The organism is Amycolatopsis sp. NPDC041971 (assembly GCF_055588925.1).
This window is the reverse complement of record NZ_JBVJCE010000017.1, coordinates 89,658-147,328: the sequence shown is the minus strand read 5'-3', so window position 1 is coordinate 147,328 and position 57,671 is coordinate 89,658. Positions and strand designations below refer to the sequence as shown.

General features: G+C 70.3%; 50 protein-coding genes. 16 read left to right on the top strand and 34 right to left on the bottom strand.

From position 1 onward, the window contains the following. Positions 1–121: 121 nt before the first annotated feature. The 4 genes from ACZ6DT_RS29810 to ACZ6DT_RS29795 form a co-directional block, all read right to left on the bottom strand. Complete coding sequence (locus ACZ6DT_RS29810) at positions 122–649, bottom strand: regulatory protein RecX (RefSeq protein WP_465601717.1); 528 nt, start codon at positions 647–649, stop codon at positions 122–124. A 180-nt stretch (positions 650–829) separates the two neighbouring features. Then, complete coding sequence (gene recA / locus ACZ6DT_RS29805) at positions 830–1,870, bottom strand: recombinase RecA (RefSeq protein WP_101606377.1); 1,041 nt, start codon at positions 1,868–1,870, stop codon at positions 830–832. 205 nt (positions 1,871–2,075) lie between these two features. Beyond that, entirely contained in the window at positions 2,076–2,270 is a 195-nt protein-coding gene (locus ACZ6DT_RS29800; RefSeq protein ID WP_465601483.1) for a DUF3046 domain-containing protein, read from the bottom strand. A 207-nt stretch (positions 2,271–2,477) separates the two neighbouring features. Continuing rightward, the gene (locus ACZ6DT_RS29795; protein WP_465601480.1) at positions 2,478–4,376 is read right to left on the bottom strand and encodes an Hsp70 family protein; all 1,899 of its coding nucleotides are present in this window, start codon (positions 4,374–4,376) and stop codon (positions 2,478–2,480) included. Positions 4,377–4,723: 347 nt separating this feature from the next. Here ACZ6DT_RS29795 and ACZ6DT_RS29790 point away from each other — a divergent pair, with 347 nt between their 5' ends. Both ACZ6DT_RS29790 and def read left to right on the top strand, forming a co-directional pair. Then, the gene (locus ACZ6DT_RS29790) at positions 4,724–9,346 is read left to right on the top strand and encodes an ATP-dependent helicase (RefSeq protein WP_465601714.1); all 4,623 of its coding nucleotides are present in this window, start codon (positions 4,724–4,726) and stop codon (positions 9,344–9,346) included. 37 nt (positions 9,347–9,383) lie between these two features. Further along, on the top strand, positions 9,384–9,884 hold the full coding sequence (def, locus tag ACZ6DT_RS29785) for a peptide deformylase (protein ID WP_465601477.1): 501 nt from the start codon (positions 9,384–9,386) through the stop codon (positions 9,882–9,884). 61 nt (positions 9,885–9,945) lie between these two features. Here def and ACZ6DT_RS29780 read toward each other — a convergent pair whose 3' ends face one another. The 4 genes from ACZ6DT_RS29780 to ACZ6DT_RS29765 form a co-directional block, all read right to left on the bottom strand. Next, positions 9,946–11,031, bottom strand: coding sequence for a GNAT family N-acetyltransferase (locus tag ACZ6DT_RS29780; protein WP_465601475.1), 1,086 nt, complete (start codon positions 11,029–11,031; stop codon positions 9,946–9,948). Positions 11,032–11,126: 95 nt separating this feature from the next. Beyond that, entirely contained in the window at positions 11,127–11,810 is a 684-nt protein-coding gene (locus ACZ6DT_RS29775; protein ID WP_465601472.1) for a VOC family protein, read from the bottom strand. 155 nt (positions 11,811–11,965) lie between these two features. Next, positions 11,966–12,730, bottom strand: coding sequence for a maleylpyruvate isomerase family mycothiol-dependent enzyme (locus ACZ6DT_RS29770; protein WP_465601469.1), 765 nt, complete (start codon positions 12,728–12,730; stop codon positions 11,966–11,968). Positions 12,731–12,754: 24 nt separating this feature from the next. Then, a complete protein-coding gene (locus ACZ6DT_RS29765; protein WP_007029300.1) occupies positions 12,755–13,237 on the bottom strand; it encodes an SAV_6107 family HEPN domain-containing protein in 483 nt (160 codons plus the stop codon). A gap of 220 nt (positions 13,238–13,457) precedes the next feature. Between ACZ6DT_RS29765 and ACZ6DT_RS29760 the strand changes: the two genes are divergently transcribed. Beyond that, a complete protein-coding gene (locus ACZ6DT_RS29760) occupies positions 13,458–13,988 on the top strand; it encodes a YbaK/EbsC family protein (RefSeq protein ID WP_465601467.1) in 531 nt (176 codons plus the stop codon). Then, a complete protein-coding gene (locus ACZ6DT_RS29755) occupies positions 13,985–14,548 on the top strand; it encodes a GNAT family N-acetyltransferase (RefSeq protein ID WP_465601464.1) in 564 nt (187 codons plus the stop codon). The genes ACZ6DT_RS29760 and ACZ6DT_RS29755 overlap by 4 nt, the downstream gene beginning before the upstream one ends. Here ACZ6DT_RS29755 and ACZ6DT_RS29750 read toward each other — a convergent pair. From ACZ6DT_RS29750 to ACZ6DT_RS29740, 3 genes are all read right to left on the bottom strand, one after another. Continuing rightward, on the bottom strand, positions 14,545–15,426 hold the full coding sequence (locus ACZ6DT_RS29750) for a DMT family transporter (RefSeq protein ID WP_465601461.1): 882 nt from the start codon (positions 15,424–15,426) through the stop codon (positions 14,545–14,547). The two genes, ACZ6DT_RS29755 and ACZ6DT_RS29750, sit on opposite strands and share 4 nt — an antisense overlap. Positions 15,427–16,279: 853 nt before the next feature. After that, the gene (locus ACZ6DT_RS29745) at positions 16,280–17,965 is read right to left on the bottom strand and encodes a DUF885 domain-containing protein (protein ID WP_465601458.1); all 1,686 of its coding nucleotides are present in this window, start codon (positions 17,963–17,965) and stop codon (positions 16,280–16,282) included. A gap of 42 nt (positions 17,966–18,007) precedes the next feature. After that, positions 18,008–18,892 (bottom strand): methylenetetrahydrofolate reductase, encoded by an 885-nt coding sequence (locus ACZ6DT_RS29740; protein ID WP_465601455.1) that lies wholly within the window; start codon positions 18,890–18,892, stop codon positions 18,008–18,010. A 136-nt stretch (positions 18,893–19,028) separates the two neighbouring features. Here ACZ6DT_RS29740 and merB point away from each other — a divergent pair, with 136 nt between their 5' ends. Next, positions 19,029–19,706, top strand: a complete 678-nt coding sequence (merB, locus tag ACZ6DT_RS29735) for an organomercurial lyase (protein WP_465601453.1) — start codon at positions 19,029–19,031, stop codon at positions 19,704–19,706. Here the strand turns inward: merB and ACZ6DT_RS29730 are convergent. Both ACZ6DT_RS29730 and ACZ6DT_RS29725 read right to left on the bottom strand, forming a co-directional pair. After that, positions 19,703–20,008, bottom strand: coding sequence for an AzlD domain-containing protein (locus ACZ6DT_RS29730; RefSeq protein ID WP_465601450.1), 306 nt, complete (start codon positions 20,006–20,008; stop codon positions 19,703–19,705). The two genes, merB and ACZ6DT_RS29730, sit on opposite strands and share 4 nt — an antisense overlap. Further along, a complete protein-coding gene (locus ACZ6DT_RS29725) occupies positions 20,005–20,673 on the bottom strand; it encodes an AzlC family ABC transporter permease (RefSeq protein WP_465601447.1) in 669 nt (222 codons plus the stop codon). Before ACZ6DT_RS29725 ends, ACZ6DT_RS29730 begins: the two co-directional genes overlap by 4 nt. Positions 20,674–20,720: 47 nt before the next feature. On the opposite strand from ACZ6DT_RS29725, the gene ACZ6DT_RS29720 reads away from it, so the two are divergent. The 4 genes from ACZ6DT_RS29720 to ACZ6DT_RS29705 all read left to right on the top strand — a co-directional run bounded on the left by ACZ6DT_RS29720 (position 20,721) and on the right by ACZ6DT_RS29705 (position 24,901). Continuing rightward, positions 20,721–21,269 (top strand): CGNR zinc finger domain-containing protein, encoded by a 549-nt coding sequence (locus ACZ6DT_RS29720; protein ID WP_465601445.1) that lies wholly within the window; start codon positions 20,721–20,723, stop codon positions 21,267–21,269. A 68-nt stretch (positions 21,270–21,337) separates the two neighbouring features. Continuing rightward, complete coding sequence (locus ACZ6DT_RS29715) at positions 21,338–22,429, top strand: polyprenyl synthetase family protein (RefSeq protein ID WP_465601442.1); 1,092 nt, start codon at positions 21,338–21,340, stop codon at positions 22,427–22,429. Then, a complete protein-coding gene (crtI, locus tag ACZ6DT_RS29710) occupies positions 22,429–23,904 on the top strand; it encodes a phytoene desaturase family protein (RefSeq protein WP_465601439.1) in 1,476 nt (491 codons plus the stop codon). Before ACZ6DT_RS29715 ends, crtI begins: the two co-directional genes overlap by 1 nt. 208 nt (positions 23,905–24,112) lie before the next feature. After that, positions 24,113–24,901 carry an LLM class F420-dependent oxidoreductase gene (locus tag ACZ6DT_RS29705; RefSeq protein WP_465601437.1) on the top strand — a complete coding sequence of 263 codons (789 nt, stop codon included), beginning with the start codon at positions 24,113–24,115 and terminating at the stop codon, positions 24,899–24,901. 134 nt (positions 24,902–25,035) lie between these two features. On the opposite strand, the gene ACZ6DT_RS29700 is transcribed toward ACZ6DT_RS29705, so the two are convergent. Then, positions 25,036–25,587, bottom strand: coding sequence for a CGNR zinc finger domain-containing protein (locus tag ACZ6DT_RS29700; RefSeq protein WP_465601434.1), 552 nt, complete (start codon positions 25,585–25,587; stop codon positions 25,036–25,038). Positions 25,588–25,609: 22 nt separating this feature from the next. On the opposite strand from ACZ6DT_RS29700, the gene ACZ6DT_RS29695 reads away from it, so the two are divergent. Next, entirely contained in the window at positions 25,610–26,776 is a 1,167-nt protein-coding gene (locus tag ACZ6DT_RS29695) for an MFS transporter (protein ID WP_465601431.1), read from the top strand. On the opposite strand, the gene ACZ6DT_RS29690 is transcribed toward ACZ6DT_RS29695, so the two are convergent. Continuing rightward, positions 26,745–27,113, bottom strand: coding sequence for an Rv2175c family DNA-binding protein (locus ACZ6DT_RS29690; RefSeq protein ID WP_465601428.1), 369 nt, complete (start codon positions 27,111–27,113; stop codon positions 26,745–26,747). The genes ACZ6DT_RS29695 and ACZ6DT_RS29690 overlap by 32 nt on opposite strands. 184 nt (positions 27,114–27,297) lie before the next feature. Between ACZ6DT_RS29690 and ACZ6DT_RS29685 the strand changes: the two genes are divergently transcribed. Further along, positions 27,298–29,349, top strand: coding sequence for a Stk1 family PASTA domain-containing Ser/Thr kinase (locus tag ACZ6DT_RS29685; RefSeq protein ID WP_465601426.1), 2,052 nt, complete (start codon positions 27,298–27,300; stop codon positions 29,347–29,349). A 130-nt stretch (positions 29,350–29,479) separates the two neighbouring features. Beyond that, entirely contained in the window at positions 29,480–30,262 is a 783-nt protein-coding gene (locus ACZ6DT_RS29680; protein WP_465601423.1) for a hypothetical protein, read from the top strand. 139 nt (positions 30,263–30,401) lie between these two features. On the opposite strand, the gene ACZ6DT_RS29675 is transcribed toward ACZ6DT_RS29680, so the two are convergent. Next, positions 30,402–31,235: an NAD(P)H-binding protein gene (locus tag ACZ6DT_RS29675; protein WP_465601420.1), complete on the bottom strand. Its 834-nt coding sequence runs from the start codon at positions 31,233–31,235 to the stop codon at positions 30,402–30,404. A gap of 95 nt (positions 31,236–31,330) precedes the next feature. On the opposite strand from ACZ6DT_RS29675, the gene ACZ6DT_RS29670 reads away from it, so the two are divergent. After that, a complete protein-coding gene (locus tag ACZ6DT_RS29670; RefSeq protein ID WP_465601417.1) occupies positions 31,331–32,080 on the top strand; it encodes a TetR/AcrR family transcriptional regulator in 750 nt (249 codons plus the stop codon). A gap of 72 nt (positions 32,081–32,152) precedes the next feature. Here ACZ6DT_RS29670 and ACZ6DT_RS29665 read toward each other — a convergent pair whose 3' ends face one another. The 16 genes from ACZ6DT_RS29665 to ACZ6DT_RS29590 all read right to left on the bottom strand — a co-directional run bounded on the left by ACZ6DT_RS29665 (position 32,153) and on the right by ACZ6DT_RS29590 (position 50,083). After that, on the bottom strand, positions 32,153–32,962 hold the full coding sequence (locus tag ACZ6DT_RS29665; RefSeq protein WP_465601415.1) for a cell division protein FtsQ/DivIB: 810 nt from the start codon (positions 32,960–32,962) through the stop codon (positions 32,153–32,155). 2 nt (positions 32,963–32,964) lie between these two features. Beyond that, a complete protein-coding gene (gene murC, locus ACZ6DT_RS29660; RefSeq protein ID WP_465601412.1) occupies positions 32,965–34,374 on the bottom strand; it encodes a UDP-N-acetylmuramate--L-alanine ligase in 1,410 nt (469 codons plus the stop codon). Continuing rightward, the gene (murG, locus tag ACZ6DT_RS29655) at positions 34,367–35,494 is read right to left on the bottom strand and encodes an undecaprenyldiphospho-muramoylpentapeptide beta-N-acetylglucosaminyltransferase (RefSeq protein ID WP_465601409.1); all 1,128 of its coding nucleotides are present in this window, start codon (positions 35,492–35,494) and stop codon (positions 34,367–34,369) included. The genes murC and murG overlap by 8 nt, the downstream gene beginning before the upstream one ends. Further along, entirely contained in the window at positions 35,491–36,969 is a 1,479-nt protein-coding gene (ftsW, locus tag ACZ6DT_RS29650; protein ID WP_465601406.1) for a putative lipid II flippase FtsW, read from the bottom strand. Before ftsW ends, murG begins: the two co-directional genes overlap by 4 nt. Beyond that, complete coding sequence (gene murD / locus ACZ6DT_RS29645; RefSeq protein WP_465601404.1) at positions 36,956–38,359, bottom strand: UDP-N-acetylmuramoyl-L-alanine--D-glutamate ligase; 1,404 nt, start codon at positions 38,357–38,359, stop codon at positions 36,956–36,958. Before murD ends, ftsW begins: the two co-directional genes overlap by 14 nt. A gap of 3 nt (positions 38,360–38,362) precedes the next feature. Next, on the bottom strand, positions 38,363–39,448 hold the full coding sequence (mraY, locus tag ACZ6DT_RS29640) for a phospho-N-acetylmuramoyl-pentapeptide-transferase (protein WP_465601401.1): 1,086 nt from the start codon (positions 39,446–39,448) through the stop codon (positions 38,363–38,365). Then, the gene (locus tag ACZ6DT_RS29635) at positions 39,445–40,977 is read right to left on the bottom strand and encodes a UDP-N-acetylmuramoyl-tripeptide--D-alanyl-D-alanine ligase (RefSeq protein ID WP_465601399.1); all 1,533 of its coding nucleotides are present in this window, start codon (positions 40,975–40,977) and stop codon (positions 39,445–39,447) included. Before ACZ6DT_RS29635 ends, mraY begins: the two co-directional genes overlap by 4 nt. Continuing rightward, positions 40,974–42,479, bottom strand: coding sequence for a UDP-N-acetylmuramoyl-L-alanyl-D-glutamate--2,6-diaminopimelate ligase (locus tag ACZ6DT_RS29630; protein WP_465601711.1), 1,506 nt, complete (start codon positions 42,477–42,479; stop codon positions 40,974–40,976). The genes ACZ6DT_RS29635 and ACZ6DT_RS29630 overlap by 4 nt, the downstream gene beginning before the upstream one ends. Positions 42,480–43,090: 611 nt before the next feature. Then, a complete protein-coding gene (locus ACZ6DT_RS29625; protein WP_465601396.1) occupies positions 43,091–45,019 on the bottom strand; it encodes a peptidoglycan D,D-transpeptidase FtsI family protein in 1,929 nt (642 codons plus the stop codon). Then, positions 45,019–45,723: a cell division protein FtsL gene (gene ftsL, locus ACZ6DT_RS29620; protein WP_465601393.1), complete on the bottom strand. Its 705-nt coding sequence runs from the start codon at positions 45,721–45,723 to the stop codon at positions 45,019–45,021. Before ftsL ends, ACZ6DT_RS29625 begins: the two co-directional genes overlap by 1 nt. Beyond that, on the bottom strand, positions 45,720–46,679 hold the full coding sequence (gene rsmH, locus ACZ6DT_RS29615) for a 16S rRNA (cytosine(1402)-N(4))-methyltransferase RsmH (protein WP_465601390.1): 960 nt from the start codon (positions 46,677–46,679) through the stop codon (positions 45,720–45,722). The genes ftsL and rsmH overlap by 4 nt, the downstream gene beginning before the upstream one ends. Positions 46,680–46,883: 204 nt before the next feature. After that, positions 46,884–47,315 (bottom strand): division/cell wall cluster transcriptional repressor MraZ, encoded by a 432-nt coding sequence (mraZ, locus tag ACZ6DT_RS29610; RefSeq protein WP_465601387.1) that lies wholly within the window; start codon positions 47,313–47,315, stop codon positions 46,884–46,886. Between the two features lie 517 nt (positions 47,316–47,832). Beyond that, positions 47,833–48,585, bottom strand: coding sequence for an ESX secretion-associated protein EspG (locus tag ACZ6DT_RS29605; RefSeq protein WP_465601384.1), 753 nt, complete (start codon positions 48,583–48,585; stop codon positions 47,833–47,835). Further along, positions 48,582–49,160: a PPE domain-containing protein gene (locus tag ACZ6DT_RS29600; protein WP_465601382.1), complete on the bottom strand. Its 579-nt coding sequence runs from the start codon at positions 49,158–49,160 to the stop codon at positions 48,582–48,584. Before ACZ6DT_RS29600 ends, ACZ6DT_RS29605 begins: the two co-directional genes overlap by 4 nt. Positions 49,161–49,170: 10 nt before the next feature. Further along, positions 49,171–49,725 (bottom strand): DUF3558 family protein, encoded by a 555-nt coding sequence (locus ACZ6DT_RS29595; RefSeq protein WP_465601381.1) that lies wholly within the window; start codon positions 49,723–49,725, stop codon positions 49,171–49,173. Positions 49,726–49,729: 4 nt separating this feature from the next. Further along, the gene (locus ACZ6DT_RS29590) at positions 49,730–50,083 is read right to left on the bottom strand and encodes a hypothetical protein (RefSeq protein WP_465601379.1); all 354 of its coding nucleotides are present in this window, start codon (positions 50,081–50,083) and stop codon (positions 49,730–49,732) included. A gap of 285 nt (positions 50,084–50,368) precedes the next feature. Here ACZ6DT_RS29590 and ACZ6DT_RS29585 point away from each other — a divergent pair, with 285 nt between their 5' ends. From ACZ6DT_RS29585 to ACZ6DT_RS29575, 3 genes are all read left to right on the top strand, one after another. Next, positions 50,369–51,487 carry an AAA family ATPase gene (locus ACZ6DT_RS29585; protein WP_465601376.1) on the top strand — a complete coding sequence of 373 codons (1,119 nt, stop codon included), beginning with the start codon at positions 50,369–50,371 and terminating at the stop codon, positions 51,485–51,487. Positions 51,488–51,550: 63 nt separating this feature from the next. Next, positions 51,551–52,825: a DUF58 domain-containing protein gene (locus ACZ6DT_RS29580; protein WP_465601373.1), complete on the top strand. Its 1,275-nt coding sequence runs from the start codon at positions 51,551–51,553 to the stop codon at positions 52,823–52,825. After that, on the top strand, positions 52,822–55,350 hold the full coding sequence (locus ACZ6DT_RS29575) for a transglutaminase TgpA family protein (protein ID WP_465601371.1): 2,529 nt from the start codon (positions 52,822–52,824) through the stop codon (positions 55,348–55,350). Before ACZ6DT_RS29580 ends, ACZ6DT_RS29575 begins: the two co-directional genes overlap by 4 nt. 198 nt (positions 55,351–55,548) lie before the next feature. On the opposite strand, the gene ACZ6DT_RS29570 is transcribed toward ACZ6DT_RS29575, so the two are convergent. After that, entirely contained in the window at positions 55,549–55,965 is a 417-nt protein-coding gene (locus ACZ6DT_RS29570) for a DUF3040 domain-containing protein (RefSeq protein ID WP_465601368.1), read from the bottom strand. Positions 55,966–56,162: 197 nt separating this feature from the next. Then, on the bottom strand, positions 56,163–57,380 hold the full coding sequence (dinB, locus tag ACZ6DT_RS29565) for a DNA polymerase IV (protein WP_465601708.1): 1,218 nt from the start codon (positions 57,378–57,380) through the stop codon (positions 56,163–56,165). Positions 57,381–57,671: the final 291 nt, after the last annotated feature.

The following is a 57,671-nucleotide window of genomic DNA, read 5'->3' as shown; positions in this document are numbered from 1 at the left end:
TTTCGGCGTTGGTTGCCTTCCCCCCCCCCCCCCCCCCCCCCCCCGAGCCTCTGGAACGCGAAACACCGGCCGGCGGACAGGCAGGCCCGCACGGCCGGTGAGCAACCCAGGTGAAGGTGTCTCAGTCGAGGGCGGCGTCGTCCAGGAGCGCCGACTCGGCGCCGAACTCGCGGAGTTCGTCGCGGATCACGGTGTAGGCCAGCCCCTGGGGATAGCCCTTGCGGGCGAGGATGCCCAGCAAGCGGCGGATCGCCGTCTGCTCGTCGACGTTGCCCAAGGAGCGCATGCGCTTCCGTACCAGCTCTCGGGCGCGCTGCTCCTCTGCCTCTCGGTCCACCTCGTCGGCGGCCTGGACGGCGATATCCCCATCGATTCCTTTGCGTTTCAGCTCGGCTACGAGGGCGTTCCGTGCCAGGCCCATGTTGGCATGGCGGGAACGAACCCACATCTCGGCGAACTCGGCGTCGTTGATGAGCCCTGCCTGGTCCAGCTTACCGAGCAGGGTCTCCGTCGTCTCCTCGTCGAAGCCCTTGCGCTTGAGGGCCTGACGCAGTTCGTCCGTGGAGCGCGGGCGCGCGGCCAGGAGATCGAAGCAGATCTCCTTGGCCTTCTTCCTCCGCTCGTCCGGCGGCAGCTCCGCCGGATCCACTTTGGGCGCACGCATCTGGCTATCACTCCTCAGAAGTCCACAACGAATCGGCACCCGAGCCCTGGAGGCCAGGGGGCTGCCCCTTGGTGGGGACCCGGGGGCCGACCCCCGGAAGGCACGGCGAAGGGATCAGGGCGAGCGCTCTCCGCGAGCACACTCACCTAGATCCCGTAACTCCCCCTAGAAGTCGACCGGCGCGGGGGCGGCTTCGGCGTCGACAACGGCACCGATGCCGAGCTTCTCCTTGATGCGCTTCTCGACCTCGTTGGCGATGTCCGGGTTCTCGAGCAGGAACTTGCGCGCGTTCTCCTTGCCCTGCCCCAGCTGGTCGCCCTCGTAGGTGTACCAGGCGCCGGACTTGCGCAGGATGCCCTGGTCGACACCCATGTCGATCAGCGAGCCCTCGCGGGAGATGCCCTTCCCGTACAGGATGTCGAACTCGGCCTGCTTGAAGGGCGGCGCGACCTTGTTCTTCACGACCTTGACCCGGGTGCGGTTGCCGACGGGCTCGCCGCCGTCCTTCAGCGTCTCGATCCGGCGGACGTCCAGACGGACCGACGCGTAGAACTTCAGCGCCTTACCACCGGTCGTGGTCTCCGGGGAGCCGAACATGACGCCGATCTTCTCGCGCAGCTGGTTGATGAAGATCGCGGTGGTGCCGGAATTGCTCATCGCACCGGTCATCTTCCGCAGCGCCTGGCTCATCAACCGGGCCTGGAGACCGACGTGGCTGTCACCCATCTCGCCCTCGATCTCGGCGCGCGGCACGAGCGCGGCGACCGAGTCGATGACCAGGATGTCGAGCGCGCCGGAGCGGATCAGCATGTCCGCGATCTCGAGCGCCTGCTCACCGGTATCCGGCTGGGAGACCAGCAGCGCGTCGGTGTCGACGCCGAGCTTCTGGGCGTAATCCGGGTCCAGCGCGTGCTCCGCGTCGATGAACGCGGCGATGCCGCCGTTCCGCTGCGCGTTGGCGACCGCGTGCAGCGCGACGGTGGTCTTACCGGAGGACTCCGGACCGTAGATCTCGATGACCCGGCCGCGGGGCAGGCCACCGATCCCGAGCGCGACGTCGAGCGCGATGGCACCGGTGGGGATGACCTCGATCGGCACACGGCCCTCTTCACCGAGGCGCATGACCGAGCCCTTGCCGTACTGCTTGTCGATCTGGGCGAGGGCCAGTTCGAGCGCCTTGTCCTTGTCGGGTGCTGCTGGTGCCATGGAGTCCACCTCGTTGGTTGAGCCGATAAGGCTTGTTTCGGTTCTGAGCTGTCGGGTCCGACGCTACGGGCGACCACCGACAATTCCAGGCCTCGCGCCCAAGCTGTGGATCGCTGACCCCGTTGTGGACAACACCATAGACGAACGTGTGTTCGAGACCTTGGCCGACACGCCGTCGCGCTGAAGTTCTCGCCCTTCGCCGAGGTCAGCGCCGCTCCGGCGGGACCTCGAAGGTCTCGCAGACCGCGCGCCAGACGTCTTTGGCCGAGGTTCCCGCGTCGAGGGCCTGTTCGACTGTCCGGCCCCCGAGCTCGCCGAAGACGTGATCCCTGGAGAGGGTTTCCGCACGTCCCGGACCGAATTCGTCGGCCATCAGCCGCCGGAAGACCGTGATACGCATCAAGTGAAGTCTAGCCCCGCCTCGGACACGAAACGCGCGAAGGCCCCCTTCCCTCGGCTGAGCTCCGCGAAGGCCGAGGTGGCTTGGATGTGGGGCTCGATGCCGGCCAGGACGTCCCCGATGTGGCATTGGGGACGCTCAGCGCCGCCAACGCCACATCGGGGACACCGAACGAGCCACCTAACTCCTCCGCGTGAAGAGCGGGGATCACTCGCCCGGCTGAACGCTCTTTTCGAAGTAATCGGCCAGTTCGCCGGGCGTCGGGTTCTGTCCTTCGGCCGGGACCTGGTAGATGAAACCGACCAGCGGCCGGTCGGTCACGGTGAACACCAGTACCGCGGCGTTCCGCCCGGCGGCCGAGGAGTACTGGCCTTCCAGGGCGTTGCCCACCCATTTGGCCTCGGTGCGGTCCCCACCGGCCGATTTGAGCAGTCCGTCGGTGTAGGCCTTGAGCTTGTCCGCGGAGTCGCTCTGCAGATAGGTCACCTGGGTGCCGGCGCGGCCCGGGGCGGAGCAGGTCGACGTCACACCGAGGTCCTCCGCCGGTTTCGCCGGCCCGTTGCCCATGCCGGGCTTGCAGTCACCGGTGTCGGCGATCTTCCCGGCGAGCTGGCGCAGGCAGCCGGTGAGGCCCTTGTCGTCGGCCGCGCCGGGCACCTTGCACTCCTCGGCGGTGTAGGTCGTCACCGACGAGGACGTCAGGAAGTAGGTGAGCCCGGCGGCGATCAGCACGACGACGGCCACGATGGCGCCGATGACGAGCGGCTTCTTCTTGCTCGCGGGCGCCTTGTCCCCGGTGGTCTGCCCGGACAGCGAGTACGTCGGGAAGTTCGCCGGCGCGGGCTGCTGCACCTGCTGCGGGCCGCTGTTCGGGTAGCCCGACTGCGGGAAACCGCCGGACTGGCCGGGGCCGGACTGGTAACCGGGGATCGACGCGACCTGCTGCGGTGGCGCGTACGGACCCGAAACGCCGGGGTGCGCACCGGTTCCCGCCGCGACCTGACCTTCGACACCCTGCGTACGCGAGCTGATGCCGTCGGAAGCGACGTGCTGGGCGCCGAGCGCGACCGCGGTCTCCGGCTGGTCGAGGCTGCCGGGGACGACGCCGAGCTTCTCCGCGATCAGGCTGCCGACCAGCGGGAGACGGCTCGAACCGCCGACGAGGTAGATGCCGGCGAGCCGGTCCGGGGTCATCCCCGCCGAGCGGACGACGCGCGCCACCAGCTCGACACTGCGCAGCATCGACGGCCGCACCAGCGCCTCGAGTTCGCCTCGCGTGACGAGGACGTCCTCGAACGGCTCCGGCATCGGGACCTCGGTCTGCGGGTGCCGCGAGAGGGCTTCCTTCGCCGCCTTCACGTCCTCCTGCAGCGCGCGTCGCGTACGACGGTCCGGAGTGGACTCGGGCCGCAGGACCCGCTGCCAGCGCTGGGGGTCCTTGTGCGAGACCTCACGGCCGACGTGCACCAGCAGCGCCTGGTCGACGTCGAGGCCACCGAGGTCGGGAAGGCCGTCCTCGGCGACGACGGTGAAGCCGCCGTTCGGGGTCGCGCCGACGATCGCGACGTCGAAGGTGCCCGCGCCGAGGTCGTACACGGCAAGTGCCTGGCCGGGCGCGAGCGTCTTGCCGGGGAACGACGCGAAATGCGCCGCCGCGGCGACCGGCTCGGGGACGAGCACCAGGTTGCCGCCCATTCCGGCGAGCCGGGCGGCGGACAACAGCACGTTGCGGCGCGTCTGGCCCCACTGCGCGGGGTGGGTGAGCCGGACCTCGTCGGGCAGTTCGCCACCGAGCTGGCGGGTGGTCTCGTCGAGGACGCGGCGCAGGATCGCGGCCAGCACCTCGGTGACCGGGATGACGTCGGTGCCGAGCAGGAGCGTCTGCTCGTCGATACGGCGTTTGGGGTTGGGTTCGAAGCGGGTCGGGTCGAGCCGGGCCCGGCGTTCGGCGTCCCGGCCGACCATGATCGTGCCGTCCTCGGTGGCGAACACCGCGGACGGCATGTTGGCCGAACCGTCGACCTCGACCACCCGCGGCGGCCTCCCGTGCGCCGAAAGGACGGCCACGGTGTTGGACGTCCCGAGGTCCACCGACAGGATCCGCACAGCACTTACCCCTTCACAGACGAACGGCGACCGCCCCAGCTCTGATCCGGTCGCGCTGGCCGTGATGCTCCCATGAGCGAGGTCACCGTAAGTGCGGAACCCGCCGAACTCGTCCCCGACCGGGCCGTCTCGAAGGGCTCCGTGTCTGTTGGTGAACCCGCATCCGCGATCGACGTCGGCAGGACGCAGCCTGGTCATCGAGGTAAAGCTGATCTTCTCGGGCGCCCTGCCACCGCGATAGCGGGGCCTTCGGCCGTGGCGGGTTCACACGTTCGGTCCTGTTGACAGGTCCATCTCAGCTCCGCCGATCAGGGCTCGGAGCGAAACTGTCGGTGGTCCGGCGCACTATGGAGGGCGTGGCAGACGTACTCGACCTCTTCTCCCCCGCGACCAGGGACTGGTTCACCGGGGCCTTCGCCGCGCCCACCCGCGCGCAGGAAGGGGCGTGGCGTGCCGCGTATGCGAAGGAACATGCGCTGGTCGTGGCCCCCACGGGCTCCGGTAAGACGCTCTCGGCGTTCCTCTGGGCACTGGACAGGCTCTCGGTCGAGCCGCCGCCGTCCGAGCCGCGGAAACGCTGCCGCGTCCTCTACGTCTCGCCGCTGAAGGCGCTGGCGGTCGATGTTCAGCGCAACCTGAGGGCCCCGCTGGCCGGCATCTCGCAGGCGTCGCGGCGGCTGGGGCTGCCGGTGCCGGACATCGAGGTCGGCATGCGAACGGGCGACACCACCGCCGCCGAGCGGCGCTCGTTCGGCAAGACACCGCCGGACGTGCTGGTCACCACACCGGAGTCGCTGTTCCTCATCCTCACTTCCTCCGCGCGTGACTCACTGCGCGGTGTGGAGACGGTGATCATCGACGAGGTGCACGCGGTCGCCGGCGGCAAACGCGGTGCGCATCTGGCGTTGTCACTGGAGCGGCTCGACGCCCTTCTGGAGAAGCCCGCCCAGCGGATCGGGTTGTCGGCGACGGTCCGGCCGATCGACGAGGTCGCCTCGTTCCTGGCGGGCGGCAGACCGGTCACCATCGTCCAGCCGAAGCTCGCGAAGACGATCGAGGTCCGCGTCGAGGTCCCTGTCGAGGACATGTCCAATCTCGACGGTCCTCGAGGGCCGAAGCAGAACGAAGACCTCGACGCTGGCCTCGCCCGGCTCCCCGGCTCGCTCGAGGACATCGACGGCGCACCGCGGCGGCCGTCGATCTGGCCCGCGGTGGAGGAGCGGGTCCTCGAACTGATCCAGGCGCACCGGTCGACGATCGTGTTCGCCAACTCGCGGCGGCTCACCGAGCGGATGACCGCGCGGCTCAACGAACTCGTGGCGGAACAGTCCGAACTGGAGCCGGATCAGCGGTATCCGGCCGAGGCGATCGGCCAGTCCGGGCTCACCACCGGCGCGGCGCCGGTGATCGCGCGGGCGCACCACGGCTCGATGTCGCGCGAGCAGCGCACCCACGTCGAAGAGGAGCTCAAGACCGGCCGTCTCGCCTGTGTCGTGGCGACGTCGTCCTTGGAACTGGGCATCGACATGGGCGCGGTCGATCTCGTCGTGCAGATCGAGGCGCCGCCGACGGTCGCTTCGGGGCTGCAACGGGTCGGCCGGGCCGGGCACCAGGTCGGCGCGGTCTCCAGCGGGGTGATGTTCCCGAAGTTCCGGGGCGACCTCGTCTCCTGCGCCGTGGTCGCGGAACGGATGGCGTCCGGGGCGATCGAGGCGGTGCGGTACCCGCGGAACCCGCTCGACGTGCTCGCGCAGCAGATCGTGGCGATGGTGGCGCTCGAATCGTGGACCGTCGACGAGGTGGCGGCGCTCGCCCGCCGCGCGGCGCCGTTCGCGTCGCTGCCGGACGACGCGCTGATGGCGGTGCTCGACATGCTCGCCGGCCGGTACCCCAGCGAGGAGTTCGGGGAGCTGCGCGCCCGGATCACCTGGGACAGGGTCAGCGGCGAACTGCACGGCCGTCCGGGTTCGCAGCGGCTGGCGGTCACCTCCGGCGGCACGATCCCCGATCGCGGCCTGTTCACCGTGATGACCCCGGGCGCCGACGACAAACCCGGGTCGCGGGTGGGCGAGCTCGACGAGGAAATGGTCTACGAATCCCGCGTCGGGGACACGATCCTGCTCGGCACCTCTTCCTGGCGGGTCACCGACATCACCCATGACCGCGTGCTCGTGGTGCCCGCGCCGGGTGAGCCCGCGCGGATGCCGTTCTGGAAGGGCGACGCCCCCGGTCGCCCGCTGGAACTGGGGCGGGCGCTGGGCGCGTTCGTCCGCGAACTGTCCACTTCGGAGCCTTCGGTGGCCAGGGAGCGCGCTGCCGTCGCCGGACTGGATGAGTACGCGTGCGACAACCTGCTGGCCTATCTGGAAGAACAGAAGTCCGCCACGCGGCATGTGCCGAACGACAAGACCGTGCTGCTGGAACGCTTCCGCGACGAACTCGGTGACTGGCGGGTCATCCTGCACTCGCCGTTCGGTGCTCAGGTCAACGCGCCGTGGGCGCTCGCGATCGCGGCCCGGCTGCGGGAGAACCGCGGGGTCGACGCCCAGGTGGCGCATTCCGACGACGGCATCGTGCTGCGGCTGCCGGAGGCGTTGGACGCCGAGGGCTCGGAAATCACCATCGGCGTCGACGACGTGCTGCTCGATCCGGAGGAGGTCGAGCAGCTGATCGTCGCCGAGGTCGGCGGTTCGGCGGTGTTCGCCGCACGGTTCCGGGAATGCGCGGCGCGGTCGCTGCTGCTTCCCCGCCGGGATCCGCGCCGCCGCACGCCGCTGTGGCAGCAGCGGCAGCGCGCGTCGCAGCTGCTTTCGGTCGCGGCCAAGTACGAGCGGTTCCCCGTCGTGCTGGAGGCGATGCGGGAAGTCCTGCAGGACGTGTACGACGTCGGCGGGCTGCGCGAACTGATGGCCGACGTCCGGTCGCGGAAGGTCAAGCTGGTCGAGGTCGAGACGCCGTCGGCGTCCCCGTTCGCGCGCAGCCTGCTCTTCGGCTACGTCGGGATGTTCCTGTACGAGACCGACGCCCCGCTCGCGGAACGGCGCGCGGCGGCGCTGGCGCTGGATTCGACGCTGCTGGCCGAACTGCTCGGCACCGAGGCGATCCGGGAGCTGCTGGACGCCGAGGTCGTCGCCGAAGTCGAGCGTTCACTGCAACGGCTCGATCCCGACAGGCACGCCCGCAACGCCGAGGAAGCCGCGGATCTGTTGCGGTTCCTCGGGGATCTCTCGATCGAGGAAGCCGCCGCGCGCGGCATCCAGCGGGACTGGCTGGCGGAACTGGAAGCCGCGCGGCGGGTGCTCCGGGTCCGCATCGGCGGCGGCGAACGCTTCATCGCCATCGAGGACGCGGGCCGGGTGCGGGACGCGCTGGGCACCGCGCTACCGGTCGGCGTGCCGGAGGCGTTCACCGAACCGGTCGACGATCCGGTCGGCGACCTGCTGTCGCGCTATTCGCGCAGCCGCGGCCCGTTCAGCGCCCGCCAGGCCGCCGAAAGGTTCGGACTCGGCGCTGCCGTGGTCACGGGTGTGCTGGACAGGCTGACCGCGCAAGGCAGGCTGGTCCGGGGCGAGCTGAGCCCGATCGGGCATCCGGAGACCCACGGCGTCGGAATGGAGTTCTGCGACGCGTCGGTGCTGCGCAGGCTCAGGCGGGCGTCGCTGGCCCGGCTGCGGGCCGAGGTGGAACCGGTCGAACCGGCGGCGCTGGGCCGGTTCCTGCCGTCGTGGCACGGCATCGGCGCGCGTGTGCGGTCGGCGCCGACGGCGGACGACGTGCTGTCCGTGGTCGAGCAGCTGGCCGGTGCCCCGCTCCCGGCGAGCGCCGTCGAGTCACTGATCCTGCCGAGCAGGCTGCCCGGTTACACCCCTTCGCTGCTGGACGAACTCACCACGGCGGGCGAGGTCACCTGGTGCGGCTGCGGTTCCCTGTCCGGCGGGGACGGTTGGCTGGCGCTCGCGCCGGCGGACGTCGCCGATCTGCTGCTGCCCGACCTCGACGACGATCTGCCCTCCGGGCCGTTGCACCAGGCGATCCTGTCCACTTTGGAGGGTGGGGCGCAGTTCTTCCGCCAGCTCGTGGACCGGGCGTCGCCGTTGGTCGAAACCCCGCCCAACGACGGCGAAGTCGTTGCCGCACTGTGGGACCTCGTGTGGGCCGGACTGGTCACCGGGGACACACTGGGCCCGTTGCGGGCGCAGGTCTCCGGTTCCGGCGCGGCGCACAAGCCACGACGGCAAGCTCCTCGTGGCCGGTACGCGCGGCTTCGGGCCGGACGACCGGCGATGCCTTCGCGCACCGGTCCCCCGACGGTCGCGGGGCGCTGGGCGCTCACCCCGGACCGCGCACCGGATCCGACCAGACGCGCGCTCGCCCGGACGGAGGCGTTCCTGGAACGGCACGGCGTCCTCACCAGGGGTGCGCTCGACACCGAGCGGGTGACGGGCGGATTTTCCGGGATCTACAAGGTTTTGCGCGGAATGGAGGATTCGGGCCAGGTCGTCCGCGGTTACGTGGTCGAGGGGCTCGGCGCGGCGCAGTTCGCGGCGAAGGGCGCGGTCGACAGGCTGCGCGCGCAATCCGGGAACCAGCGCACCACCACGGAGGGCGCCGTCGTACTCGCCGCCGCCGACCCGGCCCAGCCCTACGGCGCCGCGTTGCCGTGGCCTGCCGCGACAGGCGACCCGAAGCACCGTCCGGCACGGAAGGCGGGCGCGCTGGCGGTGCTCGTGGACGGCGTCCCGGCGATGTACGTCGAACGCGGCGGCCGGTCGCTGCTGAGTTTCACCGAGGACCAGGAGACGTTGCGGGCGGCCGCGCGCGCACTGTCCACGGCGGTGCGGGAAGGCTGGCTGGGTCAGCTCGCGGTGCAGAAGGCCGACGGCGAAGTGGCACTCACCTCGGAGCTTTCCACCGTGCTCCAGGAGGCGGGATTCCGGGCGACTCCCAAGGGGTTGCGCCTGCGGGCCTAGAATCGCGGCTCAGACCTGCGGAGAAGGACGTTCGAACATGGTGATGCGCGACCTGCGCTACTTCGGGGATCCCGTGCTCAAGACCGTATGCGACCCGGTCAAGACATTCGACAAGAAGATCGAGTCGCTGGTGACCGATCTCATGGACGGGGTGAGACCGGCCGGACGCGCTGGGCTCGCGGCGCCGCAGATCGGGGTCGGCCTGCGGGTGTTCAGCTACGACGTCGACGGGCTGAGCGGATACGTGATCAACCCCGAGATCGTCGAACTGTCCGAAGAGACGCATGAGATCGGCGAGGGCTGTCTGTCCGTGCCGGAACTGTGGTTCCCGGTCGTCCGCGCGAAGCGCGCGGTGGTGCGAGGTGTCGACCTGCGCAACAATCCCATCGAGGTCGAAGGCGTCGAAGTGCTCGCCCAGTGCCTGCAGCACGAGATCGACCACCTCGACGGCAAGCTCTACCTGGATCGGCTCGCCCCCGAACGCAAGAAGCGCGCACTGGGCGAGGCCCGCGGCAAAGACTGGTTCTGGAACCGCTGACCTCCCGCATTTCGTCCTCTGAACGCGGTGGTCGGGAGTGCGAACTACCGCATCCAGAGGACTAAACGCGGGGGTGGGGAAGCGTGAGGCGCAGGGTGCCGGAGTCGCCGGGGGCACGTTCGGGGCGGAGCCCCGCGCGGGCGGCGGTGCGATAGAGGGAATCGTCGCCGGGTAGGCAGACGGCGGCGAGTTCGCGCACTCCCTTGGCGGCGGCGAGGACGGCGAGCCTGGTCAGCAGGGCGGTGCCGATGCCTTGGTGCTGCCAGGAATCCTCGACCAGGAGCGAGACTTCGGCCGCGCCGGTGTCGGCCGACGGGATCAGTTGCCCGAAACCGATCACGTCACGGCCGCAGACCGCGAGCAGGCTGCTCCCCCGCGGCGGCATCAGGAGCCGGTGCAGCCAGCGGCGCGGCACGGCGCGCATCCCTGTGTGGTAGCGATGGAAAAGCGTTGTCATCGAGCATCTCTGGTGCAGCGCCGACACCGCTTCCGCGTCACCGGGGACACCCGTGCGCAGGACGATCGCGGCGCCGTCGGCCCGGTCGAGCACGACCGGACCGGTCACGTTGTCGCGGACGGCGGTCATCAGCCCGGTCAGTGCGACGGCGCGGCTCAGCTCCAGTTCGACGAACGGCGACCACCGGCGGCGCGCGACGAACGCGGTGCCGTCCCCCGCCGGGAACACCGCCCGGTGCCCGCCCTCCGTGCGGGCCGGGTTCGCCTCGATCGACGGGACCTTCGTGACGACGTCGGCCGCGAGGACACCGCGAAGGACCTCCGCGAGGCCACTGGGCTCCTCGACGGCTCTCTTGGCCGCAGTGAACGTCGCGGTGGCCGGATCGACCAGTTCGGCCAGATCCGCGTCGATGACGGCGGAGCATTCGCATCCTTCGTCGCGGATCGCGTCGACGAGCAGCTGCCGCGGCAGACCGGTGGCCGGCCGCAGGACGATCTCGTCGAGCACGCCGCCGGGCACCGGAAGCACCGACAGCCCGAGGATGTTGCACTCGAGGTCGGCCAGCCGGATCGCGATCCTGGCCAGGGTGCCCGGCCGGTCGTCCACGCGGATCCGGACCCGCCAAGCCGACGCGGTCGTTGTCTCTTCACCGGGGTGGATCTGGACGGGCCGGATTCGATAGGTCTCCATGACCTCCACGGTCCCGGCCGGATGTTGCCTGCCCACGGCGCGGGTGTTTCGCTCAGGTCAGCGTTCGACGCCCTCGCGCAACCCCGGCGAAACAACTAGCGGGGGGTGAGCACGCTGAACTCGTTGCCCTCCGGATCCACCATGGCCACGGCACCTTGTATCGCCGAACCCTGCCCTGTCGCGCCGAGCTCCCGCAGGCGCCGGACTTCGGCCGCCCGGCTTTTGCCTCGCCTTGGCGCGATCTCGAACCGCAGCCGGTTCCTGTGCCTCTTCGCCTCTTTTGTGGCGAGGAACTCGACCCACGGGCCGCGGCCGCCCGGTGGCCGCAGACCCACGACCGTTCCCTCACGGACGCCGATCTCCCAGCCCAGGGCGGCTGCCCAGAACTGCGCGAGCCGCTCCGGGTCGAGGGCGTCGGTGACGACCGAGGCGATCGCGCCGGCGCTCTCGTACTGTTCGCGCGGTTCGAGGACGCAGAACTCGTTGCCCTCGGGGTCCGCGAGCACCACCCACGGCACCCGCTTCTCCTCCGGCGGGCCCTGGCCGATGTCGATGTGCCGTGCGCCGAGGGACAGCGCACGGTCCACCAGTTCGGTCTGGTGGCCGGGCGAACGGCTCGCCAGATCCAGGTGCAGCCGGTTCTTGCCCCGTTTGCGGACCGCCTCGGAGCGGAACGCCGGTTGAAACGGGGCGTCCCAGCTGAACAGCCCTTCCCAGAAACCCGCCAGATCTCTGGGAAGGGCCGAGTCGAAGACCAGGTTCACCAGCTGTGCTGCCACACCTGAGAATCTAGACGGCACCACCGACACTTCCGAGTCTTGTAGGTGAACCCGCGTCCGCGATCGCGGACGCGGGTTCACGCGTTCGGTCGCTTTCAGGCACATCTTCGGCTCCGCCGACTGGCGCTGACCGGTTTGGCTTCCCCACCGACCGGTCATCGGGTCGCGAGCCGCAGAAGGGCCCAAAGTTGTCCCGCCATGTCCTGATCTCCGCTGACCGTCACCGCCATCGGACCCGCCCGGCCCCAGAGCCAGCGGTAGATCTTGTCCGGATGCCCGGTGATCAGATCGTCCGCGCGCTGGGCCTCCTCGGCCGAGCATCGCCAGGCGACCGTCTCCGTGGGCCCGGCTCTGGCGATCCAGTGGTGGCCCGCGGTGCGCACGCCGACCGATCCGGTCTTGGTGCCGGACAGACCCAGCAACGGCAGCCGCTGGCCGAACCAGAGCACCAGCGCCTCGTCGATCCCGTCGAGTGCCAGGTCTTCGGGGAGCACCGACACTTCCCGGCCGGCGGCGCTCTCCGCGTCGATCCGGTGGATCGTCGTCTCGTGCGCCATCCGCCGCCGCCAGAACCCGTAGCTGCGGTCCGCCGGCCACCAGGTCGGCGCCAGTTCCTCCGGGTCGTGCGCGGACAGTTCGGCGACGAGTTCGTCCCGGCCCTCGCGGAAGTACTCCTCCAGCGACTGCGTGGGCCCCGGTTTGCGCTGCCAGTGCTCGGGACGCCGTCCGTCGATGATCCAGCGGCGGGTGACCCGGTACACGCTGCCCACGTGCCGGAGGACCTCACCGAGTGTCCAGCCGGGGCAGGTCGGGACCGGCGCGTCGGCGGACGCGGTGTGCGCCACCTGAGCCATCAGCTCGGTTTCGGCGCCGATCACCTCCAGGAACCTGCCCTGGTCGATCATGGCCTGCCCGGCCATCGGGCACCCCCTCTCCATGGCGACTCAGGCCACATGCGCCGAATCACCCATCGGCAGCCCGTGCACCACCCGTCGGACGAGTTCCAGGAACACCGTGGCGGCCCGCGTCAGCTCGTCCGCCAGTTCGACGGTGACCTTGCCGGTGATCCCCGCCTGCGCGGCGGCCCGCGTCGCGGAGTTGGCCGCGAAGAACGCCGCCCACTCCTTCAATTCGGGCGCGACGGAGTCGAGCAGCACCCAGCCGCTCGCCGGCCGGGCACGGCCCCGGTGCGGACGGCCGCGAGCCTCCAGTACCGCCGCTGCGCCCCGCAGCGCGGCGAGATACGCCCCGATGAACCGCTCCGCGGGATCGTTTTCCCGCTCTGCCTCGGCGAGACCCCGCCTCGCCTGTGCGTACAAGGAGACCGCCGCGGGTGGTGCCGGCGGGCGCAACGACATCGGCAGGGCGGGCTGCGCGGTGCCCCCCGGCCTCTCGGCTTCGTCAGGGGACACGACCGAAACGGACATGACGACCCTCCTCCTGTACGTGAGCGCCGGCCGGTGCCCGGCGCCGAGGCGCTTCCCCCGCCCCCGCGCCGGGCACCTACCGGTGCGCGCTCACCGAATGTCGAACGTCTGTTCGAACAAGACCAATGTAACCCCGAAATGCCCTTTCCTCAACCCCATACCGGGGTGATCGCCGCATGTGGTGCGGGACACGGGATCGGCCACGTGATCTCATAGGCTCATGAGCACCATCGACCAGTCCGGGCATCCCTCGGTGGCCAAGGTCGCGGCCGCGCTCGCCGAGGCGGGACAGCAGGACGCCGCGGACGGGATCCGGATCCTCCCCGCCGAAGTCCGCACGGCCGCGCAGGCCGCCGAAGCGCTCGGTGTCGAGGTCGGCGCGATCGCGAACAGCCTCGTGTTCCGCGGCCGCACCGGCGGGACGGAAACGGCCCTGCTCGCCCTGACCTCGGGCGCGCACCGCGCCGACACCGATCTTTTGGCCGCGCTGACCGGCGCCGACGAGATCGGCAAGGCGGACGCGGATTTCGTCCGCGCGCACACCGGGCAGCCGATCGGCGGCGTCGCCCCGGTCGGTCACCCGAAGGCGTTGCCCACCCTCGTCGACACCGCGTTAAGCGCCCACGACGTCGTCTGGGCCGCCGCCGGGCACCCGAAGTCGGTGTACCCCACGACGTTCGCTCGCCTCGTCGCGCTGACCGGGGGCACTCCCGCGGACGTCGCGGGCGACGGGCAGGATGGGCGCCCGTGACCGCGATGTCCTCGGAATGCACCCGCTACGTCCAGCTGTCCGCGGACGAGTTCCGCGCCCGGCTCCCCGAGGCGCTGACCATCTACGTCGACGCCATGCGCTACCCCGAAGGCACGGCCGAGCAACGCGCACCGATGTGGCTCACGCACGCGCTGCGCGAAGGCTGGCGCTGCATGGCCGCGCTCGACGCGGACGGCGTCCTGCTCGGGCTCGCCTACGGCTACAAGGGCCGTGGCGGCCAGTGGTGGCACGAACAGGTCCGCCACGGCCTGACCCGCCGCGAGGGCCAGGCCGCCGCCGAGCATTGGATGTCCGACTACTTCGAGCTCACCGAAATCCACGTCAGCCCCGAAAACCAGGGGAAGCGGATCGGCGAGGACCTCCTGCGACGGCTGCTCGACGGCGTGCCCAACGCCCACGTCCTCCTTTCCACGCCGGAGGGCACCAGCCGGGCCTGGAACCTGTACCGGCGCGTCGGCTTCGTCGATGTGCTGCGGGACTACCACTTCGCCGGGGATCCCCGGGCGTTCGCGATCCTCGGCCGGACGCTGCCGCTCTAGGGTTTCGAGTAGGCGACGGCGAGCGCGGCGATGAGCACCGCCGCGCCGCACCAGCCCACGGCGCCGAGCCGTTCACCGAGCAGGGCCATGGACAGCAGCGCGGCGGTCAACGGTTCCAGCAGGGCGGACAACGCGGCCAGCACGGGATGCGCGCCTTCGAGACCGCGGAAGTACGCGGCGTACGCCAGCGCCGTGGGCACGACGCCGAAGTAGACGACGAGCGCGAGCACGTCGGCCTGGACCGGCACGGCCATCCCGAACCACAACGCGGCGGGGGTGAGCGCGGCACCACCGATCAGACAGCCGAACGCCGTGGTGGGCAACGGATCCAGCCCCTCGACGCGGGTCGCGGTCACCAGCGTCAGCGCGGCGAACCCGGCCGCGGCGAGCAGGGCGAACAGCACTCCGGCGGCGTCGACCTCTTCTCCGGGCGTCCACTGCAGCAGCGCGAGCCCGGCGAAGGATCCGGCCAGTGACACCGCCGTCCACCGCGTGGGGAGTTTCTTGGTCCTGACGACCGTCGCGACGGCGAGCAGAACGGGTGCGCTGCCGATGGTGGTCATCGTCGCGACGCTCACGGAACTCAACGAGACCGCGGCGAAGTAACTGGTCTGGAAGAAGGCGAACAAGCCGCCGACCACCAGGAGGCGACGGCGGACCTGTGTCGTGCGGGGAAGGCCGCGGAGGCCCCCGGTGAGCCAGAGGTAGCCGGCGGCGATCACGCCGCCGATGAGCAGCCGGTACGCGGCGACGCTCAGCGGATGGAGTCCCGCACGGGAAGCGAGCAGGGATCCGGCGAGGCCACCGGTCCCCCACAGAACACCGGCGAGGACGAGTGCGGCCGACGATCGGGCGCGCGTGGGTACGGCAACGGACATGGGGAAACGCTCCTGCGTCTGTGTCGGTCGGAAAGGACGTCGACGACGCGGGGTGCTTCAGTGCAGCACGGATCGGCCGGGCGGCTGGAACGCCGCGCGGCCGGAGACACCCCGCTCAGGAAGCGGGCGGTGGGGTGACGAGAAAGATCCGGTGCACGCCAGGGAACGTATCAAGGCTTCGGGGCGGGGGCACGTGAATTGCGGCACTTGGTGGGCCACGGTGGTTGCGAGTGGCGATTCGGGTTCTGGTGGTACAGGAAGGGGGCCTTCCTGTACTTAGGCGACCGGGGCCCCGGCAAAGTCGCATAACCGCTGATCAGCGGGTGTTGTGGTGACAGAGGCGGGCTCGTCACAATGGCCTGCTGACGCCTTCTGGACTGTCCACAAGGGACGCTTTCGGGGCGACAGTGCCCGATTCGGGCGTCGCGACCCCGGTCGAGAACGTACATAACGCACCAAATGGACATCCAGCGATCGGACAGTGTCCTTTGTGGACACTCGACGCTCAAGACACCCTGCCATCCGCCCCCGCCGGAAGTCCGGTTCGAATCACCAAGAACGCCACCGACCAGCGGCTATGCGACTTTGCCGGACCCTGACCCAGGCGCAAGGAAGGGGTCCTTCATGTACCGGGGCCTTCACACGCCATCGCTGTGGCCGATGGTGTCGCTGAGGCTCGCGGTGATGTGCCGAGTCCGTGAAGGACCCCTTGAGGGACTCAGGGTCCCTCAAGGGGCCCTTCACGGACTTCGGCCGGCTCCCGCATCCGGAGAACCCCTCCGGATGCCATGAACGGTCCGTTCCTTGCGAAATTTGCAAGGAACGGACCGTTCATGGCACTACCGGGAGCGGATCAGTCCAGCGCGGCCAGCATCTCCCGCAGCGTGTCCAGCCCCATCCCGCCGAGCGCCAGCGCCCGCGTGTGGAACTGCTTGATGTCGAAGGCGTCTCCCTGCCGGGCACGGGCCTCGTCACGCGCGGCGAGCCACAGGCGTTCGCCGAGCTTGTACGACGGCGCCTGCCCCGGCCAGCCCAGGTAGCGGTCGATCTCGTCGTGCACGTGGGCCGGGTCGGTGACGGTCCGGGTGAGCATGAACTCCAGGCCCAGCTCGGGCGTCCACCGCTCGCCCTCGTGGAAGCCGGTGCCCGCCGGGATCTCCAGTTCCAGGTGCATGCCGATGTCGACGATCACGCGCGCGGCGCGGAACAGCTGCTCGGACAGCATGCCGAGCAGCTCGCCATCGTCGGCGAGGAAACCGAGGTCCTCCATGAGCCGTTCGGAGTACAGCGCCCAGCCCTCGGCGTGCCCGGAGGTGAACGCCAGCAGCCGCTGGTACTTGTCGAGTGAGTCCGACTGGTCGACCGCGGTCGCGATCTGCAGGTGGTGGCCCGGCGCGCCCTCGTGGTAGACGGTGCTGACCTCACGCCAGGTGATGAACTCGTCCCGGCCCGGCGGCAGCGACCACCACATGCGGCCGGGGCGGGAGAAGTCCTCGCTCGGGCCGGTGTAGTACGCGCCGACGGTGCCGCCGGGCGGGGCGATCTTGCACTCCAGCTCCATGACCCGGTCGGAGATGTCGAAGTGCTTGCCGCGCAACGACTTCAGCGCGTTGTCCGACAGGTTCTGCATCCAGGCCTGGAATTCGTCCCGGCCGCGGACGACGTACTTGGGGTCGGCGTCGAGGACGGCGGCCGCCTCGGCGAGGGTGGCGCCGGGTTTGATCCGGCCGGCGACCTCCCGCATCTCCGTCTCGATGCGGGTGAATTCGGCCCAGCCCCAGGCGTAGGCCTCGTCCAGGTCGAGGGCGGCTCCGGTGAACAGCCGGGACCACAGTTCGTACACCTCGGCGCCGACGGCGTCCTTGACCGGCGCCAGCGGGGCGAGTTCGGCGCGCAGGAAGCCGGCGAACTCCGCGTACGCCTCCTGAGCGGCGTGGGCGGCGTGGGCGAGTTCCGCGCGCAGCTTCTCGTCGACGTCCTTCGCGCCCGAGACCAGTGTCTCGAAGAAACCGGCGTCGTCCTTCAACCCTGCCCAGGTTTCCGCCTGTTCGGCGACCTTGCCGACCTGCCGCAACGCCGACACCCGGCCGTCGTCAGCGGCCGCGAGCAGCGAGGCACGGACACCGTCGAGCGCTTCGGGCACCTTCGCCATCCGGGCGGCGATCGTCGCCCAGTCCTCCGCGGTGTCGGTGGGCATGAGGTCGAAGACCATGCGCAGTTCCTGCACGGGGCTTTCGATCACGTTCAGCGCCGCGACGTCGAGACCTGCCTCGTGGATCTCCAGCTGCAACCCGATCCGCTCGGCGAACACCGCCTTGGCCGCGCGCTCGCCGTCGTCGGCGGGTTCGGCCGCTTCGATCTCGGCCAGCGCGCGGGCGGCGATCGCGGCCCTGGCCGCGTGTCCGGCAGGCGAGTAGTCGGTCAATCGGTCGTCGTATCCGGAGACGCCGAACGTCGTCGCGGCGACCGGGTCGGCCGCAGCGTACTCGTCGACGTACCGGTCACAGATCTGGTGCACACTTCGCGCGGTTGAAGCCATGACCGGCACGCTACCGGGACGGCGGGCGACTTCGGTACGGAGTTACGCCCGGGCCGGGACCAGTCCGAGCCTGCCGACCACCTCACGCGTGGCCTTGGACCGGTTGAACGTGTAGAAGTGCAGGTCAGGGACACCTTCGGCGATGAGCCGCTCGCACAGTTCGGTCACCGCGTCGATCCCTTCCGCGCGGAAGGCCTTCGGGTCCTCGGCCAGCGGTTCGAGCCGGTCCAGCAGCCGCCGCGGCGCCGGCGCGCCGGACAGCTTGATCGACGTGTGCAGCGTCCGCGGCGTGGTCAGCGGCATGATGCCGGGGATGACCAGCGCCTCGCAGCCGGTGGCCGCCACGCGGTCACGCAGGCGGAGGAAGTCTTCCGGCTCGAAGAACAGCTGCGCGATCGCGAAATCCGCGCCCGCGCGCAGCTTGCGCACGAGGTACTCGGTGTCGGCTTCGAGGTTCGCCGACCTCGGGTGGCCGTACGGGAACGCCGAGACGCCGACGCAGAAGTCGCCGAGCGAACGCACCAGCTCCACGAGTTCTTCGGCGTAGTTGAGCCCGTCCGGATGCGGGACCCAGTCGCCGTAGACGTCGCCCGGCGGGTCGCCGCGCAGCGCGAGGATGTTCCGCACGCCGACGGCGGCGTACCAGCCGATGACGTTGCGCAGTTCCGCGACCGAGTGGTTCACGGCGGTGAGGTGCGCCATCGGCACCAGCGTGGTTTCGGTGGCGACGCGGGCGATGCTGCGGATCGTGCCGTCCCGGCTGGAGCCGCCCGCGCCATAGGTGATCGACATGTACGCCGGGTCCAGCGGCTCGAGTTCCCGGATCGACTTCCACAGGACCGCCTCGTCGGCCGCGTCGCGAGGCGGGAAGAACTCGATGGAGAACACGGGTCCATCACCCTGCAACCGCTCGACCACCGACGTCATACCGCCATGTTAAGGGGGAAAGTCCGCTGGCTGGGAGCCCCCTCTCAGGCTGTGGGCATGCGACCTCGGCCACTCGCGAGCGGTTGCCGAGTGGCGCCTGCCTGGGGAGACTCGATGACGAGCACAGGGAGCCGCCATGAGCGCCGAAACCGACACCAGCTGGGACGAGGACGTCCGCGTCGCGGTCTACCGCGCGTTCGCCGAGCACGGGAGGCCACCGACGGCGCCGGAACTGGCCGACGCCGCCCACGGATCGCTCGCGGTGGCGAAACAGGCGCTGCACCGGCTCGCCCAGCGGCGGCATCTCGTGCTCGACGAATGCGAACACGTCGTGATGGCGCATCCGTTCGCGGCCATCCCACTGGGTTTCTCGGTGATGGGCGAGCGGACGCTGTGGTGGGGTGGCTGCGCGTGGGACGCGTTCGCGATCCCGCATCTGGTCAAGGCCGAACCCGAGGTGCTGGTGTCCACGCGCTGCCGCGGCTGCGGCGAACCGCGGGCCCTGCTGGTGAACGACCAGGTGCCGCCGCAGGGCGATCTGGTCGCGCATTTCCTGGTCCCGGCGGCCCGGATGTGGGACGACGTCGTGCACACCTGCGGGAACCAGCGCCTATTCTGCGGCGAGTCCTGTGTGGACGATTGGCTGGCGGAAACGGGGCAGGACAAGGGCTACGTCATGGACCTGGCGACGTTGTGGCGGCTCGCGGCAGGCTGGTACGAGGGCAGGCTCGACCACGGCTACACCCGCCGGGATCCGGCCGCCGCGGCCGCGTACTTCACCCACGCCGGGCTGAGCGGACCGTTCTGGGCCTAGACCAGGAACCGGAGGGCCGCGGTGACGACGACCCCGCAGAGGATCGCGGCGAGCACCGGCACGCGCAGCGCGTAGGTCACCGCGATCGCGGCCAGCCCCGCGCACAACGTCCAGTCGACCTCGGACCAGGCCGGACCGGTCACGTCGGTCAGCACGAGACCGGCCAGCAGGGCGGGCGCCAGCAACGCGATCACGCCCGCCACTCGAGGCGGCAGTGTCCGGTCGCCGAGCAGGACCGGGCCCGCCGCCTTGAAGCCGATGCTGACCAGCGCGACGGCGACGATGGCGATCCAGAGCGTCATCGCCGCACCCCCAAGCCCACCAGCGCGGCCGCCGACGCACCGATCAGCGCGAGCCCGACCGGGACGAACAGCACCAGGATCCCGGCCAGGCACGCGGCGAGCGCCGCGGTCCGGACCGCCTGGCGCGAACGGCGCAGTTCGTCGATGAGCAGGACCAGGAAGAAACCGGGGAACACGACGTCGAGCCCGAACCTCGCGACGACGTCCGGCGGCGGCGCGGCCAGGACGCCGAGCACCGTCCCCAGCACCCACGCGGGCAGCTGGACGAGGGTGCAGCCGATGAGTTTTTCGCGATCGAAACGCCCCTCGCCGAGGTGGGCGGCCACCCACGAACCGTCGACGACGGCCTGACCCTCCCACGCTCGGCGCAACCGTCCTCCGCGCAGATCCGCGGCGACGGCGGCGCCCATCGGCAGGAACCGGGCGTTGATCAGGGCCGCGGCGCCGACCGCGACGGCGATGTTGCCGCCGCCCGCGAGCGCGGTGGCCATCGCGAACTGGGCCGAGCCGGAGAACACGAGGATCGACGCGGCGATCGGGGCCGCGATCCCCCAGCCCAGGGTCTGGCTGTACGCGCCGAAGGTGACGCCGAGTACGAAGGTCGCGACACCCAGCCCGAGCCCGACGCGGGCGCCGGACAGATACTGCCGCCGGAACGTTGTCATGACCGGACACTAACAAGCTAAACTGAGTTTGACCATTAGGAGGATCGGTGGGCGGCCATTGGGACGGGTACGACAGCATCGGCGGGAGCGTGCCGTTGGACCTGGTCAACACCATTTCGTGGCGACGCGATCCGGCCCGGCGGGAAGACCGGCTTTCGGGCCCGGAACGGCTGTCCGAATGGGTCGTCCTGGTCGGCGCGGGCACCGAACGACTGGAGATTTCCGAGGCCGTCCTGGGGACCGTGAAGGCGTTCCGCGAGACGCTGTATCGCGTCCTCGTGTCGGATCCACCGGATGTCACGGCGCTGCGAAAGCCCCTGATCGAGGCATACCGGCACGCCTCGCTCCCGCCGTCATTGCCGCTGCGGTGGGTGGTGCCGCTGGAGAACGGCGACGCGCTGCCGCACTTCCTCGCGCTGGCGGCCGAGGACCTGCTCCGGGCCGGGGAGCTGGAGCGGATCCGGGAGTGCGAAGGGCCGGGCTGCGGCTGGGTCTTCACCGACCACACGCGCAACCGGTCGCGGCGCTGGTGCAGTTCTTCGGACTGCGGCAACCGGGCGCGGGCGAAACGGCACTACGACAAGACCCGCGGCTGACGTCTCTTTCGCCACACTCCACCGCACCCGACTGGGTCACGGAGACGTGCTTCCCGGAGGATGTGCTCATGGACACGTCCGCCTACGACGCCCATCTGCCCGCCCACGTCGAGCGGGCGCTGGCCGGATTCCTCGAGCGCGCCGGTGCCGAAATCCGCCGCACCGAACCGGTCGTCGGCGTCGGGATCGACGCGCTGGCCGGATTCGTACTGGGCGGCGGCAAACGCCTGCGCCCGACGTTCGCCTGGTGGGGCTGGCGCGGCGCGGGCGGCGATCCGGCGGGGCCGGACGTCGAAGGGGTGCTGCAGGCGGTGGCGAGCCTGGAGTTGATCCAGGCGTGCGCGCTGATCCACGACGACCTCATCGACTCCTCCGATTCGCGCCGCGGTTCGCCGACCGTGCACATCGCGGGCGCGAAGCTTCACGCCGACAGCGGCTGGCTGGGTTCGCCGAGCACGTTCGGGCTCGCGACCGCCGTGCTGGTCGGCGACCTGGCGCTGGCCTGGGCCGACGACATGTTCGGGGAGGCCCCGCTTCCGCCCGCGGTCCTCGCAGCGGCACGGCCGGCTTGGCGCGCGATGCGGACCGAGGTGCTCGCCGGGCAGTACCTCGACGTCCGCACCCAAGCCACCGGCGACGCCTCACCCGAGGCGGCGCTGCACATCTGCAAGCTCAAGACGGCCGCGTACACCGTCCAGCGCCCGCTGCACCTCGGTGCCGCGCTCGGCGGTGCCGACGACGCCCTGATCGCGACGCTGCGCGAGTTCGGCGACGAGGTCGGCGTGGCGTTCCAGCTGCGGGACGACCTGCTCGGCGTGTTCGGCGACCCGTCGGTCACCGGCAAGCCCGCGGGCGACGACCTGCGTGAGGGCAAGCGGACGCTGCTGGTCGCGCTGGGCCTCCAGCGCGCGGCCGAACAAGGCAAGGACGCGGCGGCGAAGGTCATCTCCGACGCCATCGGCGACGCCCACCTGTCCGAGGACGCCGTCGAGACCGTGCGCGAAGCACTCCAGGACGTCGGCGCGGTCGACGCGGTGGAACGCCGCATCGACGAACTCACCGACTCCGCGATGGCGGCTCTCGACCGCGCACACCTGGCCGAGCCCGCCCCCGCCGCGCTGACCGGGCTGGTCGTCAAGGCGACCCAGCGGACGTATTGATGCGCACTGTCACCGGTCCGAGTGACCACGTGGTGGTGATCGGTGGCGGCCTCGCCGGGCTGTCGGCGACGCTGCACCTGCTCGGCGCCGGACGCCGGGTGACCCTGCTGGAACAGGACAAGAGCCCCGGGGGCCGGGCGGGACAGGCGGATTTCGGCGGCAACACCGTCGACACCGGCGCCAGTGTGCTGACCATGCCCGAACTGCTCGACGAGGCCTTTTCCGCGGTCGGCGAATCCCTGTCGGACAATCTGACGCTGACGCGCCTCGACCCGGCCTACCGCGCGAGGTTCGCCGACGGCAGCACGATCGCCGTGCACACCGAGGCCGCGGCGATGGAGGCCGAGATCCGCGCGGCCGCCGGCCCGGCCGAGGCCGAGGGTTACCGCCGGTTGCGGCGCTGGCTGACCGAGTTGTACGCGGTGCAGAAGGACCATTTCATCGGCGCGAACTTCGACTCCCCGCTCGATCTCGTACGTCCGGAACTGGTGAAATTGGCCGTGCTGGGCGGTTTCGGACGGCTCGGCCCGAAGGTCGGCGAATTCCTGCGCGATGACCGCGTGCGCCGTCTCTTCTCCTTTCAGGCGCTCTACGCGGGACTCGATCCGGCGCGCACGATCGGCGCGTACGGCGTCATTTCCTACATGGACACCGTCGGCGGGGTCTACTACCCGTCGGGCGGGATGGGCGAGATCGCGCGAGCGATGGCGAACGCGGCCGGACGCGCCGGCGCGGAAGTGCGTTTCGGTACCGAAGCCGCTTGGCTGGAAAGGGTTTCCTCGCGGGTGCGCGCGGTACGGACCCGATCGGGCGAGCGGATCCCTTGCGACACCGTCGTTCTCGCGACCGAGCTCGGCACCGCGTACCGGCTGCTCGGCGCCCGCCCCCGGCGCCCGCTGCCGCTGCGGTACTCGCCGTCGGCCGTCGTGCTGCACGGCCACGCGCCGAGAACGTGGCCGGAATTGGGCCACCACACCATCTTCTTCGGCCACGCCTGGGAAAAGACGTTCTCGGAGATCATCCGCGAGGGCAGACTGATGAGCGATCCTTCGCTGCTGGTGACCCGGCCGACGGCGACCGATCCCGGCCTCGCCCCCGGCGGTGATCAGGTGATCTCCGTGCTCGCCCCGGCGCCGAACCTGCGCCGCGGCAAGATCGACTGGCGCCGGGTCGGGCCCGCCTATCGCGAGGAGCTCCTGCGCACGCTGGAAAAGCGCGGCCTGACCGGATTCGCTGAGGACTTCGCCGTCGACGAGACGATCACCCCGGAGGGCTGGGCGGCACGCGGGCTCACCGCGGGTACCCCGTTCTCGCTCGCGCACACCTTCGCCCAGACCGGCCCGTTCCGGCCGGGAAACCTGATGCGAGCGGCGGAGAACGTCGTTTTGGCGGGCTGCGGGACGACGCCCGGCGTCGGCGTCCCACCGGTGGTGATCTCCGGCAGGCTGGCCGCGGGAAGGGTCACCGGCCGATGAACGGACTCGACGCCGCGGCATCCCGTTGCTGCGCGAGGAATCCCGCGACCGCGCTCGTGCGCTACGAAGGCATTCTCGACGAAATCGCGGCCCTCGGTCACGACGTGCTGAACCCCCGCTCGGTCGTCACTCGCCACCGTCGGCTGAAAGTCGCACTGCCGAGGCTGCCGGCGAGCGCGTGGAGCAACTCCAGGCTTAGGGTGCGAACATGACCACTGCTGCGAACAGGAAGATCCGGATCGGTGTCCAGCTGCAACCGCAGCACGCCGACTACAAGGCCATCCGCCGGGCGGCTTCGGAGGCCGAAGACCTCGGCGTGGACATCGTCTTCAACTGGGACCATTTCTACCCGCTCTTCGGTGAGCCCGAGGGTCTGCACTACGAGTGCTGGACCATGCTGGGCGCCTGGGCGGAGTCCACGTCGCGGGTCGAGATCGGCGCGCTGGTGACGTGCAACAGCTACCGCAATCCCGAACTGCTGGCCGACATGGCCCGCACCGTCGACAACATCTCCGACGGGCGGTTGATCCTCGGTATCGGCTCCGGCTGGTTCGAGAAGGACTACGACGAGTACGGCTACGAGTTCGGCACCGCGGGCGGGCGGCTCGACGACCTCGCCGAGGCGCTCCCGCGCATCGAGAGCAGGCTGGGCAAGCTGAACCCGCAGCCGGTCCGGGACATCCCGGTGCTGATCGGTGGCGGCGGCGAGAAGAAGACGCTGCGCCTGGTCGCGAAGCACGCCGACATCTGGCACGGCTTCGGCGACCCGGAGGTCGTGGAGCGCAAGGTCAAGATCCTCGACCAGCACTGCGCCGACATCGACCGGGACCCGAAGGAGATCGAGCGTTCGGTCGGTGTCGAAGGCAAGCCCGAGGAGCTGGGCCCGAAGCTGCTGGAGCTGGGCGTCTCGATGTTCACCGTGGCGACCGGCGGGCCGGACTACAACCTGGACAAACTGCGGTCCTGGATCGCTTGGCGGGACAAGCAGCAGTCCTGACCCGCTTTCGCGCGCTAGGAAGGACCTTTCCTAGTCCCGGAGCCTCGAGTACATGAAGGACCCCTTCCTTGCGCTAGACGCCGGGAAGGGGTCCTTCATGTACTCGAGGCTGGGGCAAGGGGCCTTCACGGACCTCAAGGCCGCTGCCGACGGTGCGCAGCGACCCGCTCCCGAGTCGCACACCGCGTCGAGCAGTATCGCCGCGGGCTCCCCCCACCCAAATGCGCGAACGGCTTCCCACACCCCGAAGCCGCGCACAGCCCGCCCGGCGGCGCCTGACGGTCCGCCAGCAACACCGCCAGCGCCAGCGCGGACGAGGTCACCAGCCACGCGTCCCACGGCCCGTCGTCGTCGGCGTCCACATGCAGATGCCAGCCGAACCCGTCGGCGTGCTCGGTCAGGCGCGGCGGATGCGCGTAGCGGGCCAGCAGCCGGTTGAGAACCTCGGCCGCCTCCGCGGCGTCCCGCGCCGCGAACACCTCACGCAACTCCGTGGCCGCCTCACACAACGAAGCCACATCCGAAGGTGCCAACTCGACCGAGGTCTCGCCGTGCGCTTCCAGTACGGCACGAACCGACGCGACCGAGGGTTCCGGCGCGAGCAGGACCTCCAGCAGATCCACCGCCCGTTGCGCCGCCGCCCGCGCCGAACGGCCGGGCAGGAAATCCCGCTGCGCTGAAGTCATATCTCACTGTAACGTCTCGTCCATGAAAGGCCGTTACAGACTCGCCGTCTATTTGACCGGCGCGACGGTGGCCAGGACCGGGGACGAACTGTCCGGGCCGGCGTTGCTCCTGCTCGGCATGAGCGTCGACGGCTCGGCCGCCACCGGATCCGCGCTGCTCGCGGGCCTGACGGTCTCCGCGGCGGCGGGCGGGCCGCTGCTCGGGGCACTGCTCGACCGCAGCCGGCGGCCCGGCCGGCTACTGGCGTGGGCGCTGCTCACCTACGCGGGCGGGCTCGGCGCGGTGCTCGCGCTGGTCGAACTCCCCGTGGCGATCGCCGTGGCCGTCGCGGTGGGGCTGCTCAACCCCGCTTTGGCAGGCGGCTGGACGGCCCAGCTGCCGAATGTCCGCGGCACGACACCGCTGGCGAGGGCGAGCACCCTGGACGCGATGACGTTCACCGCGGCGAGCCTCGCCGGGCCGGGACTCGCCGGGCTCGTGGCCGCGTACGCCGGCGCCCCGGCCGCGGTGGCTCTCGCGATCACACTGGTCGCCATCGCCTTTCCCGCCGCATGGTCGCTCCCCGCGGCCGAGGCGAAGCCCGCGACACCGATCCGCCGTCAACTCGCCGACGGGTTCGCCGTCCTCTTCCGCAACCGCGCGCTGCTGCGGGCCACCGCCACGTCCACGGTGTCCTTCGTCGGCATCGGGGTCGCCGTGGTCTGCTATCCGCTGCTCGGCGCCCAACGGCTGGGGAATCCGGGTTTCGGCGCGCTTCTGCTCACCGTGCTGGCCGCCGCGTCACTGGTCGCGAACGCCGCACTGACCCGCAGGCCGCCGCCACCGGACCGCACCGTGCTCGCCGGCACCGTCCTGCTGGGCGCGAGTTTCCTGCTCGCCGCATCGGGGCACGACGTGGTGACCCTGCTGACCGCCGCCGTGCTCGCCGGATTCGCCGAAGGACCGCAGCTTTCGGCGCTTTTCGCCATCCGGCATCGCGAAGCGCCCGCGCGAGCGCGGGCTCAGGTTTTCACGACGGCGGCGAGCGTGAAGATCACCGGGCTCGCGGTCGGCGCGGCGGCCGCGGGACCGTTGAGCGCACTCTCCGTAACCACGGCGCTGAGTGCCGCGGCGGCGTGTCAGCTCCTCGCGGCCGCGACGTATGTGCTGGTCAGAACTAGAAGGCCATCGCCTGCGCGCGCCGCTTGACCTCGGTGCCGTGGCTGGTGCGGAGCGCGTTGACCGGGGTGGACCCCGGCAAGGTCTCGTCCGTGCCGAAGAGCCAGCGCAGCATCTCCGTCCGGGTGAAACCGGAGTCCGCGAGCACGGTGATGGTGCCCGCCAGACCCTTGACCACGCCATCCTTCACCAGGAACGCGACCGGGACGTACAGCTCGCCCTTCCGCCGGACGGCGATCAGCTGGCCGTCGCGCAGCATCTGGCGGACCTTGTTGGCTGAAACGTTCAGCGCGGTCGCGACCTCCGACAGCGGGAGAACGGGCACATCTGCACCGAGAACGTCGTCGGCGACGGGAATACCACTCACAGGTGACACTGTGCCACATTCCGTCTCCCGCTCCATTGGTACGCATGGGTGGCGACGCGGTCATCACGGAGAGTGCCCTCCTTGTCACGTTTACCGCCGATTCGACGAAAAGACGGAAATCGTGATCCCCGGCGCGCCAGGTCCCGTACACCACGACATGGGTACTTCCGTACGATCCATAGCCGTGACACGCACGGATCCCACTCTGGTGGGCACTCTGCTCGAGGGCCGCTACCGGGTGGACAAGCTGCTCGCACGCGGTGGGATGTCGTCGGTGTACCGCGGCGTCGACACCCGCCTGGACCGCCAGGTCGCCATCAAGATCATGGACCCGCGGTTCGCCGACGACCGGTCGTTCGTCGAACGCTTCGAACGGGAGGCCCGCTCGGCGGCGCGCCTGCATCACCCGCACGTGGTGGCGGTGCACGACCAGGGTTTCGACACCCCCGGCGGCGAGGAGTCCGGCCGCGCGTTCCTGGTCATGGAACTCGTCGACGGCGGGACCCTGCGTGAACTGCTCGCCGAACGCGGCCCGCTGGATGTCGCGCTCGCCCTGAGCATCACCGAACCGGTGCTCTCCGCGCTGGCCGCGGCGCACGCCGCCGGTCTGGTACACCGCGACGTCAAACCGGAGAACGTGCTCATCGGCCGCGGCGGCACCGCGCTTTCGGGCGGCGTGGTCAAGGTGGCCGACTTCGGCCTGGTCCGCGCGATGGCCAGCGCGGGCACCACGAGTTCGAGCGTCATCCTCGGCACCGTCGCCTACGTCTCGCCCGAACAGGTCTCCACCGGCGCGACCACCTCGCGCGGCGACGTCTACTCGGCCGGGATCCTGCTGTACGAAATGCTCACCGGATGCCCGCCGTACACCGGCGACACCGCCCTTTCGGTGGCGTACCGGCACGTCAACGACGACGTCCCGCGCCCGAGCGAGTTGCGGCCGGGGATCCCGCCGTCGCTGGACGAACTGATCCTGCGCGCCACGCGCCGCGACCCCGAACGGCGCCCGGCCGACGCCGCGGCGTTCCTCGCCGAGCTGAACCACCTGCGCACCGTCCTCGGCGTCCCGGCGGTCCCGGTGCCCGTGCCGTTGCCCGCGGACGCCGACCGGGAGACCGACGCCGAACGCACCACCCCCGGCATTCCCGCCGTCCCGGCGGCGAACGCGGCCCTGGCCACGACGGTGCTGGCCCCGGTCGCCGAGGCGACCATGCCGGTCACCGGCCCGCGCGGAACGCAGGCGCTACTCCGTGAACCGCCGCCCGCCGCTCAGCCGCCGCGCACCCCGCCCCCTCGGCCCAACCCGGCCGCGGACGACGAGCGGCCGGGTTCGCGCAAACGTCTGTACCTGATGATCGCGGCCGCGGTGGTGATCCTCGGCGGCCTGATCGGCGCGTTCGCTTTCATCCTCAACGACTCCGGCCCCGGCTCGTCATCGGTGCCGAAGCTGGCCGGGATGAACCAGGCCGCCGCCGGTGACGCGCTCCGGTCGGCGAAACTGACCCCGGCCTACACCGAGGAGTACAGCGACACCACCGCGCAGCACACGGTGATCCGGTCCGATCCCGCGGCGGGCACGTCGCTCGCGCCGGGCGCCACGGTCAACGTCGTGCTGTCGAAAGGCCGTCCGATCGTGCCGGACATCCGGGCCGGGACGAGCCAGCAGGACGCCGAGACGGCGATCAAGGCCGCGCAGCTGACCCCGGTCCAGGGCGAACAGGAGTACAGCGACGTCGCCAAGAACAAGGTGATCCGCGTCGACCCGAGCCCCGGTTCGCAGCTGAACATCGGCGGGCAGGTCACGATCATCCTGTCGAAGGGCCCCGAACCGCTTCCGCCGGTTCCGGACGTCACGGGCCAGAGCAAGGACGCCGCCTTCCAGATCCTGCAGCAGGCGGGCTTCCAGCCGTTCCAGGCAGGCGAGGAGTTCTCCGACCAGTTCGCCGCCGGTCAGGTGATCCGTACCGACCCCAAGGGCGGCGGGAAGGCGAGCAGCCGCCGGATCGGGGTGTTCGTTTCGAACGCCGTCGAAGTGCCGAACGTGACGTTCAAGCGGATGGAGGAGGCGTTCCAGATCCTGCGACAGGCAGGGCTGGAGCCTGACCGTCAAGGTCGCGGAAACGGCAACGGGAACGGGAACGGAAACGGTGGTTTCGACTTCGTCCTACAGCAGGATCCGCAGCCGGGCACCAAGGTGCCGAAGGGCACGAAAGTGAAGGTCAGAGGCTTCGGATGACGCGAAAGGTGCGCTGAAACCGTTCAGTACCGGCATGGTCATCGGATACCGTGAAGCGCATGGTGGTCGTTGACGGCGTGAGCGGCAGGTCGGACAGGTTCACCCCGCGTTCTGCCGCGCCCGGTCCACGATGAGCTTCTTCACCGACGGTCCGCGCAGCCGCCCGCTGTTCCCGGTGCCGGAACAGGAACTGTTCGGCTACAACGGCCGCCCCTGGGTGGAGACGCCGCACGAGTACATCGTGCCGGCGATCCTGCCCTGGTCGATGCCGCTGGGCCGCGCCGAACGGACCATCGTGGCGCTGCGCGGCATCGAGGTGTGGCCGGAGTCGGTGTCCTTCCAGCTGTCGGTGTACTCGCGGGATCTCCTGCCCGGCGATCCCGGCGAAGGCCTCATCGACCACCGCCGGGTCCCCGACTACAACGCGCTGCTGGTCGGGGTGCTCTTCCCCGACGGCAGGCGGGCCAGTTCGGAGACCATCTCCGTACCGTCGGCCACCAAACCGGATCAGCCGGTACTACGCGCGCAGGGGCTGAGCGGTTCGGCCTTCCACGTCGACCACGAGATCTTCCTGTGGCCGCTGCCGCCCGACGGGCCGCTGGAGTTCGTCGTCCAGTGGCTCGAACGCGACATCGAGGAAACGCACACCGCGCTCGACGGCACCGCGATCCGCGACGCCGCCAAGGAGGCCGGCGAGATCTGGCCGGGCCTGCCCGGCAGGGAGGCGCACGGACTGCCGGTCCGCCGGGTGGGCGCGCAGGCGATGATCACCCCCGCCTGGCCCCGCGAATCGCAGGCCCCGCCTCCGCTGCCCCGGCCGCAACGGTCGTCCCCGCCGCCCGCCGAGGCGACAGCGGATCAGCCGCGACGCGGTGCGCCGCTGCCGACCCGCCTCCCCCGTCGGGCTCGCTGAAGACCGGTAACTCGTATCTCACGTGCTTCCAGCCGGAACTCGCGTGATTGAGGGCGGAACTCATGAGTCACGGCTTCGATCACGTGAGTCACGGCTTCAAACACGTGAATAACGGGTTCCGGGCTTCTTGCGGTAGGGCTCAGCGGAACGCTTCGACGTTCGCCACCGCCCACTCCGCATAGGTGATGCCAGGCCGTCCGGTGAGCTCCTGGACGACGCCCGTCGGCTTGTCGGGGTTTTCGGTGAAGTACGCGAAGCCGTCGAGCAGCCACTCGGCGATCTCCGCCGGGATCCCGGCGGCGGCCCACTGCTTGTCCGCCTCTTCCCGGGTGAGCTCGTGGAAGGCGACCTCCTCCCCGAGCGCGGCCGAGATGGCGGCGACCTGTTCGCGCTGGCTGACCGCCTCCGGGCCGCTCAGCGTGTGCTTCTTGCCGACGTGCCCCTCGGTCAGGATGACGTGCGCCGCGACGGCGGCGATGTCCGCGAGGTCGATCGGCGTCATCCGTGATTCGGGGTAGGCCTGCCGGACCACGCGCTCGGCCTTGATCGTCTCCGCCCAGCCGAGGGTGTTGTTCATGAACGCGCCCGGCCGCAGGAAGGTCCAGTCGAAGTCCGCCTCCCGGACCGCCTTCTCGATGATCGCGTAGTCCACGCCGCTCGAGTTCTCCACCGGGTCGTCGGCGTTGCTGCCCGACAACGCCACCACCCTGCGCACGCCGGCCTCCTTCGCCAGCTTCACGAAGTCGTCCACCTTGGCCGCCAACGGGGCCAGGTACACGGTTTCAATGCTCTTGAGCGCTTCCGGCAAGGTTTCCGGTTTGCCCAGGTAGCCCTTGGCGACCTCCACCTGCTCCGGCAGCGCCGCCTTCACCGGGTTGACGGTCAGTGCCCGGACCGGCGCTTCGGCGCGCACTAGTTCGTCGACGAGCAGTCTGCCGACGCTTCCGGTCGCACCGGTCACCAGGATCGTCACGATTCCCCACTCCTTTTCGTACGTCCTACGAGATCAGTTTAACCGTACCGCATACGAGAATGTAGAATCCAGCTTCACGGCCGAGTGGAGTGTGGATGGACTTCGAGCGCAGCCTCGAGCTGTTGTGGCGTGATCGCGGCGAAGCCCGGCAGGCGACCAGGGGGCGAAAGCCGAGATTGACCCTCGACCAGGTGATCGCCACCGCCATCGCGCTCGCCGACGGCGCGGGCGAGGCCACCGTCTCGATGAGCCAGATCGCGAAGGAACTCGGCGCGGGCACGATGACGCTCTACACCTACGTCCCCGGCAAGACGGAACTGCTCGACCTCATGGTGGACTCGGTGCTCGCCGAACGAGCCCTCCCCGGCCCGGGTGATCCCCGGCCGGACGGCTGGCGCGAGCAGGTGCGGCTCTACGCCGACCGCACCCTGGCCGTGTTCCGGGCACATCCGTGGCTGCGGTCGACGTCGATGGTGCGGCCGGTGCTCGGCCCCGGGCTGATGGCGGGCCAGGAGTACCTCATCGCGGCGGTGTCGGATATCGGGCTGGCGCCGCGCAAGGCGGCCGCGGCCGCGAACAGCATCGAAATCTACGTGCAGGCCAACGCGACGCTTTTCGCCGAGACCGCGCAGGTCGAGCAGGAGACCGGGCAGTCGACCGACGCCTGGTGGGGGCAGCGGTCGGTGTTCTGGGAGAAGTACTTCGACGTGGAACGGCATCCGGCCATGACGCGGATCTGGGAAAGCGGCGGCTACGACGCGGACACCTGCGAAGCCGCCGACGAGACCTTCGCTTTCGGCCTGGAGCGCCTGCTGGACGGCATCGAAGCCCTCGTCACCCGCTGATCCCTCCCGCATTTCGTCCTCTGAATGCGGTAGTAGGCAACACGAACTACCGCATTCAGAGGACGAAATGCCTCAGGAGACCGTCGGTAGATCGGGTGCCGAGACGTCGAAGACCTTGCCCTCACGCGTGAGTAGCGCGGCGAGGACCTTCGCCTTGCGTTCGGTGTCGGCCGAGGTCCCCCACCGCACGGTCTTCCCGTCGGCCAGCGCGAACTCGACGCTGCCGGGAGTCTTCGCCGTCGCGGTGGTGACCTGCTTGAGCAGCTGCTGCGGGATCACGCCGAGGACGCCGGTGACCGCGCGGGTCACCGGGTCGTCGGCCGACACCGACGGCAGCTTGAGTTCGGGCAGCCCGGCGGGCCGCTCCTTGACGGTTTTGAACACCACTCCCCCGCCGTCGACGAGGTGGATGCCGTCACCGCCGGGTCCGCTGTCGAAGAAGGCGATCGCGGCACGTTCGGTCACGGTGATCTCGATGGTGCTCGGCCACGACCGGGAGACGTCGACGGTGGCGATGCCGGGCATCTGCGCCACGCGGTCGCGGATGTCGTCGGTGTCCAGACGCAGCATCGGTTTCTGGTCCGGCACCGCCGCCGCGGCGCGAATCTGTTCCGCGGGCACGGAATTCGCGCCGACGACGTCGACCTGCCGCACGCCCAGCATCGAGCTGAACCACAGCAGGTAGACCAGCGCGACGACGGTCAGCACCGAAAGCAGCGCGACCCAGCGCCGTCGCATCTCCTTGTGCCTGGCCGGCCGCGTGATGCGGCGGCGGTCGTACCCGGACCGCCTGCCGCGCCGCGCCTTGGCGCGTTGGGCGCGTTGGGTGCGCGGACGCCGACCGGGTTCGGCCGGGCGGCGGCGTTCCCCGGTCTGCGTCATGGCTAGCCCGCCCGCCGGTCCAGTTCGGCCAGGATCTCCGGGCCGAGCTGCGTGACGTCGCCGGCGCCCATGGTCACCAGCAGGTCGCCGGGCTCGGCCAGATCCGCCGCGAGCTTCGCCGCGACGTCGAACGCGGGCTGATAGTGCACGGGGGTACCGGAGATCTGGTCGGCGATGAGCGCGCCGCTCACGCCGGGTTCCGGCTTCTCACGCGCCCCGAAGACGTCCAGCACGACGACCTCGTCGGCCAGGGACAGCGCGGCCGCGAACTCCTTCGAGAACGTCTTCGTACGCGAGTACAGATGCGGTTGGAAGACCACGATGACCCGGCCCGAACCCGCGGCCGTCCGCACCGCGCGCAGCTGCGCGTCGACCTCGGTCGGGTGGTGCGCGTAGTCGTCGTACACGCGGACGTCGCCAGAGCGGCCCTTGAACTCGAACCGCCGCCGGACGCCACCGAACGCGGCGAGCCCTTCGGCGAGTCCTCCGACCGGCGCGCCGAGCTCGATCCCGGCCAGCAGCGCGGCGATGGCATTCAGCGCCATATGCTCACCCGGCACCGCGACCCGCAGGACGATTTCCTCGCCCTGCAAAGAGATCCGGACGACGCCGCCATCGGGGGCGGGCGCGTAGTCCAGCACCTTCACGTCCTCGGCACCGGTGACGGAACGCCCGTAGCGGCGGACGCGGATGCCCTGCGCCGAGGCTCGCGCGCCCAGCTTCTCGGCGCCCTCGTCGTCACCGCAGACGATGAGCAGCCCGCCCGGCACGATCCGGCCGAGGAACTCGGTGAACACCGAGACGTACGCCTCGGCCGTGCCGTGGTGGTCCAGGTGGTCCGGCTCGACGTTGGTCACCACGGCGACCGAAGGCGAGTAGGCCAGGAACGAACCGTCGCTTTCGTCGGCCTCGGCGACGAAGACGCCACCCTCGCCGTGGTGCGCGTTGGCGCCCGACTCGTTGAGGTCGCCGCCGATGGCGAACGACGGGTCGAGCCGGCACTGCTGCAGCGCGACGGTCAGCATCGACGTCGTCGACGTCTTGCCGTGCGTCCCGGCGATGCAGGCGACACGGTTGCCCTCCATCAGCCCGGCCAGCGCCTCCGCGCGGTGCAGCACGGTGATCCCGCGTTCCCGCGCGGCCGCCAGTTCCGGGTTGGACTCCTTGATCGCGGTCGACACGATCACCGAGGACGGGCCCTCGGGGAGGGCGTCGAGATTCTCGGCGCGCTGGCCGACGGCGATCTCGGCGCCCTGGGCACGCAGCGAAAGGAACGCGCGCGACTCCTTGGCGTCGGATCCGGAGACCTGGGCGCCGCGGGCCAGCAGGATCCGCGCGATACCGCTCATCCCGGCGCCGCCGATCCCGATCAGATGGGCACGCCTGAGCGTTTCGGGGAGATTGTCAGGCACCAGCGGCCTCCAGCACGATCTTGGCAAGGGTCTCGTCGGCCTCTCGGTGGCCGAGGCCGACCGCGGCCGCGCTCATCTTCGCGACCCTGTCGGCGTCGGACACCAGCGGGATCACCAGCTCCGCGACTTTGGCGGGGGTGAGGTCGGCGTCGGCGACCATCAGACCGGCACCCGCGTCGACCGCGGGACGGGCGTTGACCGCCTGCTCGCCGTTGCCGTACGGCAGCGGGACGAACACCGCGGGCAGGCCGACGGCCGAAACCTCGGCGACGGTCATCGCGCCCGAGCGGCACAGCACCGCGTCGGCGGCGGCGTAGGCCAGGTCCATGCGTTCCAGGTACGGCACGGGAACATACGCGGGCCTTCCGGGGAACTCCTGGACGACCAGCGTGTTCTTCGGCCCGTGGGCGTGCAGGACGCCGACACCGGCGTCCGCGAACTCCTTGGCGGCGCCGGAAACGGCGCCGTTGATCGACACCGCGCCCTGCGAACCGCCGAAGACCAGCAGTGTCGGGGCGTCGGGGTCGAGCCCGAAGTGCTCACGGGCTTCGGCGCGCAGCGCGGCCCTGTCGAGCGAAGTGATGGAGCGGCGCAGCGGGATGCCGATGACCTCGGCCTTCGCCAGCGGGGTCCCCGGGACGGCGACCGCGACGCGGACGGCGAACCGTGCGCCGACCTTGTTCGCCAGGCCCGGTTTCTCGTTGGCCTCGTGCACCACGATCGGTGTGCGGCCGCGCGCGGCGAGGTACGCCGGAAGCGCGACGTACCCGCCGAAGCCGACGACGACGTCCGCGCCGACCCGATCGAGGACCTCACGGGTGCGCTTGACCGCGTCGCGGACCTTAAGCGGCATCTTCAGCAGTTCGGGCGTCGGCTTGCGCGGCATCGGCACCGGCGGGATCAGCTCCAGCCGGTAGCCCCGCGCGGGGACGAGCTTGTTCTCCAGCCCGCGCTCGGTTCCCAGCGCGATCACCTTCGCGTCGGGACGCAGGCGCATCACCGCGTCCGCGAGGGCGAGCGCAGGTTCGATATGCCCTGCGGTGCCGCCGCCGGCGACCACGACCACCGGCGCCTTGCCGGCGACCTCGGCTGCTGCGTCGGCTCTGACGGGGTTGTTCACCTATGACCTCTCCGATTTGCGGTACCCCGTTTCGCGGTACCGCGGTTCACCGCCGTTCGCGCGGCCGTCCTCCTGCCGGGTTCCCGTACCGAACGGCGCCGTTCCTGAGCGGGCGAAGGCCTCGCCGTCCTCGGCGCGGGCCTCGCCGCCTTGGCGGCGCCTCCCCTGGCCGCGGAGCCCTTGCGTTTGGCGGGCGGGCGGTACGGCTCGGGCGCGGGAAGCCTCAGCAGGCGTCCGAATTTACCTGGCCCCTGCGAGCGCAGTGCGGCCACCGCCTCCGGTTCGTGCCGGGCGGCGTTGGCGAGGATCCCCATGATGAGCATGGTGATCACCAGCGACGTCCCGCCGTAGGAGATCAACGGCAGTGTCACCCCGGTGACCGGCAGCAGGCCGACGACGTAGCCGATGTTGATACCCGCCTGCGCGACCAGGAACACGGTCAGCGTGCCGGACACGATGCGGATCCACGGGTCGAGGTTCCGGGTGGCGATCCGCAGGCCCACGATGGCGACGCCGGCGAACAGCCCCAGCACCACCACGCAGCCGATGAAACCGAGTTCCTCGCCGATCAGGGCGAAGATGAAGTCGTTCTGCACGTTCGGCAGGTAGCCCCAGTTGGACTGGCCCTGGCCGAGGCCCTTGCCGAACAGCCCGCCGTCGGCGAGCGCGAGTTTCGCCTGGTTGGCCTGGAAGCCGTCCGCGCTGGTGTCGGGGTCGCCGGAGACGAACGACAGGACCCGCGCGAGCCGGTACGGCTCGATGATGGCCAGCACCAGGACCCCGACGAGACCACCCGCGAGGATGACGCCGAACAGCCGCTTCGGCGCGCCCGCGAACCACAACAGGGCCAGCAGCACCACCGCGAGGGTGATCGTGCCGCCCAGGTCGGGCTGCATCATGACCAGCGCGAACATCAGCAGCGCGATCGGCACGACGGGGACGAGCAGATGCCGCCACTGGTTGATGATGTTGTACTTGATCACCAGGATGTGCGCGCCCCAGAAGGCCAGCGCGACCTTCGCCGCCTCGACCGGCTGGAAGGCGAACCCGCCGAACCGGAACCAGCCCCGCGAGCCGTTGAGTTCGGTTCCGAGCGGAGTCAGCACCAGCACGAGCAGCCCGAGGCAGGCGACGGTCGCCGTCGCCGAAAGCCGCCGGACGCGTTCCAGCGGCACCCGCAGCCCGACCCAGAACACCACCGCGCCGATGCCGACGAACATGATGTGCTTGCTGAACTGGGCGTACACGCCGGTGCCGGTCTTGGGGTTGACCGAAGCGACCGACGAGGCCGACAGCACCATCACGATGCCGATCACGGTCAGCACGCCGGTGAGTGCCAGCACCAGGTGGAACGAGGCGAGCGGCCGCGAAAGCCACGCCGTCAGCGCGGTGCGGAAGGCGACGAACGGGCTTTCCTTGCGTTCACGGCGCTTGCGCGGCGCCGACTCGCGCTTTCTCTCCTCAACCGCCGTCACTGGTCTCCCCCGCACCGTCGCGCAGGACACGGACCGCTCGCGCGAACGCGTCGCCGCGCTCGCCGTAGCTCGAATACATGTCCAACGACGCCGCGGCGGGGGCCAGCAGCACCACGTCTCCAGGGCGCGCCAGGGCGCGGGCCGCCTTCACCGCCGCAGTCATGGTGTCATCGTCACCCGAAGGGAGGCTCTCGACCGGGACATCGGGCGCGTGTCGCGCAACGGCGGCGGCGATCACGGGTGAATCCACGCCGAACAGGACGACTCCCCGCAGCCGCCCGGCGATCGAGCCGACGAGCTCGTCCACGGAAGCGCCTTTGAGCTGGCCACCGGCGATCCAGACGACGTCCAGATGCGCGCGCAGCGATCCGCTCGCCGCGTGCGGGTTGGTCGCCTTGGAATCGTTGATGTACCGGACGCCGTCGATCTCGCCGATCTCCTCGGCGCGATGCGGGGCGGGCCGGTACTCACGCAGGCCCTTGGCGACGTCCTCGCCGGTGACGCCGTACGCGCGGGCCAGCGCGGCCGCGGCGAGGGCGTTCGAGACGTTGTGCGGGCCGGCGGGCCGGACGTCGGCCAGCGTGCCGAGTTCGTCGGCGGTGGTCGCCGGGTCGGCGACGAAGGCACGGTCCACCAGCAGGTCTTCCACGATCCCGAGTTCGCCGGGGCGCGGGGTGTCCATGCCGAAGGCGATACGGCGGGCGTCCGCGGGCGCGTGCTCGTCGGCGAGCCGGGCGGACCACGGCTCGCCGACGTTGTGCACCACGTTCCGGGAGTGAGTGTGGACCCGCCCCTTCGCGGCCGCGTACTCCTCCATCGAGCCGTGCCAGTCGAGGTGGTCTTCGGCCAGGTTCAGCACCACCGACGCGAGCGGGGCCAGCGTGGACGACCAGTGCAGCTGGAAACTCGACAGCTCCACGGCGAGCACCTCGTGCCCGGCCCGCACCGCGTCGAGCACCGCGAAGCCGACGTTCCCGCAGGCCACGGCGTCGACCCCGGCGGAACGCAGGATCGACTCCAGCATCCCGACCGTGGTGGTCTTGCCGTTGGTCCCGGTGATCGCGAGCCACACCGGCGGCTTGTCGCGCAGCCGCCCGACGCGCCACGCCAGCTCGACGTCGCCGATCACCTCGATCCCCGCCTCGGCCGCCGCCACCAGCAACGGCGAAGACGGCTTCCAGCCGGGACTGGTCACGACCAGCTCGACCCCTTCGGGCGGCACAGCGAGACCGGGCACCAACTCGGCGCCGAGGCCTTCGAGTTCCGCCAGCCGTCCGGCGTCGCCGTCGGTGACGGTGATCCGTGCGCCCAGGTCCGCCAGGACGGGGACGATGGATTTGCCGGTGACCCCGGCTCCGGCGACGAGGACGTGACGACCGGCCAGTTCCACCGCTTATCCTCCGAGGCCGAGTTGCTCGCTGTAGAACAGCCCGAGACCGAACATGCAGCAGACGGCCGAGAGCAGCCAGAACCGGATGATGACCGTGGTCTCCGCCCAGCCCGCGAGTTCGAAGTGGTGATGGAACGGGGCCATCCGGAACAGCCGCCGCCTGGTCGTGCGGAACACCGCGATCTGCGCGACCACCGAGATCATCTCGACCATGAACAGGCCGCCGATGACGATGGCGAGCAGTTCGGTGCGGGTGGTCATCGACAGGCCGGCGACGAGGCCACCGAGGGCCAGCGAACCGGTGTCACCCATGAAGATCTTCGCCGGGGCCGCGTTCCACCAGAGGAACCCGACGCAGGCGCCGGTCGCCGCGGCGGCCACCACGGCCAGGTCCAGCGGGTCGCGGACGTCGTAGCAGGCGGCCTGCGGGGTGACCGCGCACGAGAGGCGGGTCTGCCAGAAGGCGATGACGACGTAGGTCGCCAGCACCATCGCCGCGGTGCCACCGGCGAGGCCGTCGAGGCCGTCGGTGAAGTTCACCGCGTTCGACCAGCCCGAGATGACGATGTAGCAGAAGATCACGAAGAACACCGACGGGAAGGTGATCAGCGCGAGGTCCCGCACGTAGGACAGGCTCTCCGAGGCCGGGGTCAGCCCGCGCTCGTCGGCGAACTGCAGGGCCATGATCGCGAAGACGATCGTGACCACCAGCTGGCCGACCAGTTTCGCGGTCTTGTTCAGCCCGAGGTTGCGCTGCTTGCGGATCTTGATGAAGTCGTCGAGGAACCCGACGAGCCCGAGGCCCACGGCCAGGAAGAGGACCAGCAGCCCCGAAGCGGACGGGCCGCCGGTGCCGTTGCCGCCGCTGAGCGAACTGATCAGATGCGCCACGAAATACCCGACGACCATCGCGATGATGATCGCGACACCACCCATCGTCGGGGTACCGCGTTTGGATTTGTGTCCCTGCGGCCCTTCCTCCCGGATCTCCTGGCCGAAGCCCTGCCGGGAGAACACCCGGATCAGATAGGGAGTGAGGAGGATGGAGACCAGCAGGCCCGCCGCGGCCGCGATCAGGATGCTGATCACGCGTCACCACCGTTCGAGCGTTCTTGAGAGGGGGAAGGGGGTACTACAGGGGATTCAGCGATCGGTGCGGGGGCGGCGAGCACGGCTTCGGCCACTCGCCACAGCGCGGCGGCCTTGGAGGCCTTCACCAGCACCACGTCCCCCGCGCGGAGCTGATCATGCAGCAGGGCGATGGCTGCCTCGACGTCGGGTACCAGTACCGACTCCTCGCCCCAGGAACCCTCCTGCTGGGCACCCTGGTGCGTGGCCGCGGCGGCCTGGCCGATGACCACGAGCTTGTCGATGTTGAGCCGGACGACGAGCCTGCCGATGCCGTCGTGCGCCGCGACCGAGTTGTCGCCGAGGTCGCCCATCACGCCGAGCACGGCCCAGGAACGGCGGTTCGCGCTCATCGACGCGAGCGCCTTGAGGGCGGCCCGCATCGACTCGGGACTGGCGTTGAACGAGTCGTTGAGCACCGTGACGCCGTCGGCCCGGGTGGTGACCTCCATGCGGCGGTCCGAACGCCGCTCGAGGCTCGACAGGCGGGCCGCGACCTCCTCGACCGTCGAGCCCATTTCCAGCGCCACGGCGGCCGCGCTGAGCGCGTTGCCGACTTGGTGCTCACCGTAGAGCGGCAGTTTCACCGGCGCTTCGCCGTCCGGGGTGACCAGGCGGAACGACGCGCGCGCTTCCCCGTCGAGGGTGATGTCGACCGCGCGGACCCGCGCGGACTCGCTCTCGCCGACGAACACCACCCGTGCTTTCGTCCGGCTCGCCATCGCCGCGACGTACGGGTCGTCGAGATTCAGGACCGCGACACCGCCGTCCTCCGCGCTCGGCAGCGCCTCGACGAGTTCGCCCTTGCCCTTGGCGATGCCTTCGCGCGAACCGAACTCGCCGACGTGCGCGGTGCCGACGTTGAGCACGACACCGATCCGCGGCGGCGCGATGGCCGCCAGTTCGGCGATGTGGCCGGGTCCGCGGGCGGACAGCTCCAGCACGAGCTGCCGTGTCGTGTCGTCGGCCCGCAGCGCCGTCCACGGGTGGCCCAGCTCGTTGTTGAACGAGCCCGGCGGTGCCACCGTCGGGCCGAGCGGCTCCAGCAGCTGGGCGATGATGTCCTTGGTGGAGGTCTTGCCCGCCGAACCGGTGACCCCGACCACGGTCAGGTGGTCGCCTGCCAGCTTCTGGACCACGTGCCGGGCGAGCTTGGCGAGCGCGGCCAGCACCGCGGCACCCGCCCCGTCCTTGTCCGAGACCAGCGCGAAGGCCCGCTCGTGGGCCACGCCGCCGTCCAACGGCGGCACGATCACGGCAGGGGCGTCGACCTCGCGGGCCGCGAGTACCGCGACGGCGCCGGACTCGACGGCCCGCGCGGCGAAATCATGGCCGTCGACCTTCGCGCCGGGCAGCGCGACGAACAGTCCGCCGGGCGTGATCTCGCGGGTGTCGAATTCGACGCTTCCGGTGACCTCGGCGGTCCCGTCGGTCCGATGCAGCCTGCCGCCGACGATGGCGGCGATCTCGGCCAGGCTGAGCACGATCACTCTGTCTCCAGACGTCTGCGGATGGCGGAGGCCAGCTCTTCCCGGTCGGAGAACGGGTGCACGACCCCCTGGACCTCCTGGCCGGTCTCGTGGCCCTTGCCCGCGATGAGCACGATGTCACCGGGCCGGGCGAGTTCGACCGCGTGGATGATGGCTTCCCGGCGGTCGGCGATCTCGATGATCTCGCCGCCCAGTGCGGGCCCGGCGTTGCGGGCACCGGCCAGCATCGCCGCCCGGATCGCGGCCGGATCCTCCGAACGCGGGTTGTCGTCGGTCACGATCAGCACCTCGCTGCGCCGCACCGCCGCCTCGCCCATCACCGGGCGCTTCGCGGTGTCGCGGTCCCCGCCGCAGCCGAGGACGGTGATGATCCGGCCCTCGGTGCGGGCGCGCAGCGCGTCGAGCCCCTGCGCGACCGCGGCGGGCTTGTGCGCGTAGTCGACGACGGCGGTGAACGGCTGGCCGAGGTACACCCGCTCCATCCGGCCCGGCACCTCGACCGAGGCGAGCCCGGCGACGATGGCTTCGAGCGGGACACCGGCGGTGTCGAGGATCGCGGCCGCGAGCACGGCGTTCGCCACGTTGAACTCACCCGGCAGCGGGATCTTCGCCGACGCGGCGAGTCCGTCGGGGCCGTGGAGGGTGAAGGTCTGCTCCCCCGCCGGGGTGGGGGTCAGGTCGGTGGCGCGCCACAGCGCGTCCGTTCCCGGCTCGGTGGACACGGTCACCGTGTGCGGGGTGAGGAGTGCGTGGCCCCAGGCGCTGTCGACGACGACCACCTCGGCGGTGGAGCGGCCGTCGAACAGCAGCGACTTGGCGGCGAAGTACTCCTCCATGTCCTTGTGGAAGTCCAGGTGGTCCTGGGAGAGGTTGGTGAAGGCGCCCACCGCGAAACGCGTGCCGTTGACCCGGCCCAGCGACAGCGCGTGGCTGGAGACCTCCATCGGGACGTGCGTGACCCCGCGCTCCACCATCACCGCGAGGAGGGCCTGCAGATCCGGCGCCTCGGGGGTGGTGAACCCGCTGGCCAGCCGCTCCCCCGCGATCCGGGTCTCGACCGTGCCGATCAGCCCGGTGGTCAGCCCGGCCGCCTTGAGCCCGGCGTCGACCAGGTACGACGTCGTGGTCTTGCCGGACGTCCCGGTGATACCGAGGACGGAAAGTTCCAGCGACGGCTCGCCGTAGATCCAGGCGGCGATCTCGCCGAGGGCGGCACGCGGGTCCGGGTGCACCAGGATCGGCACGCCGGCGTCGCGGAGCATCGGGCGCTCGGCACCGGCCTCGTCGGTGAGCACGGCGGCCGCGCCGGCGGCGATGGCCTGGCCACTGAAGTCCGCGCCGTGGGCGCGGGCTCCCGGAAGCGCGGCGAAGAGGTCACCGGGGAGGACGTGCTGCGCGCGCAGCGTGCTGCCCGTGACCGTCAACTCGGCCGCGGCCGGATAGTCGTCGCCGCCCACCACGAGCCGGGCGCCCGCCCTGGCGAGCAGCGTGCCCAGCGGCATCGGCTCGATCCTGGCCGGACGAGGGGGTGCGGCGACGGCCTTGACCGGGCTGTCCGGGACCTGGGCAGCCGTCGCGCCGGACCCGCTTTCGACGGCGGGACCGCTGCGGGGATCTGAAGTAGGCACCGACACAGCCAAGGAGGTTACCGGCGCGGCATTCGGGTGACTGAAGCGGTGCGGTGTGTGCACGCGACGATCACGTCCGTGGTAATGGGTTTCGTGAGCTCTCCTTGGCACGCAAGGGCTTCCGACTGTCGCTTGAGGACAGCGAGACTCGACGTGCCCACCTTTCCGCGCGGTGCTCAGCGCGGAAGCCCGTTCACGCACAGCGACGAGCGCGGCTCACGCCCCCGCGCCGGTCACCGACGTCGCGAAAGCCACTTTCGCACCGTTGGACGTCGCGAAAGTGGCTTTCGCGTCGTCGAGTGCCGGGGCCGCTCTGCCGGGGTGTCCGGAGCCGGATCACGCGTGTCCGGAGCCGGATCTCGCGTGTGCCCACCCGGATCTCGCGTGTCTGCGGCCGGATCACCCGCGATGCAGGAGTTCCGCCCTCGAGCACGCGAGTTCCGCCTTCGAGCACGCGAGTTCCGCTTCCGAGCACGCGTGTCACGTCAGGAGAGGACCAGCGGGACCTGAGGCGACGGGCCGTCCGAAAGCGGGATCTGGAATCGCTGCGCCAGGTACGCGGCCACCGAGTGGAACAGCGGCGCGGCCGAGAGTCCTTGCTGCAGGGTAGCGTCCGGGGCGTCGAGCCGGATGCCGACCACGAACCGCGGGTTGTCGGCGGGCAGGATCCCGGCGAAGGTGATGTTGTACAAGTGGTTGCTGTAGGTCTTCGTCTGCGGATCGACCTGCTGGCCGGTGCCCGTCTTACCGGAGATCTGGTAACCCTCAAGCGCCGCCTTCGGCCCGGTGCCGCTCTGCTGCCCGCGACCCTTCTGCGTGACGGCGCGCATCATGTCGCGCACGGTCTTCGCCGCCTGGGGGCTGATGACCTGAACGGTCTTCGGCGCCGATTCGGGAACGAGTGTCCCGTCCGGGTTGATCTTCGCCTTGACCACCCGGGGTTCCACGCGCAGCCCGTCGTTCGCGATGGCCTGATACATCCCGGCCATCTGCACGACCGTCATCGAAAGTCCCTGCCCGATCGGCAGGTTCCCGAAGGTCGTGGCCGACCACTGGTTGCGCGGCGGGACGACGCCCGGGCTCTCGCCCGGGAGGCCGAGACCCGTGCGATGGCCGAGACCGAACTTCTTGAGCAGGTCCGCGTACCGGTCCTCGCCGAGCTTCTGCGCCAGCAACAGGGTTCCGACGTTCGACGACTTCGCGAAGATACCGGTGGTGGTGAACTGCTGCGTGCCGTGGTGCCAGGCGTCCTTGACGACCTTGTCCGCGACCTGCAGCGAACCCGGTACCGCCAGTGTCGACTCCGGCGTGGTGATGCCCGCGTCGATCGCGCCCGCGGCGGTGACGATCTTGTTCACCGAACCGGGTTCGAACGGCGTGGTCACCGCGCGGTTGTTCAGGTTCTCCGTCTCACTGCGCGAAGCCGGATCGTTGAGGTTGACGGTCTTGTCGTTGGCCAGCGCGTAGACCTCGCCGGTCTTCGAGTCCATGATGACCGCTTGGCCGCCCTTGGCCTTCGACTTGGCGACATACTCGCTCAGCTGCCGCTGCAGTTCGTACTGCAGGTCGGTGTCGATCGTGAGCTGCAGGTCCGAACCCGGGACGGCGTTCTGGATGTCCCGTTCGGTGCCGGGGATGACAAGGTTGTCGTTGCCGTTCCGGGTGTTGACGATCTTGCGGCCCGGCGTTCCGGCGAGGTCGTTGTCCCGCGAGGCCTCGAGACCGTAGCCACCGTGCAGGTTGTGTTTGGAGACGTCCTTGTCGTCGGTGCGCCAGTTCGCGTATCCGACGATGTTCGCGCCGATCGAGTCGCCGGGATACTCGCGCTTCGAGCGCTTCTCGACGCTGATCCACGGGTATTCCTTGACGATCGACTCGGCGACCGACGGTTCGATGTCGTGGACCAGGTAGGTGAAGCCGTCCGGCTTATGGAACTTGTCCAGCAGTTCCTGCTCGGTGATCACCCCCGGCAGCTTGGCCGCGATCAGCTTCGCCGCGCCCGCCACCTCGGTCTCGAAGGTATTGCCCTTGGCCGGGTTCTTCGCGGCGAAGTCGGCCCTCGTCTTGTGGAGCCAGTTCAGGCTCACCGCGAGAGTCCGCACCTCGACGCTGAACGCGATCTTCGTCCCGTTGCGGTCCAGGATGGACCCGCGCTGCGCGGGACTTTCGATCACCGACGTCCGCTGCCGTTCCGCCGCCTCGGACAGCGCGCCGGCCTCGAACCACTGCACCTGCACCAGTTTGAGGCCGGCGAGCACCATCACGACGATCAACAGGATCCGGACGCCGGTGAACCGGCTCGGGTTTCCGCCGTTGCCCCGCCGGGCGGTGGCACGGCGGGTCCCGGCGGCGTAGGTCCGCCGCGCGCTGCCCGCCGACCGTGCCCTGGCCTGCGCCGGGCGGCCGGGTGGCATCACTGACCTCCCTGCGCCGGGGCGTTCTCCTGCGGTACCGCGGGCTGGTCTCCCTCGTACGGCGTGCCCTGCTGCGTGCCCTCGGCGGGCGGAGGCGACGTCGAATCGGCCGAGGTGACGGGCGCGTCGGCTTCGGCCTTCTTCGGCTCACCGACCACAGTGGACTGTCCATCCGGGCCGACCACGATATGCGCGGGGTCGCCGCCGGGCACCATGCCCAGTTCCCTGGCCTTGGGTGCCAGCGATGCGGGCGACTCGGCCTTCGCGACCTCGCGCTGCAACCGTTCTTTCGCCTCGGCGAGCCCGGCGTTGGTGGTACGGAGTTGTTCGAGCCGGTACGAATCGGCGATGGCCTGCGTGGTCAGCCACAGCGTGCACGCCACGCCGACGGCCAGCATGCCCATCATCATCAGCACGAACGACGCGCGCGAACGCGGCCAGCGCAGCTTGAGCTTCTTCGGCTCTTCCTTGACCGCGCCGCCTTCGGCGTCGGGGCGGTTGCGTTGCTGGTCTCGCTGCAGCAGGTCGGCGCGCTGGGCGCGGCGGGCGTAGGCGCGTTCGGCCGCCGACGTCCGGCCGCGGGAGGCGCGGGTGGACGTCGTGGTCTCGGTGGCGTCCGCCGTCTCGTCGACCGTGCTGGTCGCGCGGGCACGCCGTCCGGGCGCCGGTGTCCGGCGGCCGCGGGACTTCGCGGGAGCGGTCATCGTGCTCGGTCTCCGATCCGTTCGGCGGCTCGCAGCCGCACGGAGGCGGCCCGTGTGTTCTGTTCGGTCTCCGCCTCGCCGGCCTTCTCAGCCCCTCTGGTGAGCAGTTTCAATTCCGGGCCGTGGCCCGGCAGTTCCACCGGAAGCCCTTCCGGCGTCCGGGATTTCGCCAGTTCCGCGAAGGCTTGCTTGACCAGCCTGTCCTCGAGGGACTGATAGGACTCCACGACGATGCGGCCGCCGACGGCGAGGCAGGACAGTGCTCGCGGCATCGCTCGCCGCAACACCTCCAGTTCGCCGTTGACCTCGATCCGCAACGCCTGGAACGTGCGCTTCGCCGGATGCCCGCCGGTCCGCCTGCTCGCCGCGGGGACCGCGTCGTACAACAGTTCCACCAGCCGCCCGCTGCGCGTGAAGGGTTCCTTCTCTCGTTCCGCCACAACGGCTTTGACGATCCGCTGGGCGAATCGTTCCTCGCCGTAGTCGCGCAGGATCCGGATCAGCTCGCCGGGGGCGTAGGTGTTGAGCACGTCGGCCGCGGTGATCCCGGTGGTCGGGTCCATCCGCATGTCGAGCGGGGAATCCTTGGAGTAGGCGAAACCACGCTCGGCACGGTCCAGCTGCATCGAGGAGACCCCGAGGTCGAACAGGATTCCGTCCACTCTGGACAGTCCGAGCTCTTGCAGCGCGGACGGCATCTCGTCGTAGACGGCGTGCACGAAGTCGACACGATCACCGTGCGGCGCAAGCCGTTTCGCGGACAGTTCCAGCGCGTGGGGGTCACGGTCGAGTGCGACCAGGCGCAGCCCGGGGAACGCGGTGAGCAGCGCGTCGGAGTGACCGCCGAGTCCGACGGTCGCGTCGACCAGCACGGCCTCGCGGTCGGAGAAGACCGGCGCGAACAGTTCGACGATTCGCCTCAGCAGCACCGGAACGTGCTCGTGTTCGTCTGCCATGTCTTCCCCCCTTTCCTGTAGTGCCGGGGAAGATGCCGGATGCCGTCAGGTCCCTGTCCGCCCGCCTGCTGACCTGGTACCGGGGAAGGTGTACCAGGGCCACTGAGCGGACAGAGGCCTCACGGCATCCGTGTGGACGGTTCCCGGCGTGCCCGAAGCGTGAACCCGCGCCCCCCGACGGCGTGGGTGCTTCCTCGGTCACGTCTAGAAGACGCCCGGCAGAACTTCCTCTCGAGCCTTCGCGTAGCTGTCCTCGTGTTCGTCCAGGTAGCCCTGCCACGCTTGGGCGTCCCAGATCTCCAGCCTGGTGATCGCCCCGATCACCACGCACTCCTTGTTCAGCCCGGCATAGCGTCGGAGCTCGGACGCGATCGCGATACGTCCTTGCCCGTCCGGGCGTTGTTCGTCCGTCCCGGCGAAGAGATAACGCTGGTAGGCCCGGACCGCCTCGTTCGTGAACGGGGCGTCGGCGACCTTCCTCGCCATCTGCTCGAACTCGGTCCGGGGAAAGACGAAGAGACAGTGATCCTGTCCCTTGGTGACCATCAGCCCACCGGCGAGCGCGTCGCGGAACTTCGCGGGCAGCGTGAGCCGCCCTTTGTCGTCCAGTTTCGGGGTGTGGGTGCCGAGGAACATCGGCTCCACCTCCCTACCGATCCCGGCTGCGAACAACCGAACTCGGCCACGGGGCTCCCTTCTGCCCCACTGCGCACCACCGTACCCCACTTTTCACCACAGTCAACGCGGCGAAAGCCGCCACCACTCCGTCGTGTCAGACGTTTTCGCTGGTCAGCCAGGTGGGGCCAGGTGGGGGCTTGGTGGGGGACGGTGGCCAAGATCCCCCTGGCCGGGTATCGAAGCAACCTCATCCATGCCTGATGCGTCCGGATATCGGCCGCCGGAACCCTGCTGTGGGGCGAAAGGGGGGCGGAAGTGGGGAATCCGGTGGGGGACGGTCAGGACGGTGGGGACGGTGGGGACACTGTGGAGGGTGACGACGTCGGTTCATCCGATGACATGTCGACAAAGGACATCCCGTCACCCACCTCGGCGGTGACCCGCGTTTGCCGGATCCCAGCGCGCCCAATGTGGCATTGGGGACACCTCACCCTCGCGTGTCGCAGCGGAGAGCCCCGTAGCGACCGGCTCCAGGTCAGCGGTCCGGGTCCAGCAGCGAAGCGAGACGCGCGGCCAGCCGCGGACCGTCCACAGGGGACACAGTGACCCATGCTCGCCCGCCCCGGCCTTCGGTCCGCGCCGCGCAGTACGCGCCGACGTCGGTGTCGAACCAGGTCAGCCCGCCGGCCCGGTGTGCACGGCCGCCACGGTCGCGGGTCCGCACGGTGAACTGGCCCGCGCTGTAGACCGGCCGGGCCTGGATCGCGAGCACCTCGCGCAGCTGGTTGTCCGAGGCCGACGAGCGTCCGCCGTCGCCGAACACCGGATCTTCGAGGTCACCGTCGAAACGCGCCGCGGGCAGGCTGATGCCGTAGCCGGGGCCGGGCCGCAGCTCGGGCAGGACGTCGACGATCGCGGCGAACACCTCGCCGTCGCCGATCCCGGAAAGCGCGATGGTCTGTTCCGGCTGGGTGGCCAGTACGCCGTGCCGTCCGCGCGCGGCCGCGACCGCGCGGAACGGGGTTTCGGCCGTCATGTCGGCCAGAGCCTCGCATTCGACGTAGACCTCGGCGTGAGCGAGCAGGTCCAGCCGCGCTTCCAGGGCGGCGTCGAGCCGGTCCCCGTCATAGAGGCCTCGTTCGGTGAGGTTTTCGTAGACCGCGTCGCGGATCTCGGCGCGTTCCGCTTCCGTGGCGCCGACGCTGCGGACCGACAGCGGCCAGGGCGGGGCCGCGTGCCCCAGGTCGGACCAGAGGACATCGAACGCCGACGCGGAAACGCGGATCAAGACCGCCCCAGCTCCGGTGGCTTTCCGAAGGAGACCTGCGGGGTCAGCGAACGCAGTGAGGCATCGCGGGTGTTCATGACGTCGACGGCCTTGCGCCGGGCCTCTTCGGCCTCCGCGTGCTTGGCCTCCATCTCGTCGGCGAGCGCGGCGAGGAGCGCGAGGTTCCCGCGGGCGGCCGCGCCGCGAATCATCGCGCCCGGGTCGTAGTCCACCGGCGGCGGCATGTCGGCCCGGGCCCGCGCGGCCGCCTCGGCCTGTCCGGCGACGGCCTTCCCGAGCACGGACGAGAGATCCGCGGACCAGGTCAGCCAGCCGGACGCCTTGGCAAGCACGCCTCGGAGCGCGTCGCCCGCTTCCCCGCGCCAGTTCTCTTCGCTGCTGCCGACCAGTCCGGCGAACTCGGACGTCGCGTCGTTCATGCGCCGGGCGAGCGCGTCCCAGGCGGCGCCGATACCGCCCGCCGCCTCGGGGTCGTTGCCCGCTTCGACTTCGGCGGCCAGAGCTTCGTGGCTGTAGGCCTCGTATCGCGTGGCCGCGACCGGGACCTCGCGCCCCGGCGTCTCTCCTTCAAGCACGGCAGTTCTCCTAAGGCAGTTTGGGTTCGGCCAGTCCCGCCACCTTCACCGCGCGCTCGCAGGCGAGCGGGGTGTCGGTGAAGTTCGTGTTGCTCACGTCGATCTGGACGCTCGCCTTCTCCCCCATGCCGAGCAGGACCGCGCAGGTCCCGTCGGCGGCCTTTTTGTCGGCGACCTTGAGCGCGTCCCGGCTGCCGACCTTGATCTTGGCGGCGGTCTTGCGCGCGACCTCCAGGTCCGTCAGGCCGTTCCGCTCGTCCACGGTGATGGTGACGCCGAAGGTCGCGGGCACCGTCCAGTCGCAGGCGCGGGCGCCGTTGATCTCCTTCGCGACGCCGAGCACGTTGATCCCGGCCGTCGACCGGTCCTGCGGGCCGAGCAGCGCGCACGGATCCACACCGCGATCCGGCGCGGGCGCCGAGGACGCCGAGGACGAAGGAGCCGGGCCCGCACCGTCCGCGGCGGCCGGAAGCTTCGCCTGACCCGTGGCCCCTTGCCCGCAGGCGGACACTGTCATGACGGCGAGCGCGCCGCAGAGGGCGAGCCGAGGAAGGCGGGAGCTCATGGGTTCAGCCGCCGACACAGTCCACGTCCGCCGCCGCTTGTTCATCCTGGCGGGTGTAGCGGGCCAGGGCCTTCTCGATCCGGTTCTTGAGCGCCTCGAGTTCCTTGCCGAACGCCGTGAGCGCCTCGACCGCGGAGCCTTCGGCGCCGATCCCGTACTGCGCCATGAACTTGCCGACCTCGTCCGCGTATCCCCCGCCGAGGGGAACCGTGCGGCCGAGGACCTTGGCCTCACGGACCATCTGGCCGACCACGTCCTGCAGGGCGGAGATCTTCACGTGGGCGTCGGCGGCCAACTCCGGCGCGACCGCGAATCCGCTCAAGTCGAACCTGGGTTCGGCGGTGCTCACCTCGCTCATATGCGATTACGCCTCTCCGTAGTCGAGCGACCTCGCACCGGAGCATACGACAAAACCAGGCGTCAGCGGGAGCACCCGAAAACGCGCTCACCTCACCTGATCGAGGTAAAGTCTCTGGTTGCACAGAGTCATCGACTGGGGTTGGCGGGGTTCCCCCCGAGAGTTCGCCCGAGTTTGACACACTTCGTGGGAGGCTGACCGCTGCCCGAGGGACCACTCGGGCGTTGAAAAGCTGCCCTTCAGCAGACCTAGCGGACATCCAGCCACGCGGCATCAGGAGGTCGAGTGACGTCGAGAATCCAGTCTGCGACGCCCGGCGAACAGCAGGGTGAGCAGACAACCGGGCAAGCGCCGTACCCCACGGCCGCCGGCTCGGTCAGCGGCCGGCAGAACGGCCGTGTCGGCGCGGCGGGGGCGGGCCCCCGGCAAGGGGCTGGGGTGAATCCAGCGTCGCTCGACGAACTGCACGAGACCGCGCGGCGGATCGCCGCCAACGTGGAGCGGGTACTGGTCGGCAAACCCGACGTCATCCGCATCGCGCTCGTGACCCTGCTCGCCGAAGGCCACCTCCTCGTCGAGGACGTCCCCGGGGTCGGCAAGACCTCGCTGGCGAAGGCGCTGGCCCGCTCGATCGACTGCACCGTCAGCCGGATCCAGTTCACCCCGGACCTGTTGCCCAGCGACGTCACCGGGGTGTCCATCTACAACCGGCAGACCGGCGGGTTCGAGTTCCGGCCCGGCCCGGTGTTCGCGAACATCGTGGTCGGCGACGAGATCAACCGCGCCTCGCCGAAGACGCAGTCGGCGCTGCTCGAATGCATGGAAGAGCACCAGGTCACCGTCGACACCTCGACGTATTACCTCGAAGAGCCGTTCATGGTGATCGCCACCCAGAACCCCATCGAGATGGAGGGCACCTACGCGCTGCCCGAGGCCCAGCGGGACCGGTTCACCGCGCGGGTGTCCATCGGCTATCCCGACCAGCAGGCCGAACTGGCCATGGTCGACGAGCACGCCGGGCACAACCCGCTGGCCGATCTCGAGCCCGTCTCCGACCGTGAGTCGGTGCAGCGGCTGATCGAGACCGTGCGGTCGGTGCACATGTCGCCGGAGATCCGCCGGTACGCCGTCGAGCTGGTGTCCGCGACCCGTCAGGCGCCGGAGATCCGCCTCGGCGCCTCGCCGCGCGCGACCCTGCAGCTGGTCCGCGCCTCCCGCGCGCAGGCCGCGCTGTCCGGCCGCGAGTTCGTCGTCCCGGACGACCTGCACACGGTCGCGGTCCCGGTGCTGGCGCATCGCATGGTGCTCACCACGGAGGCGCACGCCGCTCGTCGTTCGGCCACCGACGTGGTCCGCGCGATCCTGCACCGCGTTCCCGTCCCGCAGGGCTCGAACCACCGCTGAGAGAGTCCATCCATGCCCCTGCCCTCAGCGGACAAGCCTCGCTCGGCTGATTGGATCTGAGCCATGCTGCGTGCTCTGTCCGGCCTGACCACACGCGGCCGCTGCCTCCTCGCCGCCGGCGTCGCCGCGGCGGTTTGTTCGTTGGTGCTCAACGAACGGGATCTGCTGCGGGTCGCGATGTTCGTCATCGCCCTGCCGCTGCTGGTCGCCTTCTTCATCTCGGCGACCCGGCTGCGGCTGGGCGCGGCTCGTTCGCTGCGCCCGGATCGGGTCTCGGTCGGCTCGCCGGGCGAGGTCCAGCTCGAACTCTGGCGCGACGGCAGGCTCCCGGCCGGCGAGGTGCTGCTCGAAGACGGTGTGCCGTACGCGCTGGGTTCGCGGCCGCGGTTCGTCGTCGAACGGCTTCCCCACGACCGCCGCGTCGCGCTGCGGTATCCGCTTCAGCCGGTGCTGCGCGGGATCCAGCAGGTCGGTCCGCTGCGGGCGACGATCACCGACCCGTTCGGGCTGTGCGAGTTCGAACGTGAGCTGATCGGGCATTCCCGGCTGGTCGTCGTGCCGAAGGTGGCCGGTCTTTGGGGGCTGCCCAGCGGCGCCGGGATCGGTGCCGGCGACGACGGCAGCATCCGCCTGCACGCCGGGCAGGGTGAGGCGGACGTGATCGTCCGGCAGTACCGCCAGGGCGACGACCTGCGGAAGGTCCACTGGCGCTCCACCGCCCGCCGCGACGAAATCATGGTCCGCGTCGAGGAGCGGCCCTGGCGTGGCGGAACGACCGTGCTGCTGGACCACCGCGCGGCCGCGCACCACGGCACCGGACCCGCCGCGAGCCTCGAATGGGCAGTCTCGTTCGCCGCTTCCGTCGGCCTGCACCTGCGCCGCTCCGGTCACCGCGTCCGGCTGATCACCGAACACGGCCAGACCCTGGCCGACACCCCCGGCGAAGGTGGCGAGCACTACGACAACGTCGTGCTCGACGTCCTCGCCGCACTCCAGCCCGCGCACCAGCGTGACATCACCCTCGGCCACGACCCGGCCGAAGGACAGGAACTCATCGCCGTGCTCGGCACCGTCAGCAACGAATCCGTGCACGAGCTGTCCCGGTACCGCCCCCGCGGGATCCGGAGCCTCGCCGTGCTGCTCGACACCCCCGGCTGGTCCTCCGGCGTCAACCGGCCGGAAACCCGCGCCGCCGCCACCGAAGAGTCGGTGGCGCTGCTGCGCGCCGCGGGCTGGGGCGTCGTCGTCGCCGGCCCCGGATCGTCGATGCAGCAGGTGTGGGCCGAACTGTGCCAGACGGCCACCCGCCGGGGCACGCTGATCGGAGGCGGCCTGTGACCGCGACCGCGCCACTCCGCCCGCACACCCCCCGGCCGCGTCCCGAAGCGCCGCCGGTCTGGACGAACAGTGTGCTCGCCCCGGTCGCCGCCGGGCTGGCCACGCTGTTCGCCTCCACCTCGCTCACCGGCGTCATCTCCGGCTGGGCGTGGTTCGGCTACCTGCTGGTCGCCGTCGTGCTGATCGCCTCCACCGGGCTCGCCCTGCGCTCGCTGCGCGCGCCGACCATCGTCGTCGGCCTGGCGCAGCTGCTGGTGCTGCTGTTCCTGATCACCGGGGCGTTCACCACCAGCGGGATCCTGAAGATCATCCCCGGGCCGGACGCGCTCGAAGAGCTGCGCGGCGTGCTCGCCGCGGCGGCCGAGCAGATCCGCGTCGGATTGCCGCCGGTCGAAGGCACGCCGCCGATCCTCTGCCTGATCACCATCGCGATCGGCCTGGTCGCGGTCCTGGTCGACACGTTGGCCGTGGCCGCCGCCGCGCCGGCCGCGACCGGCTTGGTCCTGCTGTGCGTGTACGCGGTCCCGGCCGCGCTGGCCGAGGACATGCTGCCCTGGTGGACGTTCCTGCTGGGCGCGGCCGCGTTCGCCGCGCTGCTCGCCGTGGACGGCAACCACCGGCACCGCCGCTGGCGCAACCGCGAGGCGCCGGGACTGGGCAATTCGGCGAGCACGTTGTCCGCGCCCGTCGGCGTGGTGGCCGCGGCGATCGCGATGGGCCTGGTGATCGGCACGGCCGTCACCGGTATCGGCACGGTCGGCAGTCTTCCCGGCGGGCAGGGCGCGGGCCGCGGCGGCGCGGGCGGATTCGGCGTCGAGCCGTTCACGCAGCTGCGCGGCCTGCTCGACCAGGGCGAGAACGTGGAGCTGTTCAAGGTCTACGGGATGGGCGCGGACAAACGTCTGCTGCGCGCGTTCACCCTCGACACGTACACGCCGAACAAGGGCTGGGGGCTGGCGCAGAACGGCCGCGCCCAGCAGGGTGTGCAGGCCAACAAGGGCCTCCCGCCCGCTCCCGGCGACGACGGCGCCGGCCCCGCGCGGGAGATCCGGATCGAGCCGACGAACTGGGTCGACAACTGGCTGCCGATCTACGGCGCGCCGCGGTCGATCAACGGGCTGGCCGACAACTGGCTCTACGACCCGGTCGGCGGTGCCGTGTTCACCACGACCAAGCAGAACGCGCCCGCCTACACCGAGACGGCGTCGATCAAGGAGCCGTCCAAGGACGAACTCCGGCTCGACGACGCCCGCCTCGCCGAGGTACCGCAGCAGTTCGTGCAGGTCGACCGCGTCGATCCCAGGGTGGCCGCGAAGGCCAAGCAGCTGACGGAAAACGAGTCCAACAGCTTCGACAAGACCCAGGCGATCTGGTCGTTCTTCACCGCGCAGAACGGCTTCGTCTACGACACCAAGACCGCCGACGCCGCCGACTCCGACGCACTCGCCGACTTCGTCCTCAACGGCAAGCGCGGATTCTGCGAGCAGTACGCGTCCGCGATGGCCGTGATGCTGAGGTCGGTCGGTATCCCGTCGCGGGTCGCCATCGGCTTCACTTCCGGGACCCCGAAGGGCGACTACCTCTCGATCAGCTCCGAGGACGCGCACGCGTGGGTCGAGGTCTACTTCCAGACGAAGGGCTGGGTCAGCTTCGACCCGACCCCGCTGCTCGACGGCCGCGCGGTCGTCCCGCCGTACCTGCAGACCGACACGAGCAGCTCCACGACCAACGACACCCAGGAAGTGCCGAGCGCGCCCGCGTCGAGCGCCCCCGCCACCGGCACGCCCCGCGACCCGGGCGCGGACCTCGGCGCGGACGGCAACGGGGACCAGCAGGAGGAAGAGCCGCTGTGGCCCGCGATCCTCGCCGGAATCCTCGGTGGGCTGGCGGCCGCGCTGACCGTGGTCGTGATCGTGCGGTCGCGTCTGCGATACCGGGCGCTGTTGCGCTCGGGAACTTCCCCGCCCCGCGCCCCGGACTCGCCCGAGACCGCCCGCGAGAACGGCGGCTTCCTGGACAACCAGAACGTGACGAACTGGCTGCCGCTGATCACGATCGGCCTGTGGGTGGCGGCGTTCGCGTTCCTGGCGGCCTGGGTGTCGTGGTGGTTCGCGCTGGCGCTCGTGGTCGTCCTCGGCGGGCTCGGCACGCCCACGACGATCCGGGAGATCAAACGGCGGCTGCGGCTGCAGAAGATCGCGTCCCACTCCCCCGCCGCGGCCGACGCGGCGTGGCGGGAACTGATGGACGAATGCGCGGACCGCGGCCTGCCGCTGTCCGACGGCGACACGGTGCGGGTGGCCGGCCGGAAGGTCGTCGAGAAGCACCGCCTGGACGAGGAGGGCCGCTCCGGCCTGCGGACGGTCATCGGCGTCGTGGAGAAGTCCTGGTACTCGGACATGCCGGCGGACGATCAGGAGCTGGGCCCGGCCTTCGACGAGGTGCGCAACAGCCTGAAACGGAACGCGCCCATGTCGTGGAAGGGCCGCCTGTTCCCGCGGTCACTGCGGCGGGCGAAGAAGTAGCCCCTCCGGCGGGAGGGATAGGGCACGGCAGCTGTGACCAGGTCCGGGATGGGGAGTGACCCCCGGCGGGTGACGATGGAGGAATCTGGACACTCACCGTCCCGATTCCTCCATCATCACCCACTCACGAAGCCGACATGACAACGCGAACATGCCGACGAGGCGGTGCCTCGTCGGCATGTTCGCGTTGTGTGAGAGCTACTGCTCCTCGAAGCGCTGGCGGAAGCGCTCTTCCATGCGCTGGGTGAACGAACTCCGGCGCGGGGACGACTGGCCGCCGCCACCTCCGCCGGTTCCCGGGTCACCGCTGTCCTTACCGCCTTCCGGTTCGGCTCCTTGCCGAATCGACGTGACGGCCATCATGACTCCGAAGAACATCACGAGGAACCCGAGCACGCTGATCACCGGGATTTCGGCGACCCGGATATTGACCACCACGCCGAGCACCAACAGTGCGACGCCCACTACGAACAGGGCGATGCCCTGCAAACGCCGTCGGCGGGCGGGGCGGCGCAACCGGGTGCCTCGCACCGTGGATGCGAACTTGGGGTCCTCGGCATAGAGCTCGCGCTCGATCTGATCGAGCAGCCGCTGCTCATGCTCGGAGAGTGGCATCTTTCCTCCTCCGGCACAGCTGTCGCGGGCGCCGGGCCGCGCAACGTCATGGACCCAACAGACAACCCCAGGCGGGGTGTCTCTGTCCAGGATACGAGCCCCGCGCTCGTCCGACTACCCGATCCCGTATCCAGAAGGGATCAAATTGGCCGAAACCACCCGACGCGGCTCTCTCGAAGAGGGCCGAGCGGCCGATGTCACTGGTCACGGGGGGTCAGCAGTGACGCGGGCCGCACCGCACCGTCACCGAACTTAGACCTCACGACGTCGGCGGCGACTTCAGCATCCCGCCATCGGGGTTCCGGTGCGTCGAAAAGCAGCTGCTCTCCATTACTCTCCGTGTCCAATCCCTCGACTCTTACGCCGATCAGGCGGACTGCGCCCGTCGGCGCGTGCTCGGTGAGGAGTTCGACGGCGGTGCGATGGATGTCGCGGGCCACGTCCACTCCTACGGCGGTTGTCCTGGCGCGGGTGATGGTCTTGAAATCCGCGAACCGGACCTTGATCGACACCGTCCGCCCGCGCAGCCCCCGGCGGCGCAGGGTGGCGGCGACGCGTTCGGACAACCGGAGCAGTTCCAGCCCGAGCAACGAGCGGTCGTGGAGGTCGACGTCGAAGGTCACTTCGGCGCCGATCGACTTGTCCGGCGTCTCCGGGACGACCTCGCGCTCGTCGTGGCCGCGCGCGAGCGCGTACAGGTGCTCCCCCAGCGCCCGTCCGAGCGACCGCCTCAGCCTGGGCAGCGGGGCGGCCGCGACGTCGGCGATGGTGTGGAGGCCCTGCTGCCGCAGGTGCTCCTCGGTGCGCTTGCCGACGCCCCACAGCGCCGACACCGGCAGCGGGTGCAGGAACGTGAGCGTCTCGGCCGCGGGGACGACGACCATGCCGTCCGGTTTCGCCATCCCGGACGCCAGTTTGGCGACGAACTTGATCTTCGCGACACCGACCGAGCAGCTGATCCCGAAGTCGGCGGCCACCCGCTCCCGGATCCAGGCGCCGAGGCGGGCGGGTGAGGAGTCCAGCCGTTTGAGCGCCCCGCTGACGTCCAGGAACGCCTCGTCCAGGCTCAGCGGCTCCACCAGCGGCGTCAGCTCGCGGAAGATCCCCATGACGCCCTTCGACACCTCGCCGTAGAGCCCGGGTGTCGGGGTGATGCAGATCAGCCGCGGGCAGAGCCGTTTGGCGGTCGAGAACGGCATGGCCGACCGCACGCCGAACTCTCTCGCCGCGTAGCTCGCGGCCGCGACGACCGACCTCGGACCGCCGCCGGAGACGACCACGGGCTTTCCCGCCAGCTCCGGTCGCGTGCGCAGCTCGCAGGACACGAAGAAGGCGTCCATGTCGACGTGCAGCAGACCGCAGCCGGTGTCGTCGGGCCAGGTGGTGGCCCCGGCCGTCACGCGGTAGCGGGCCATCCCGCCGGGCAGTTCAGCGTTTCCCATGTTTATTTGTCGCGCGCTGCCGGAAACGTTTTGCCAGGGCGCACGTTGTGGATGTCAGCCGCGGTGGTCATGGAGTCGCCCTGCCAAAACGTTTCCGGGGGCCTTCGGCCCGAAAGAGGGCGCGCGACGGTGTAGTCGCCGTCGGGCGCGGGGCGCCCTCCGGCGACCTTGCGGGGACGGTAACCCGGACCACCGACAGTTTCGGCCGCGGCGTGCTAGGAACGGTCCGTTCCTTGCAAATTTCGCAAGGAACGGACCGTTCCT

Bases quoted from the DNA above. Each gene is read 5' to 3' on its own strand.
- ACZ6DT_RS29780 (WP_465601475.1), bottom strand. From the start codon at position 11,031: ATGGAGACCTATCGAATCCGGCCCGTCCAGATCCACCCCGGTGAAGAG.
- ACZ6DT_RS29670 (WP_465601417.1), top strand. From the start codon at position 31,331: ATGGACTTCGAGCGCAGCCTCGAGCTGTTGTGGCGTGATCGCGGCGAA.
- mraZ (WP_465601387.1), bottom strand. From the start codon at position 47,315: ATGTTCCTCGGCACCCACACCCCGAAACTGGACGACAAAGGGCGGCTC.
- crtI (WP_465601439.1), top strand. From the start codon at position 22,429: ATGCGCACTGTCACCGGTCCGAGTGACCACGTGGTGGTGATCGGTGGC.
- ACZ6DT_RS29665 (WP_465601415.1), bottom strand. From the start codon at position 32,962: ATGACGCAGACCGGGGAACGCCGCCGCCCGGCCGAACCCGGTCGGCGT.
- merB (WP_465601453.1), top strand. From the start codon at position 19,029: ATGAGCGCCGAAACCGACACCAGCTGGGACGAGGACGTCCGCGTCGCG.
- ACZ6DT_RS29695 (WP_465601431.1), top strand. From the start codon at position 25,610: ATGAAAGGCCGTTACAGACTCGCCGTCTATTTGACCGGCGCGACGGTG.
- ACZ6DT_RS29630 (WP_465601711.1), bottom strand. From the start codon at position 42,479: ATGCCGCTGGGCACGCTGCTCGCCAGGGCGGGCGCCCGGCTCGTGGTG.
- ftsL (WP_465601393.1), bottom strand. From the start codon at position 45,723: ATGACCGCTCCCGCGAAGTCCCGCGGCCGCCGGACACCGGCGCCCGGA.
- rsmH (WP_465601390.1), bottom strand. From the start codon at position 46,679: ATGGCAGACGAACACGAGCACGTTCCGGTGCTGCTGAGGCGAATCGTC.
- recA (WP_101606377.1), bottom strand. From the start codon at position 1,870: ATGGCACCAGCAGCACCCGACAAGGACAAGGCGCTCGAACTGGCCCTC.
- ACZ6DT_RS29750 (WP_465601461.1), bottom strand. From the start codon at position 15,426: ATGTCCGTTGCCGTACCCACGCGCGCCCGATCGTCGGCCGCACTCGTC.
- ACZ6DT_RS29730 (WP_465601450.1), bottom strand. From the start codon at position 20,008: ATGACGCTCTGGATCGCCATCGTCGCCGTCGCGCTGGTCAGCATCGGC.
- ACZ6DT_RS29715 (WP_465601442.1), top strand. From the start codon at position 21,338: ATGGACACGTCCGCCTACGACGCCCATCTGCCCGCCCACGTCGAGCGG.
- ACZ6DT_RS29595 (WP_465601381.1), bottom strand. From the start codon at position 49,725: ATGAGCTCCCGCCTTCCTCGGCTCGCCCTCTGCGGCGCGCTCGCCGTC.
- ACZ6DT_RS29800 (WP_465601483.1), bottom strand. From the start codon at position 2,270: ATGCGTATCACGGTCTTCCGGCGGCTGATGGCCGACGAATTCGGTCCG.
- dinB (WP_465601708.1), bottom strand. From the start codon at position 57,380: ATGGCCCGCTACCGCGTGACGGCCGGGGCCACCACCTGGCCCGACGAC.
- ACZ6DT_RS29765 (WP_007029300.1), bottom strand. From the start codon at position 13,237: ATGTCCGTTTCGGTCGTGTCCCCTGACGAAGCCGAGAGGCCGGGGGGC.
- ACZ6DT_RS29770 (WP_465601469.1), bottom strand. From the start codon at position 12,730: ATGGCCGGGCAGGCCATGATCGACCAGGGCAGGTTCCTGGAGGTGATC.
- ACZ6DT_RS29705 (WP_465601437.1), top strand. From the start codon at position 24,113: ATGACCACTGCTGCGAACAGGAAGATCCGGATCGGTGTCCAGCTGCAA.
- ACZ6DT_RS29745 (WP_465601458.1), bottom strand. From the start codon at position 17,965: ATGGCTTCAACCGCGCGAAGTGTGCACCAGATCTGTGACCGGTACGTC.
- ACZ6DT_RS29725 (WP_465601447.1), bottom strand. From the start codon at position 20,673: ATGACAACGTTCCGGCGGCAGTATCTGTCCGGCGCCCGCGTCGGGCTC.
- ACZ6DT_RS29740 (WP_465601455.1), bottom strand. From the start codon at position 18,892: ATGACGTCGGTGGTCGAGCGGTTGCAGGGTGATGGACCCGTGTTCTCC.
- ACZ6DT_RS29760 (WP_465601467.1), top strand. From the start codon at position 13,458: ATGAGCACCATCGACCAGTCCGGGCATCCCTCGGTGGCCAAGGTCGCG.
- ACZ6DT_RS29790 (WP_465601714.1), top strand. From the start codon at position 4,724: ATGGAGGGCGTGGCAGACGTACTCGACCTCTTCTCCCCCGCGACCAGG.
- ACZ6DT_RS29625 (WP_465601396.1), bottom strand. From the start codon at position 45,019: ATGCCACCCGGCCGCCCGGCGCAGGCCAGGGCACGGTCGGCGGGCAGC.
- ACZ6DT_RS29700 (WP_465601434.1), bottom strand. From the start codon at position 25,587: ATGACTTCAGCGCAGCGGGATTTCCTGCCCGGCCGTTCGGCGCGGGCG.
- def (WP_465601477.1), top strand. From the start codon at position 9,384: ATGGTGATGCGCGACCTGCGCTACTTCGGGGATCCCGTGCTCAAGACC.
- ACZ6DT_RS29680 (WP_465601423.1), top strand. From the start codon at position 29,480: ATGAGCTTCTTCACCGACGGTCCGCGCAGCCGCCCGCTGTTCCCGGTG.
- ACZ6DT_RS29580 (WP_465601373.1), top strand. From the start codon at position 51,551: ATGCTGCGTGCTCTGTCCGGCCTGACCACACGCGGCCGCTGCCTCCTC.
- ACZ6DT_RS29590 (WP_465601379.1), bottom strand. From the start codon at position 50,083: ATGAGCGAGGTGAGCACCGCCGAACCCAGGTTCGACTTGAGCGGATTC.
- ACZ6DT_RS29570 (WP_465601368.1), bottom strand. From the start codon at position 55,965: ATGCCACTCTCCGAGCATGAGCAGCGGCTGCTCGATCAGATCGAGCGC.